The 56,319-nt window shown below is 65.0% G+C and carries 55 protein-coding genes (1 of these 55 only partly in view); 19 read left to right on the top strand and 36 right to left on the bottom strand.

Annotated features, from left to right (window positions below; all coding sequences use genetic code 11):
- Window positions 1-365 (top strand): bacterioferritin (gene bfr / locus RT460_RS07670; protein WP_313318202.1); only part of this gene is annotated, 365 nt, incomplete at its 5' end.
- Between the two features lie 13 nt (window positions 366-378).
- Here bfr and RT460_RS07675 read toward each other — a convergent pair.
- Genes RT460_RS07675 through RT460_RS07685 form a run of 3 tightly spaced genes read right to left on the bottom strand, consistent with a single transcriptional unit; the run spans window position 379 to window position 5,226 of the window.
- Window positions 379-2,757 (bottom strand): ATP-binding protein, encoded by a 2,379-nt coding sequence (locus RT460_RS07675; protein ID WP_313318203.1) that lies wholly within the window; start codon window positions 2,755-2,757, stop codon window positions 379-381.
- Window positions 2,754-4,571 carry an EAL domain-containing protein gene (locus tag RT460_RS07680; protein ID WP_313318205.1) on the bottom strand — a complete coding sequence of 606 codons (1,818 nt, stop codon included), beginning with the start codon at window positions 4,569-4,571 and terminating at the stop codon, window positions 2,754-2,756. The genes RT460_RS07675 and RT460_RS07680 overlap by 4 nt, the downstream gene beginning before the upstream one ends.
- A gap of 16 nt (window positions 4,572-4,587) precedes the next feature.
- The gene (locus RT460_RS07685) at window positions 4,588-5,226 is read right to left on the bottom strand and encodes a DUF4126 domain-containing protein (RefSeq protein WP_313318206.1); all 639 of its coding nucleotides are present in this window, start codon (window positions 5,224-5,226) and stop codon (window positions 4,588-4,590) included.
- Window positions 5,227-5,397: 171 nt separating this feature from the next.
- On the opposite strand from RT460_RS07685, the gene RT460_RS07690 reads away from it, so the two are divergent.
- From RT460_RS07690 to ampE, 5 genes are all read left to right on the top strand, one after another.
- Complete coding sequence (locus tag RT460_RS07690; protein ID WP_313318207.1) at window positions 5,398-6,138, top strand: DUF6776 family protein; 741 nt, start codon at window positions 5,398-5,400, stop codon at window positions 6,136-6,138.
- A 2-nt stretch (window positions 6,139-6,140) separates the two neighbouring features.
- Window positions 6,141-6,575, top strand: a complete 435-nt coding sequence (locus RT460_RS07695; protein ID WP_313318320.1) for a polymer-forming cytoskeletal protein — start codon at window positions 6,141-6,143, stop codon at window positions 6,573-6,575.
- 31 nt (window positions 6,576-6,606) lie between these two features.
- Window positions 6,607-6,993 (top strand): iron-sulfur cluster insertion protein ErpA, encoded by a 387-nt coding sequence (gene erpA, locus RT460_RS07700; RefSeq protein WP_313318208.1) that lies wholly within the window; start codon window positions 6,607-6,609, stop codon window positions 6,991-6,993.
- A gap of 70 nt (window positions 6,994-7,063) precedes the next feature.
- Complete coding sequence (gene nudC, locus RT460_RS07705) at window positions 7,064-7,987, top strand: NAD(+) diphosphatase (RefSeq protein WP_313318209.1); 924 nt, start codon at window positions 7,064-7,066, stop codon at window positions 7,985-7,987.
- A 42-nt stretch (window positions 7,988-8,029) separates the two neighbouring features.
- Window positions 8,030-8,917 carry a regulatory signaling modulator protein AmpE gene (gene ampE / locus RT460_RS07710; RefSeq protein ID WP_313318210.1) on the top strand — a complete coding sequence of 296 codons (888 nt, stop codon included), beginning with the start codon at window positions 8,030-8,032 and terminating at the stop codon, window positions 8,915-8,917.
- Window positions 8,918-9,006: 89 nt separating this feature from the next.
- Here ampE and RT460_RS07715 read toward each other — a convergent pair whose 3' ends face one another.
- From RT460_RS07715 to RT460_RS07735, 5 genes are all read right to left on the bottom strand, one after another.
- Complete coding sequence (locus tag RT460_RS07715; protein WP_313318211.1) at window positions 9,007-9,423, bottom strand: DUF2752 domain-containing protein; 417 nt, start codon at window positions 9,421-9,423, stop codon at window positions 9,007-9,009.
- Between the two features lie 46 nt (window positions 9,424-9,469).
- A complete protein-coding gene (locus tag RT460_RS07720) occupies window positions 9,470-9,751 on the bottom strand; it encodes a CD225/dispanin family protein (RefSeq protein ID WP_313318212.1) in 282 nt (93 codons plus the stop codon).
- Between the two features lie 23 nt (window positions 9,752-9,774).
- The gene (locus RT460_RS07725) at window positions 9,775-10,110 is read right to left on the bottom strand and encodes a hypothetical protein (RefSeq protein ID WP_313318213.1); all 336 of its coding nucleotides are present in this window, start codon (window positions 10,108-10,110) and stop codon (window positions 9,775-9,777) included.
- A gap of 95 nt (window positions 10,111-10,205) precedes the next feature.
- Complete coding sequence (locus RT460_RS07730) at window positions 10,206-12,095, bottom strand: MFS transporter (protein ID WP_313318214.1); 1,890 nt, start codon at window positions 12,093-12,095, stop codon at window positions 10,206-10,208.
- Window positions 12,096-12,177: 82 nt separating this feature from the next.
- The gene (locus RT460_RS07735; RefSeq protein ID WP_313318215.1) at window positions 12,178-13,050 is read right to left on the bottom strand and encodes a LysR family transcriptional regulator; all 873 of its coding nucleotides are present in this window, start codon (window positions 13,048-13,050) and stop codon (window positions 12,178-12,180) included.
- Window positions 13,051-13,148: 98 nt separating this feature from the next.
- Here RT460_RS07735 and RT460_RS07740 point away from each other — a divergent pair, with 98 nt between their 5' ends.
- Window positions 13,149-14,333: an MFS transporter gene (locus tag RT460_RS07740; protein ID WP_313318216.1), complete on the top strand. Its 1,185-nt coding sequence runs from the start codon at window positions 13,149-13,151 to the stop codon at window positions 14,331-14,333.
- A 442-nt stretch (window positions 14,334-14,775) separates the two neighbouring features.
- Here the strand turns inward: RT460_RS07740 and yccS are convergent, their stop codons facing one another.
- Window positions 14,776-16,965 (bottom strand): YccS family putative transporter, encoded by a 2,190-nt coding sequence (gene yccS, locus RT460_RS07745; RefSeq protein WP_313318322.1) that lies wholly within the window; start codon window positions 16,963-16,965, stop codon window positions 14,776-14,778.
- Between the two features lie 94 nt (window positions 16,966-17,059).
- Window positions 17,060-17,977: a LysR family transcriptional regulator gene (locus RT460_RS07750; RefSeq protein ID WP_313318217.1), complete on the bottom strand. Its 918-nt coding sequence runs from the start codon at window positions 17,975-17,977 to the stop codon at window positions 17,060-17,062.
- A gap of 82 nt (window positions 17,978-18,059) precedes the next feature.
- On the opposite strand from RT460_RS07750, the gene RT460_RS07755 reads away from it, so the two are divergent.
- The gene (locus RT460_RS07755; protein ID WP_313318218.1) at window positions 18,060-19,055 is read left to right on the top strand and encodes an aldo/keto reductase; all 996 of its coding nucleotides are present in this window, start codon (window positions 18,060-18,062) and stop codon (window positions 19,053-19,055) included.
- Between the two features lie 248 nt (window positions 19,056-19,303).
- On the opposite strand, the gene purD is transcribed toward RT460_RS07755, so the two are convergent.
- The 7 genes from purD to prmA all read right to left on the bottom strand — a co-directional run bounded on the left by purD (window position 19,304) and on the right by prmA (window position 25,832).
- Window positions 19,304-20,590, bottom strand: coding sequence for a phosphoribosylamine--glycine ligase (purD, locus tag RT460_RS07760; protein WP_313318219.1), 1,287 nt, complete (start codon window positions 20,588-20,590; stop codon window positions 19,304-19,306).
- Between the two features lie 21 nt (window positions 20,591-20,611).
- On the bottom strand, window positions 20,612-21,022 hold the full coding sequence (locus tag RT460_RS07765; protein WP_313318220.1) for a hypothetical protein: 411 nt from the start codon (window positions 21,020-21,022) through the stop codon (window positions 20,612-20,614).
- A complete protein-coding gene (locus tag RT460_RS07770) occupies window positions 21,022-21,837 on the bottom strand; it encodes a hypothetical protein (protein WP_313318222.1) in 816 nt (271 codons plus the stop codon). Before RT460_RS07770 ends, RT460_RS07765 begins: the two co-directional genes overlap by 1 nt.
- Before the next feature lie 23 nt (window positions 21,838-21,860).
- Window positions 21,861-23,444, bottom strand: coding sequence for a bifunctional phosphoribosylaminoimidazolecarboxamide formyltransferase/IMP cyclohydrolase (purH, locus tag RT460_RS07775; RefSeq protein WP_313318224.1), 1,584 nt, complete (start codon window positions 23,442-23,444; stop codon window positions 21,861-21,863).
- A gap of 289 nt (window positions 23,445-23,733) precedes the next feature.
- Window positions 23,734-24,006 (bottom strand): DNA-binding transcriptional regulator Fis, encoded by a 273-nt coding sequence (fis, locus tag RT460_RS07780; RefSeq protein ID WP_313318226.1) that lies wholly within the window; start codon window positions 24,004-24,006, stop codon window positions 23,734-23,736.
- Window positions 24,007-24,108: 102 nt separating this feature from the next.
- Window positions 24,109-24,888 (bottom strand): DUF3426 domain-containing protein, encoded by a 780-nt coding sequence (locus RT460_RS07785; RefSeq protein ID WP_313318228.1) that lies wholly within the window; start codon window positions 24,886-24,888, stop codon window positions 24,109-24,111.
- Window positions 24,889-24,917: 29 nt separating this feature from the next.
- Window positions 24,918-25,832 (bottom strand): 50S ribosomal protein L11 methyltransferase, encoded by a 915-nt coding sequence (gene prmA / locus RT460_RS07790; RefSeq protein WP_313318229.1) that lies wholly within the window; start codon window positions 25,830-25,832, stop codon window positions 24,918-24,920.
- A 133-nt stretch (window positions 25,833-25,965) separates the two neighbouring features.
- Here prmA and RT460_RS07795 point away from each other — a divergent pair, with 133 nt between their 5' ends.
- A complete protein-coding gene (locus RT460_RS07795) occupies window positions 25,966-26,901 on the top strand; it encodes a hypothetical protein (protein ID WP_313318230.1) in 936 nt (311 codons plus the stop codon).
- Entirely contained in the window at window positions 26,898-27,257 is a 360-nt protein-coding gene (locus tag RT460_RS07800) for a hypothetical protein (RefSeq protein ID WP_313318231.1), read from the top strand. The genes RT460_RS07795 and RT460_RS07800 overlap by 4 nt, the downstream gene beginning before the upstream one ends.
- Window positions 27,258-27,513: 256 nt before the next feature.
- On the opposite strand, the gene accC is transcribed toward RT460_RS07800, so the two are convergent.
- The 5 genes from accC to aroQ are packed head-to-tail and all read right to left on the bottom strand — an operon-like array spanning window position 27,514 to window position 30,740.
- Entirely contained in the window at window positions 27,514-28,881 is a 1,368-nt protein-coding gene (gene accC / locus RT460_RS07805; RefSeq protein WP_313318232.1) for an acetyl-CoA carboxylase biotin carboxylase subunit, read from the bottom strand.
- 13 nt (window positions 28,882-28,894) lie between these two features.
- Entirely contained in the window at window positions 28,895-29,317 is a 423-nt protein-coding gene (locus RT460_RS07810) for a four helix bundle protein (protein ID WP_313318233.1), read from the bottom strand.
- A 17-nt stretch (window positions 29,318-29,334) separates the two neighbouring features.
- Window positions 29,335-29,814 (bottom strand): acetyl-CoA carboxylase biotin carboxyl carrier protein, encoded by a 480-nt coding sequence (gene accB, locus RT460_RS07815; RefSeq protein WP_313318235.1) that lies wholly within the window; start codon window positions 29,812-29,814, stop codon window positions 29,335-29,337.
- A gap of 54 nt (window positions 29,815-29,868) precedes the next feature.
- Window positions 29,869-30,297 (bottom strand): lysozyme inhibitor LprI family protein, encoded by a 429-nt coding sequence (locus RT460_RS07820; protein ID WP_313318236.1) that lies wholly within the window; start codon window positions 30,295-30,297, stop codon window positions 29,869-29,871.
- On the bottom strand, window positions 30,294-30,740 hold the full coding sequence (gene aroQ / locus RT460_RS07825) for a type II 3-dehydroquinate dehydratase (RefSeq protein WP_057627656.1): 447 nt from the start codon (window positions 30,738-30,740) through the stop codon (window positions 30,294-30,296). The genes RT460_RS07820 and aroQ overlap by 4 nt, the downstream gene beginning before the upstream one ends.
- Before the next feature lie 521 nt (window positions 30,741-31,261).
- Between aroQ and RT460_RS07830 the strand changes: the two genes are divergently transcribed.
- The 4 genes from RT460_RS07830 to RT460_RS07845 all read left to right on the top strand — a co-directional run bounded on the left by RT460_RS07830 (window position 31,262) and on the right by RT460_RS07845 (window position 34,229).
- Window positions 31,262-31,891: a TetR/AcrR family transcriptional regulator gene (locus RT460_RS07830; RefSeq protein WP_313318237.1), complete on the top strand. Its 630-nt coding sequence runs from the start codon at window positions 31,262-31,264 to the stop codon at window positions 31,889-31,891.
- A 10-nt stretch (window positions 31,892-31,901) separates the two neighbouring features.
- The gene (locus tag RT460_RS07835) at window positions 31,902-32,579 is read left to right on the top strand and encodes a type 1 glutamine amidotransferase domain-containing protein (RefSeq protein ID WP_313318238.1); all 678 of its coding nucleotides are present in this window, start codon (window positions 31,902-31,904) and stop codon (window positions 32,577-32,579) included.
- 118 nt (window positions 32,580-32,697) lie between these two features.
- The gene (locus RT460_RS07840) at window positions 32,698-33,108 is read left to right on the top strand and encodes an organic hydroperoxide resistance protein (RefSeq protein WP_313318239.1); all 411 of its coding nucleotides are present in this window, start codon (window positions 32,698-32,700) and stop codon (window positions 33,106-33,108) included.
- Window positions 33,109-33,251: 143 nt separating this feature from the next.
- Window positions 33,252-34,229 (top strand): zinc-binding dehydrogenase, encoded by a 978-nt coding sequence (locus RT460_RS07845; RefSeq protein ID WP_313318240.1) that lies wholly within the window; start codon window positions 33,252-33,254, stop codon window positions 34,227-34,229.
- A gap of 107 nt (window positions 34,230-34,336) precedes the next feature.
- Here RT460_RS07845 and RT460_RS07850 read toward each other — a convergent pair whose 3' ends face one another.
- The 7 genes from RT460_RS07850 to RT460_RS07880 form a co-directional block, all read right to left on the bottom strand.
- Window positions 34,337-34,774, bottom strand: coding sequence for a hypothetical protein (locus RT460_RS07850; protein WP_313318241.1), 438 nt, complete (start codon window positions 34,772-34,774; stop codon window positions 34,337-34,339).
- Window positions 34,775-34,801: 27 nt separating this feature from the next.
- The gene (locus tag RT460_RS07855) at window positions 34,802-35,665 is read right to left on the bottom strand and encodes an STM4011 family radical SAM protein (RefSeq protein ID WP_313318242.1); all 864 of its coding nucleotides are present in this window, start codon (window positions 35,663-35,665) and stop codon (window positions 34,802-34,804) included.
- A 7-nt stretch (window positions 35,666-35,672) separates the two neighbouring features.
- On the bottom strand, window positions 35,673-37,034 hold the full coding sequence (locus RT460_RS07860) for an STM4012 family radical SAM protein (protein WP_313318243.1): 1,362 nt from the start codon (window positions 37,032-37,034) through the stop codon (window positions 35,673-35,675).
- The gene (locus tag RT460_RS07865; protein ID WP_313318244.1) at window positions 37,031-37,846 is read right to left on the bottom strand and encodes an STM4013/SEN3800 family hydrolase; all 816 of its coding nucleotides are present in this window, start codon (window positions 37,844-37,846) and stop codon (window positions 37,031-37,033) included. The genes RT460_RS07860 and RT460_RS07865 overlap by 4 nt, the downstream gene beginning before the upstream one ends.
- Window positions 37,839-38,948 (bottom strand): STM4014 family protein, encoded by a 1,110-nt coding sequence (locus tag RT460_RS07870; RefSeq protein ID WP_313318323.1) that lies wholly within the window; start codon window positions 38,946-38,948, stop codon window positions 37,839-37,841. The genes RT460_RS07865 and RT460_RS07870 overlap by 8 nt, the downstream gene beginning before the upstream one ends.
- A gap of 22 nt (window positions 38,949-38,970) precedes the next feature.
- Window positions 38,971-39,882 carry an STM4015 family protein gene (locus RT460_RS07875; protein ID WP_313318245.1) on the bottom strand — a complete coding sequence of 304 codons (912 nt, stop codon included), beginning with the start codon at window positions 39,880-39,882 and terminating at the stop codon, window positions 38,971-38,973.
- Between the two features lie 244 nt (window positions 39,883-40,126).
- On the bottom strand, window positions 40,127-40,675 hold the full coding sequence (locus RT460_RS07880; RefSeq protein ID WP_313318246.1) for a cysteine hydrolase family protein: 549 nt from the start codon (window positions 40,673-40,675) through the stop codon (window positions 40,127-40,129).
- Between the two features lie 128 nt (window positions 40,676-40,803).
- Here RT460_RS07880 and RT460_RS07885 point away from each other — a divergent pair, with 128 nt between their 5' ends.
- Window positions 40,804-41,754, top strand: coding sequence for a helix-turn-helix domain-containing protein (locus RT460_RS07885; protein WP_313318247.1), 951 nt, complete (start codon window positions 40,804-40,806; stop codon window positions 41,752-41,754).
- Between the two features lie 155 nt (window positions 41,755-41,909).
- Here RT460_RS07885 and RT460_RS07890 read toward each other — a convergent pair whose 3' ends face one another.
- From RT460_RS07890 to RT460_RS07920, 7 genes are all read right to left on the bottom strand, one after another.
- Window positions 41,910-42,326, bottom strand: a complete 417-nt coding sequence (locus RT460_RS07890) for an H-NS histone family protein (RefSeq protein ID WP_313318248.1) — start codon at window positions 42,324-42,326, stop codon at window positions 41,910-41,912.
- A gap of 130 nt (window positions 42,327-42,456) precedes the next feature.
- Entirely contained in the window at window positions 42,457-44,142 is a 1,686-nt protein-coding gene (locus RT460_RS07895; protein WP_313318249.1) for a glycoside hydrolase family 43 protein, read from the bottom strand.
- An 82-nt stretch (window positions 44,143-44,224) separates the two neighbouring features.
- Window positions 44,225-45,118: a 2-dehydro-3-deoxygalactonokinase gene (locus RT460_RS07900; RefSeq protein ID WP_313318250.1), complete on the bottom strand. Its 894-nt coding sequence runs from the start codon at window positions 45,116-45,118 to the stop codon at window positions 44,225-44,227.
- Window positions 45,115-46,023 (bottom strand): SMP-30/gluconolactonase/LRE family protein, encoded by a 909-nt coding sequence (locus tag RT460_RS07905; RefSeq protein ID WP_313318251.1) that lies wholly within the window; start codon window positions 46,021-46,023, stop codon window positions 45,115-45,117. The genes RT460_RS07900 and RT460_RS07905 overlap by 4 nt, the downstream gene beginning before the upstream one ends.
- 5 nt (window positions 46,024-46,028) lie before the next feature.
- Window positions 46,029-47,180, bottom strand: coding sequence for a galactonate dehydratase (gene dgoD / locus RT460_RS07910; RefSeq protein WP_313318252.1), 1,152 nt, complete (start codon window positions 47,178-47,180; stop codon window positions 46,029-46,031).
- Window positions 47,177-47,794 (bottom strand): 2-dehydro-3-deoxy-6-phosphogalactonate aldolase, encoded by a 618-nt coding sequence (locus RT460_RS07915; protein ID WP_313318253.1) that lies wholly within the window; start codon window positions 47,792-47,794, stop codon window positions 47,177-47,179. Before RT460_RS07915 ends, dgoD begins: the two co-directional genes overlap by 4 nt.
- The gene (locus tag RT460_RS07920) at window positions 47,794-48,528 is read right to left on the bottom strand and encodes an SDR family oxidoreductase (RefSeq protein WP_313318254.1); all 735 of its coding nucleotides are present in this window, start codon (window positions 48,526-48,528) and stop codon (window positions 47,794-47,796) included. The genes RT460_RS07915 and RT460_RS07920 overlap by 1 nt, the downstream gene beginning before the upstream one ends.
- Window positions 48,529-48,778: 250 nt before the next feature.
- Here RT460_RS07920 and RT460_RS07925 point away from each other — a divergent pair, with 250 nt between their 5' ends.
- The 4 genes from RT460_RS07925 to RT460_RS07940 all read left to right on the top strand — a co-directional run.
- Window positions 48,779-49,732: a LysR substrate-binding domain-containing protein gene (locus RT460_RS07925; RefSeq protein WP_313318255.1), complete on the top strand. Its 954-nt coding sequence runs from the start codon at window positions 48,779-48,781 to the stop codon at window positions 49,730-49,732.
- Window positions 49,733-50,036: 304 nt separating this feature from the next.
- Entirely contained in the window at window positions 50,037-52,970 is a 2,934-nt protein-coding gene (locus tag RT460_RS07930) for a TonB-dependent receptor (protein WP_313318256.1), read from the top strand.
- A gap of 156 nt (window positions 52,971-53,126) precedes the next feature.
- Window positions 53,127-55,319 carry a cellulase gene (locus RT460_RS07935; RefSeq protein WP_313318257.1) on the top strand — a complete coding sequence of 731 codons (2,193 nt, stop codon included), beginning with the start codon at window positions 53,127-53,129 and terminating at the stop codon, window positions 55,317-55,319.
- A 14-nt stretch (window positions 55,320-55,333) separates the two neighbouring features.
- Window positions 55,334-56,319, top strand: partial view of a sialate O-acetylesterase gene (locus RT460_RS07940; RefSeq protein WP_313318324.1) — the 5' portion only. It continues 919 nt past the right edge of the window; 986 of the gene's 1,905 nt are visible here — the first part of the coding sequence; it begins with the start codon at window positions 55,334-55,336; the stop codon falls past the right edge of the window.

Genomic DNA, 56,319 nt, shown 5'->3' on the forward strand with positions numbered 1-56,319 from the left:
GCCTGAAGGAACTGGCCGAACACGAGTACAAGGAATCGATCGAAGAGATGAAGCATGCCGACGTGCTCTCTGATCGCATCCTGTTCCTGGAAGGCCTGCCCAATTTCCAAGCGCTGGGCAAGCTGCGCATCGGTGAGAACCCGACCGAAATCCTCAAGTGCGACCTCGCGCTGGAGAACGAGGCCGCGGCCGTGTTGCGTGACGCGGTGGCCTATGCCGAATCGATCAGCGATTACGTCAGCCGCTCGCTGTTCGTGAAGATCCTCGACGCCGAGGAAGAGCATATCGACTGGCTGGAAACCCAGCTGGATCTGATCGAGCGCATCGGCGAACCGAACTACCTGCTCACCAAGATCGAGGACTGATCCGCGCTGCGGTTCAGCCCTGCGGGGAGGTGATGCCCAGGCTGGCCTGATAGCCAGCCAGGGCAGCACGGGCGCGCGCGAACTCGGCCACGATCCTGGCCACCATTGCGACCGGCTGCTGCAGATTGCCGGTACGTACGCCGTACTCCAGCTGGCGTGCGGCTTCGGACAAGGCCAGGCACCCCACGTTGGCACTGGACGACTTCAAACTGTGCGCGACCTCGCCCATGCGTGGCGTGTCGAATGCGTTGCTGGCCTCCTGCAACTGCTGCACCAACGCGGGAGTTTCTTCCAGGAACACCGCGACAATGGCACTGATCTCGTCTCCCACGATCTCGTAGAGCTCATCGAGCACACTGCGCTCCAGCGCGGGTGCGGTGATGGCCTCCAGTGACGGCGTCGCAGCCGCGGCCGGGTTGTTGGAGAGGGATGGGGTATCGCTGGTCATGGGCGTTGCCTCGGGCGACCGCGGTACAGGCATGAACGCCTGCAGGCAGGTCTGCAGCTGGTTGCGGGAAATGGGTTTGGAAAGGTACTCGTCCATGCCTGCATCCAGGCAGCGCTGGCGGTCGCCCGCCATGGCGTTGGCCGTCATGGCGATGATTGGCAGCCTTGTCAGTCCCTTGTCAGCTTCATGTTGGCGCCACCGTTGTGTGGCGGCATAGCCGTCGAGCACCGGCATCTGGCAATCCATCAGCACCGCATCGTAGGCAGGACGGCTGTGCAGCTTTTCCAAGGCGATGGCGCCGTTCTCGGCGCTGTCGACGCTGCAGCCGATCACCTTGAGCAGCTTCTGCGCCACCAGCAGGTTGACCGGGTTGTCTTCCACCAGCAGCACGCGCATGCCAGCTAGACTGACACTGGGGTTGGAATGTTCCCGTGGTGCTGGCGCGGGGATCGCGACCGCAGGCTCCGGCGGATTCAGCGTGGTCTCGATGGGGACGATGGCCACGGCGGCAACCGCTTGGGGCGTGGCCGGCGTAGTGGGTGGGGGTGCGGCAGGGGCTGCATTATCGGCCAAGGCATTGCGCAGCTGCGCATCCGGCAGCTGCCGTGGCAACACGGTGGCGCCATCGCTCAGCACCGCAGGTACCGGGCTGTCGCCGTACAGCCAGAGCAGGCGCGGCGGATTGTCCAGGCGGTTGATGGCGCGCTGTAGTGCCGGGGCGCTGTGTTGCAGGGGATCCAGGTCACCAATGACGGCGTGCAGGGCCGTGGCAGGGTTGCGCAGCGTCTCAAGCGCCTCTTGCAGGTTGTGGACCAGCTTGGGCTGGTAGCCCCAGGTTGCCAGCACGCGCTCCAGGCGCTGGCGCAAGCGGACTTCCGGCGCCATCAGCAGGATGGTGCGGGCATTGCGCAGGTGTTCCGGGCGGTACAGGTCGCCGACCACTTTCAGCAGCGGTATCTCGAACCAGAAGGTCGAACCGCGACCGGGTGCGGACTGCACGCCGATCGTGCCGTGCATCAGGTCGACGATGCGCTTGCAGATCGCAAGCCCCAGGCCGGTGCCACCGTACAGGCGTGTGGTTGATGCGTCGGCCTGGGTGAAGGCGTTGAACAGGCGCTGCTGCTGCGCGGTGTCCAGGCCGATGCCGGTGTCGCGGACTTCGAAGCGCAGTTGGTGCTGGGCCGGGGTTTCGCCCAGGCGGGTGACTTCGATATGGATGGTGCCGCGCTCGGTGAACTTGATGGCATTGACCAGCAGGTTGCCCAGCACCTGTCGCAGCCGCACCGGGTCGCCGCGTACCGGCAGGCGTACCGCGGGATCGATATGCAGGTTCAGTCGCAAACCCTTGTGTTCGCCGGCACGCTGCATCAGCGCGAGCATCCCTTCCAGGGTTTCGCGCAGGTTGAAGGTGGTGATTTCCAGCTCCAGCCGGTTTGCTTCCAGCTTGGAGTAATCGAGGATGTCATCGACGATGCGGAACAGCTGGCGCGAACTCTCCGTCGCGGTGGCCAGCATCCGGCGTTGCTCGCCGTCCAGCGCGCCTTGGGCGATCATCTCCAGCATCGGCAGGATGCCGTTGAGCGGGGTGCGGATCTCATGGCTCATGGTGGCAAGGAACTCACCCTTGGCCAGGGTGGCGGCTTCGGCGGCTTGCTTGGCCTGCAGCAGGTCCTGTTCCATCTTGCTGTGGACGGTGGCTGCGCTGCGCAGCTGGCCTGCTTCCAGCACCAGTTCTTCCTTGCCCAGCTGCAGCGCGTGCGCGTGGCGGGCCAGGCGATTGCTGCTCCATGCAGCCAGCAGCGCGGCAAGCGTGGCCACAGCGGCTGCGACCGCGCCGGTCAGTGCGGGTACCTGCGGCAGCCACGGCGTGGTGGCGGCGATCGCGGCACAGGTTGCAGCCAGTAACGCCCAGCCGCGGGATGCTCCTGTGCCAGCCACGCTCATAGCACCGCGTTCTGGAAGTCGAAGTTGAGCTCGCTGCCGGCGCGCTGCACGACATTGCCCTGGATGAAGTCCACGCCGCCCACCCACATCGCGGCGGCGGCCTGCGGATCCTCGATCTGCTGGCCGATGATCTGCACGTTGGCGCGATGCGCACGGTCGATGGTGAGGCGCAGTTCGTCGCGCAGCTTCTGGCTGGTATGGCTGCCGGCGAAGCGGCCGGCCATGCGGACGTAGCCCAATGGCAGCTGGGTGAGCAGTGCATTGGCCTCATCGCTGGGCTCGAACTGGCTGAGGCAGAACTGCACCCCGGCCGGCATCAGCTGCGCACAGAACTGCTGCAGGCTTACCGCGTGCACAAGCGCATCGGACAGGCGCACGTCGATCACCAGGCCATTGCCGGCAACCTGCCGTTCCTGCAGGGCCTTGAGCAACCACTGTGCGTAGGCGCTGCGGGACAGCGTGCGCAGCGATTGCGAGACGAACAGGCGCATCGGTGGCTGCGCGAACTGGTACAGGTGCAGCAGGCCAAGGGCATGCTCCACGACCTGTTGGTCCAGGTCGGCGATGCGTCCGGCTGCTTCGGCGGCAGGAATGATCTGTCCGGCCGAAAGCAGCGCGCCATTGCTCTGGCGCAAGCGCAGCAGTACCTGGTACTGCGCGGTATCGCCGCCGGCAACGGCAACGATGGGCTGGTAGGCCAGTTCAAGCTGGCCTTCGAGCAGCGCCAACTGTTCCTGATTGTCGGCGCTGTTCTCGGGGTGATAGAGGGTGACACCGTCGGTGTCCAGGCGCGCCTGCAGGGCCGTGCGCTCCACGGCTTCCAGCGCGGCATCCGGATCATTGAACGCCTGCGGCAAGGCGGCGACGCCTACCACGCAACGCAGGAACACGGCTTCCTGTTCGCGGATGGCGAATGTCTGTGCCGACAGGCCCATGCGTACGCGCTGGGCAACCGCAGTCAGGGCGTCTTCGGCGGTGCCGCGCACCAGCAGCAGGAAGCTGTTGTCGTTCAAGCGTGCCAGCAGGTGCGGCTGCATGTGTTCGGCGATGCGTTGTCCGGCCTGCACCATCAGGCGCTCGAAACTGGCATAGCCATAACGCTCGCGCAGCCCCAGCGCGCTGGCAATCTCGATGAACATCAGGCCGCCGGGTTGCTTGCTCTCAAGGGTGGCCAGGAGCTGCTGCATCACATTGTGGCGGGTCGGCAGGCCGGTCTCCGGGTTATTCAGCAGCGGTGCGCTGTCCGGCGTGCCCGGCACCTGCATGCGGTTGCGACGGATGCGGTTGGCAACGGCGGCGACCAGGTGGCGCGGCCGGATCGGCTTGACCAGCACGTCGTCGGCGCCGCAGTCCAGCACTTCGAACTGACGATCAGGGTCGGCCTCGCCGGTGAGGAACACGATTGGCAGCAGTTGCTGGTGCGGCTGTTGGCGGATCATTGCGGTCAGGCGCATGCCATCAAGGCCCGGCATGTGCAGGTCCATCAGGATCAGGTCCGGGCGATGTTCGCTGATGGCCTGCTGCACACCGTCCACGTCCATTTGCACGAAGGCCTGCATACCAGCCCCGTGCAGCACGCTCTGCGCGAACAATGCCTGGGAGCGGTTGTCCTCGACGATCAGGACGCGATAGGGCGTGTCTTCGCCGGCATTGATGCCGGGCGCGATCGTCACCGCCCCCGCATCGGCCTTGATCTGCGCCTGCACCGCGTCGGTGGGCGCGGTGTTGAGCACGCTCCAGCGTTGCCAGAAGTCGGCAGGTGGGGTTTCCGCGTATTGCGGGCGGGCGGTAGCAGAGGTATCGAGACTGGCCATCGACTGAATTATGCGTTCAAGGAGCGGGTGGCAGCGACTGCTCGCCGTGCGTTGAAGGGCTGCTGGCTTGCGGCGGCGTTGCGAACACGCGCTTCAGGCCCCGCCACAACATGCGCCAAACCAGCCACACGATCAACGCTCCGGCAATGCTGGCACCGAGTACGAAGATCAACGCCAGCCACGGATGCGCCAACGCCAATGCCAATCCACCGATCACCACGCTGTCCTCGGCAACCGAGGCCACCCAGTTGCTGGCTGGCTCAGGTGAGGTATTGAGCAGGGCACGCGTTCCGGCCTTCAGGCCGTGGCTTGCGAGGGCGACGCCGGCTCCGGCAGCAAGTACGCCGGTGCTGAGGTCACCGTCGGGCGACAAGGTAGCTGCGGCCAGGAAGGCGCCCGCGGGGACGCGTGCGAGGGTTTGCAGCAGATCCCAGATCGAATCCACGCCTGGGATCTTGTCGGCGAAGAATTCGGCCACGGCCAGCGCGCCGGAGGTGCCCAGCACCCACCACGACTCGGTAGCCTGCAAGGCCGGTGGCAGGTCGACCCAGCCCATGATGCCGGCCAGGCCAACGCCGAAGACAGTCAGATAGACACGGATGCCAGCCAGCCAGGCCAGCAGGATGCCGATGACGAATACGTGGGCTTCGGTCATGGGAAGGGTCCGGCGGGTAACTGTGAGCAGGATCGCAACTATCGAGCATGACAGCAGTGAATGCCAGATGCCGGCGGGCCAGCGCGCAGGCGGCAGGGTCGTTTACACTCGCACGTCGTTTCAGACGGAGCACAAGCCAGTCCCTGAACCAGGGGCGGGCCGGATCCTGCCATGACTCCCCGACCTTCCTCGCGTTTCCAGATCACCCCGCGTGGCGCTGCCCGTTCGCGCCCGGGCTGGCTTCCCATTGCCATCGTTGCCGCCGGCTGGCTGTTGTCGCTGCTGCTGGTGGGTTGGTTGGCGGCGCGCTATGCCTCGCCGGACAGCGGTGGCCTGCGCACCAAGCTGCGGCAGAGTGAACAACTGGTGGAACAGCAGCGTAGCCAGGTCGAGGAACTGCGCCAGCGGCAGGCGACGCTGGAGGCCTCCGACAAGATCAGCCGCGCAGCCAATACCGAAGTGCAGGCCTCGCTGGCCGAGCGTGACGAGGAAATCGCCGGCTTGCGTGCCGACGTCGCCTTCTACGAGCGGCTGGTGGGCTCCACCAGCCAGCGCAAGGGGCTCAATGCGCACTCGGCCGAGTTCAGCCCAGAAGCCGCTGGGACATGGCATTACAGCGTGGTTCTCACCCAGAACCTCAATCGTGGAGCAATCAGCCAGGGGCAGATGCGGTTTTCCATTGAGGGCGTCAAGGATGGAAAGCTGACAACCGTCAGCTGGGATGACCTACATCAGCGCAAGAACGTGCCGGGGCAGGATTATTCCTTCCGCTATTTCCAGCAGTTGGACGGTAGCGTGATGCTGCCCCGGGATTTCACGCCGCAACGTGTGCGAGTCTCCCTGTCCGGGCCTGGGGGAGGCGCGACGCAGACTTTTGATTGGAAACTCGCCGGTAGCGGCAGAGGGGAATGAACATGTTCGGTAACAAGTCCAACCGCGACAGCCATCTGGTCGTGGATGCCCTGATCGGGCCGCAGGTGGTGATCCGTGGTGACGTGGTCTTCAGCGGTGGCCTGTACGTGGAAGGCCGCATCCTGGGCAAGGTTGTTGCCGAAGAGGGCGCCAATGCCGTGCTGACGCTGGCCGAGCAGGGGCACATCGAAGGCGAAGTGCGTGCCTCGGTGGTGGTGCTCAGCGGCCGCATGGACGGTGATGTGCATGCCAGCGAGCGGGTCGAGCTGACCCCTAGCGCACGGGTAACGGGCAACGTCCATTACTCGGTGGTGGAAATGAACGCTGGCGCCCAGCTCAACGGCCGCCTGGTCCATTCAGCTGCGGTGGCTGCATTGCCGGCTCCGGAAGAAAAGAGCAACGGCAAATCGCGCAAGGCTGAAGCAGCCGAGGCTTGAATCAGCCTGCCGGCGCCCCCATGCTGGGCGCATGAGTACGCTGATTTCCCTGCCCGGTGCGCAGCCGGCGCCTGATTACCAGTCCCTGGACCGGCCGCTGAACTTCACTCCGTCGGCAGCGGCCAAGGTGCGTGAATTGATCCAGGACGAAGGCAATGATGCCCTCGCCCTGCGTGTCTATATCCAGGGTGGCGGCTGTTCTGGTTTCCAGTACGGCTTCGAGTTCGATGAAAACCGCGCCGAGGATGACCTGGCCGTGGTGACCGAAGGTGTGACCTTGCTGGTGGATCCGTTGAGCCTGCAGTACCTGATGGGTGCCGAGGTCGATTACAGCGAAAGCCTGACCGGTGCCCAGTTCGTGATCCGCAACCCCAATGCCCGCACCACCTGCGGCTGCGGCAGCAGTTTCTCGGTCTAGACCGGATCCCGCTGGGGGCTGCGTTGGATGCGGCTTGCGAAGGCCGCGCTTTGGCGGCAGGCTCTGGTCGATGCTAAACGCTGAATACAAGTTTTCCGGGTACGCCTTCGCCGCGACGGCGCTGGACCGTGGTGACACGCTGCGCGCCGATGCCGATGCATTGGCCGCACTTTGGCCCGACGCGCGGGTGCTGGTGCTGGACACCGACGGCCGCGCCTTGGCCATGGCTGATGATCAGCCCTTCCTGCCCTTGGGGCGTGAGCTGGGCGGTGGCCCTGGCACTGCCATCTACCTGGGCAAGGACCCGGCCGCGGCATGGTTCGTGGTCGAGGCGGGCAATGTCACCGTGCAGGCGCCGGGGCGGGTCGATCTTCGCCAGGCGGCGGTGATCTGGCCGGCAGCGCTGGCCAACATCTTTTCCTACGCACGCGGCATGTCGTACTGGCATTCGCGCAACCGCTATTGCGGGGTCTGTGGCGCGGCGGTCAGTTTTGGCCGTGCCGGTTTCATCGGCCATTGTCCCCAATGCGGTACCGAGCACTACCCGCGGGTGGATCCGGCCATCATCGTGGCCGTCGAGAACAATGGGCGTCTGCTGCTGGGTCGCCAGGCCAATTGGGCACCCCGCCGTTACTCGGTGCTGGCCGGCTTCGTGGAGCCGGGCGAGACCTTCGAGCAGACGGTCGTTCGCGAGGTTTATGAAGAAACCCGGGTGCGGGTGATCGAGGCGCGTTACCTGGGCAGCCAGCCCTGGCCCTTTCCGGGGGCGCTGATGGTGGGTTTTGCCGCCAGTGCCCATGACGACCTTCCAACGGTTGATGGCGAGTTGGAGGATGCTCGCTGGTGCAGCCGTGAGGAAGTCGCCGCCGCCCTGCAACGCGAGCAATCCGATGATGGTGTCGGGCTGTTGCTGCCGGCGCCGATATCCATTGCCCGCAGCCTGGTCGAACACTGGTATCGACGCCAGCCGGGCACTGATCCAGATCATGGGTAAGCGTCGGCGCCAGCGCCTACAATCGCAGCCCGGAGGAAGCGCATGTTCACGACCCTGGTAGCAGTGATTGCCGCACTCGTGCTGGGCCACCTGGCGCCGGCACTGCTGTCCGTGCTGCGCGACTGGCGCTGGTTCGGTCGCTGGTTGGCCTGGTTGCAGGCCAATAGTGGCGAGGGCGAAGGCAACCGTTACCTGTTGCTGTGGGCGATCGCGCCACTGGTTGGGTTGGTGGCGCTGTTGCAGTGGGCGTTGGACGACCGCCTGTTTGGTCTGCCGTCGCTGCTTTTTGGCGTGGCCATGCTGGCATTGTGCTGGGGGCCACGTGATCTGGACCGCGATGTGGAGGCGGTGATCGATGCCGACGACACGGGCCGTCGTGACGCAACCCTGTCCCATCTGCAATCTGCCGGCGGCAGCATGCGTGAGGACATGGCCAGCCTGGTGGGAGCGACGGCGATCAACGCCCTGCGCCGCTGGTTCGCGCCGCTGTTCTGGTTCCTGCTGCTGGGGCCTGCCGGTGTGCTGTTGTATCGCCTCTTGGCGCAGGCTACGCAAGGCGCGCAGTCGGCACAGCTGGCGGTATCCGCACGCACGGCCGGGGATTGGGCATTGGCGGTGCTGGAGTGGCCGGTGGCCCAGTTGATGACGCTGTCCATGGCGTTGGTGGGCAATTTCGACACGGTGTTTTCGGCCTGGCGTCGCTCCGGTGGCAATCGCTGGGCACTGCAGATCGGTTTCCTGCCCGAGGCCGCGCGCGCCAGCGTGGGCGCCGAGCTGGTGGAAGAGGCGGAAGAGGCGCAGTTATCCGGTCATGTGCCTGTTGATGAGCGCTACCCGGACCTGCGCGACGCGATGAGCGTGGTGTGGCGCATGCTGCTGCTGTGGATGGCGCTGGTTGCGATGCTGGTGATTGCTGGCTGGGTAGGCTGAGCCCGGGCTGCCTGGCCCAGCCGCAACGACGACTGCCGTTTGGCGCCCAGCTTCTTCAGCCGGGAAGCGCCGTCAGGCGCAGCCAGGATTCAACCGGGTGCAAGCAGGTTGAACGGATACCAAGGCAGATTGCGGGCGATCCAGAACCCGCAGATGACAAACATCCACAGCATGGGACGGGCGAACAGCCGTACCGCCCAATTCAACCGCTTCGGCCAGAAGCCTGCGCCATGCAGGGCCATGATCAGGGTTGGAATGATGGATACGACCAGCAGGGGGTTCATGCCCATGGCCTGCCCCAGGTCACCGTGGACCAGCGCGTGCAGGCATCGGGTACTGCCACAACCCGGGCACCAGATGCCGGTCAACGCATAGAAGGGACAGGAGGGCAGCGGATTGCCGGCGACGTTCGGGTCGATCCTGCCGAGGATGGCTATCGCACCGACGGCGATGCCGCCCATCGCGGCCAGCGGTGCATAACGAAGCAGATGTTGCGGAATCACCATCGGGTTGAAGAGCCGGATGCCAAGGCATCCGGCTCCTTCTGCTGCATCAGTAGCCGTTGCTGCCGCCCACGGCGCCACCAATGCCCAGCACCATGACCAGCACGATGTACAGGATGGTCACGATGACACCTGCAGCTGCGGCGTAGATCGCCCACTTCTTGGCCTTTTCCGAGGCGTCACGCGCACCGGCCACGTCACCGGCTGCCAGCAGGCCATTGACCTTGGCTGCATTGATGATCGAGACGATGCCCAGCGGCAGGCAGCAGAACACAGTGGCCAGGATGGCCCAGACGAGGTTGTTGGAGACGACAGGACTGCTGGTATTCACTTAAAGCTCCTTGTTGGGATAGATCAGCGTGACTTGCAGGTATTGGCCGCGATCAACGGCGAAATGATCATGGTTGCGACCCAGCATAGGGGCCAGGTGATGAAGCCGATGAAGACAAAGCACAGCAGGAAGTTGACGAACGCCAGCGCCCAGTAGCCGAACATGAAGAGCAGCCCCAGCACCACGTTGCCGGCGTAGATGTGGCCGATGCCGAATACCTGGAACAGACCCGGTATGACCTCGAGCAGGGCCGCAGTACCACCGGATTTCTGTGGGTGGTAGTAGTGGTGCACCTGCTGCACGGTCGCGGTGGGCGCGGGTACGGCTGGCAGCGTGGTTGTTTGCGTGGTCTGTTCCATGACTCCCCTTGGCGATGCACCGCGCGCTGTACCCATACGCGTGTGCCTTGGGGCGTAGGGTAGCCAGAAGTCTCACTTCTGGAAAGCCGGTATTCCTATGCTTCATCACCACGAAGCCTACGCACTGCGGCTTCGAGGGCGGCTGCGCTGCTGCCTTCCCCATTCACAGTCGGCCCGGCGACTACCTCGATGTGGGCCCGGAACCGCCGCGGTACCCGCATCCGGCCCAGACGGGTGTCGCGTCGGCTCCACATGCTGGCCCACATCCCCTTCAGGGCCATGGGCACGACCGGCACCGGTCGCCGTGCCAGGATTTTTTCCACACCTGATTTGAAGGCGGCGATCTCGCCATCCTTGGTCAGGGCGCCCTCCGGGAAGATGCAGACCAGTTCGCCCTCGGCCAGCGCCGCATCCACCTCGTCAAAGGCGCGCTGCATGAGCGCGGCGTCTTCCTTGGGGCTGGCGATGGGGATGGCCTTGGCGGTCTTGAAGATCCAGCGCATCACCGGGATGTTGAAGATCTTGTAGTACATGACGAAGCGCACGGGCCGCGGCACCACCGCCGACAGGATCAGTGCATCCATGTAGCTCACATGGTTGCAGACGATCAGCGCTGCGCCTTCGTCCGGTACGTTGCCTTCCACGTCCTTGACCCGCAGCCGGTACAGGGTGCGCACCATCACCCAGCTGAGGAAGCGCATCAGGAATTCGGGGACGATGCTGAAGATATAGACCGCTACCAGCACGTTGGCGATGGCCAGGGCCAGGAACAACTGGGGGATGGTCCACTTGAGCAGGCTCTGGGTAAGCAGGCCGAGCACCGCTGCCAGTACGATGAAACCCGAGTTCTGGATGTTGAGCGCGGCGAACACGCGCGACATTTCCGATTTCGGCGTGCGGCTCTGGATCAGCGCGAACAGCGGCACCACGAAGAAGCCGGTGAACAGGCCGATGCCGAGCAGGTCGATGATGATGCGCCAGCTGCCCGGCTGCTGGACGAAGCCGGCCACATCCAGGCCGGTTGCGGTGACGGAGCCGGTCCGCGCGAAGTACAGGTCAAGCAGGAAGGCGCTCATGCCGAACGCACCCAATGGCACCAGACCGATCTCGACGATGCGCCCGGAGAGCTTTTCACACAGCAGCGAACCGGTACCGGTACCCAGCGAGAACAAGGCCAGCGCGAAGATGTACAAGGTGGATCCGCCGCCCAGGTTCACTTCGGCATAGGTGGGCAGCTGTGAAGTGAGGATGGTGCCGAAGAACCAGAACCAGGACACGCCCAGGATCGCGTTGCGCACTGCCTTCTGCTTCTTGGCAAGGCGCAGTACTGCCAGCGATTCACTGATGGGGTTCCAGCTGAGCTTCAGTTCGGGCGCGCCGGCATCCACCTTGGGAATCATCCGCGCGGCGATGTTGCCGGCCAGGGCCAGGGCGATGATGGCTACCGCGGCCACGATCGGGCCATAGGCGCCGGCCAGGGCGAAAATCATGCCGCCGGCGATCATGCCGGTAAGGATGGAGATGGACGTGCCCATTTCCACCAGGCCGTTGCCGCCGGTGAGTTCCTCGGGCTTGAGGATGGAGGGCAGCACCGAATACTTGACCGGGCCGAACAAGGTCGATTGCAGGCCCGTGCAGAACAGCGCGATCAGCAGCACCGGCATGTTCTGGGTGAGGAAACCGATCGCCGCCAGCGACATGATCACGATTTCCATCGTCGTGGTGATGACGATGAGCTTCTGCTTCTCCAGTTTCTCGGCGATCTGCCCGGCCAGGGCGGAGAACAGGAAGTAGGGCAGGATGAACAGCGCCGGCGCCAGGTTGGTGTAGAGCGTGCGTTCTTCGGTGCTGACGCCCAGGTAGAACAGCAGGCCGATGATCGCCTGGCGGTAGATGTTGTCGTTGAACGCGCCCAGCGCCTGGACGATGAAGAAGGGCAGGAAGCGGCGCTGCCTGAGCAGGGCGAACTGGTTGTGGCCGGACATCGTGTCTCCTCGGTGCTGCGCGGCACATTAGCAGAACAGCATGGAGGTATCGGGCAAGAGCGCTGGGCGTTGCAGGGGCCCTTCAGCGGGTGCTGTCGGGCAACAGCTCCAGCAATGCCCGCGCCGCAGGGGTGGGGTCGGCGCGCCATACCGCACAGGTGCGGAAGTGAAAGGTCTCAAGCAAGGGCCGCACAACAGTGCGCTGCATGCGCGCGGCCATGCTGTCGGGCACCACCGCAACCGCCAGCCCCGCGGCGACCAGCTGTTGCTGCAGCTCGCTGTGGGTGACTTCGTATTGCAGTTGCGCCTGGATGCCGCGCTCGCGCAGGGCGTCATCAAGCATGCGCCTTACCCCGGCGCCCGGTATCAGCGCAGCCAGCGGCAGGCCTTGCAAGGACTGCAGCGCGACTGCACTTTGCGTGGCCAGCGGATGCCCCGGGGGCATGACCAAGGACAAGCCCTCTTCATGCAGCAAGCGATGCTGGGGCGGCAGCGGAACCTGCGGACCAATGCCGACCAGGGCCAGGTCCAGCTGGCCGTCCTCCAGTTCGGCCAGCAATGCATCGCTCATGCCCACCTTCAGGTGAACCTCCACGGCTGGATGGGCGGCGCGGAACGCCGAGAGCAGCGCCGGCACGTCGACCACGTTGAGCGAGGTGATCTGGCCGATGTTGATACGGCCGCGCACGGTGCCCAGCGTCAGCGCCATCTCTTCCTGCAGCCGCGCGGCGGCCTGCAGGGTGCGTCGCGCGTTGTCGAGGAATACCTCGCCGGCGGCGGTTGGGCGTACGCGGCGGGGGCTGCGCTCGAACAACCGCGCGCCAAAGGCGTCTTCCAGCCGCGCAATCTGGTGGCTTAGTGCCGATTGCACGGTGTGGCAGCGTGCGGCGGCCGCAGTGAAGCCGCCTTCTTCGGCAACGGCGACGGCAAATTCCAGCTGGCGCAGGGTGAGCATGCAATCACTAAAACAGATGGATTAGATGATGACAATGCATTTGTGTCATTGATCTGTGCCCGCCAGACTGGCCCCCGTTCCCGCCGTGATGCCGCCAGATGACCACATCCGCCTCCGTCCATCGCCCGCTCAGCCAAGGCCAGGTCCTGCTGTTGGCCGCCGCCACCGGTGTGATCGTGGCCAGCAATTACTACGCCCAGCCGCTGCTGCAGATACTGGCCGACGTTTTCCAGATGGACGCCAGTCGGGCCGGTTGGGTGGTGACGGTCGCCCAGTTGGCCTATGCCACCGGACTGTTGCTGATCGTGCCGCTGGGGGACCGGCTGGAACGGCGCCGGCTGATCGTTGGTTTGTTCGTGCTTGCCGCGGTCGGCCTGGCGATCAGCGCAAGCGCCGGGCATTTCGCCCAGTTGTTGGCGGGTACCGCGTTGGCAGGCCTGAGTGCAGTGGCGGCGCAGGTGATCGTGCCGCATGCCGCGACGTTGGCCAGCCCGGAGCATCGTGGGCGGGTGGTGGGCACCATCATGGCAGGCCTGTTGCTGGGCATCCTGCTGGCGCGGACTGCATCGGGCGTGCTGGCGGGCATCGGCTCATGGCACACCATCTATTGGGTGGCTTGCGCGGTGGTGTTGCTGCTGGCCTTGGTGCTTGCGCGGGTGTTGCCGGCACACCAGCCCACCGCCAGCCTGTCCTATCCGCGCCTGATCGGGTCGGTGCTGGCGTTGTTGCGCGACGAGCCGGTGCTGCGCCAGCGCTCGCTGTTGGGCGCGCTGTTGTTTGCCGGTTTCAGCGTGTTCTGGACGCCGCTGGCTTTCCTGCTGGCGGGGCCTGCCTATGGGTATTCGATCACCACGATCGGCGTGTTCGGCCTGATCGGCGCGGCGGGCGCCTTGGCTGCCAGCGGTGCCGGCAAGCTCAGTGATCGCGGTCTGGGGCACTGGGTTGCTGGCGGTGGCCTGGTGCTGATGTTGCTGTCCTGGTTGCTGTTGGCATTCGCGCCGGTGTCGCTGGCTGCGTTGATCAGCGGTGTACTGCTGTTGGATATCGCGGTGCAGGCGGTGCACATCAACAACCAGAGCGTGATCTATCAGTTGGATGAAGGCGCACGCAGTCGCATCACCTCTGCTTACATGACCTGCTATTTCATCGGCGGCGCCAGCGGCTCGGCGCTGAGTACGCTGGCATGGACGCGTTTTGGGTGGTGGGGAGTGTGTGTACTGGGCTGTGTGATCGCCGTGATCGGCCTGCTGGTGTATTGCGTGCCGGCCAGAAAGCGGCGGTAGACTCGGCATATGCCCGCCAAGCGGGTGATGGATCAGTTGAAGGGATGCACGTGCCCGCTGGTTGGCAAGGCGGTTCTGGCAAGAGCAAGTGCTAATGCCAAAGCCAAAGCTAGAGCCAGAGCGTCCCCCCATCCGCCCGTTGGGCACCTTCCCCCGCAGGCGGGAGAAGGGAGAGCGAGAGCAAGAGCAAGAGCAAGAGCAACGGCAACGGCGAAAGCCAAAGCCAGAGCCAGAGCGTCCCCCATCCGCCCGTTGGGCACCTTCCCCCGCAGGCGGGGGAAGGGAGAGCGAGAGCAAGAGCAACGGCAACGGCAACGGCAACGGCGAAAGCCACAGCCACAGCCACAGCCACAGCCACAGCCACAGCCACAGCCACAGCCTCGGTAGCCCGGGCTACTACCCCGCAATCGCCAACGCCTGCCCCGACTACATAGGCAATGGATCAGTTCGCAACCTGCATCCCGGCAGCCGGCACTATCGCCTCATCCGCCGCCGCCCTGAGCTTGGGCAGCAAGCGCAGCATCAAGGCCAGCTGGGTGCGCACCAAGCGTGATTTGTCGTCAATCTCCTCGGCCATCTGCTCCAGCGCGTCGGCCAGTGCGATCTCATCTTCCTGCGGGGTGGCAGCCTGGCGTTTGCCCAAGGCATCTGCCAGCCCCGCCAGTGATTGCTGCAGCTGGCGATGGCCACTTGCTATCAAACCGTCGTCGTTGACCGCATCGGCCTGCGCCCGATGCGCGCCGAGTGCCGACAGATAGCCAAGCAAGGTATTGGACAAGCCGAGGAATCGAAAGCCCGCATCCAGATTGCCGCGTGCGTAACCGGGCTCGCGCAGCATGTTGGACAAGGCGACCGACAAGGCGACGTCGGCGTTGTGCATGTCGCGGCGGGCAATGCGGTAGGGCAGGTCATCGCGCATTCCGCTGCGGTACTGGCCCAGCACTTCATCCAGATAGGCGGTGCTGGTGGCAATTACTTGTGCCATCACCTTGTGCAGGCGCCTGCCTTCCCAGTCCGGCAGGATCAGCAGCGAGGCGATCGCGGCAATACCACAACCGATCAAGGTATCCAGAAGGCGTGGCCAGATCAGCACAAAACCATTGCCAATCAGGTTGAAACACAGCAAGGCCATCACCGTGATCGCAGCCGTTGCCAGCAGGTAACGGTCGGTACGGGTAATGAAGAACAGCAGTGCCGCTGCCAGCGCCAACAGCAACTGCAGGCCAGTGCCGGGGAACAGCTGCATCAGCGCCCAGGTGACGCCCAGGCCAAGCAGGGTGCCGGCAATACGCTGGACCAGGCGCAGGCGCGTGGCGCCGAAGTGGGGCCGGCAGACAAAGACGATGGTCAGCAGGATCCAGTAGCCGTTGTCCGGGTGCACCAGTTTGAGCAGCGCGTAACCGGCGATCAGCGCGATGCCGATGCGCACGCCGTGGCGGAACAGCAGTGAGCCAGGCGTCAGGGCCTGACGCAGGCGGGCGCCCATCTCGCGCAGGGTGTGCGGTGAGGAATCACGCAGGCGGGTATCGATACCTTCAAGCGGGGTATCGGCCAGTGCAGCTTCGGACAGCTGGCGCTCGATGCTGGACAGGTTGGCGGCAAGTAGCTGCAAGGAGCCAAGCAGGCGCGTCCACTGCGGATTGCGCTGCTCGCGCAGGTACTGCAGCGAGGACTGCAGGTCCTGGCCGGCGACACGGGTCTGTTCACCATAGTCGAATGGCTGGCGTAGGCGGATGGCCTGGCCCAAAGCCTGGCAGGCCTTGCCCTGCAGCGACAGCAGGCGCCGGCAGCGGTACAGCACGTCGCTGTGGAAGAACGCGTCGGCCAGCGCTTCATAGGGATAGTGCGAGGAACTGGCGCGCTCGTGAAAGTCCTGCGCCATGTAATACAGGCGGAAGTACAGGCCCGACTGCACGCCGGGCCGGCCGGAGCGGCCAAAGCGGCTGAGGATGGCAGTCTTGGCGATGTTCAACGCCTGCACCACGCGCACGTTCTGCTCGGCCAGCGCCAGCCGGCGTGCTTCCAGATTGCCGTGCCGCACCGGTTCAAACAGATCGGCCTTGAGCTGCAGATAACGGCCCAATTCGAAGAACAACCGTGCCAGCCGTTCGCGGACCGGGCGGTTGGCGAACATCGCGGTCCACAGGATCGATAGCAGTCCATACCAGGCTGCGCCTACCAGCAGCGGGATCACCTCGCGCGAGGCCTGTTGCGGGCTGCTGCCGTGGTGCTGGTCCAGCGCGATCATGGCGTAGATCGCCAGTGTCACCGTGGCCTGGCCGATCGAGGCATAGCGCTCGCCCAAGGCGCCCAGGAGCGTCAGTCCGAATGCGGCCAGCGCGAGCGTGGCGATGAACGGCAATGGCTGCGGAAACAGCACGATCACCGCAGCTGCGGCGGCCGTAAAGCACAGCAGCGACAACAGCACCGACTTGGTGCGCCCCCACCAGTTGTCGTCGGTCTCGGCGATGGCGCTGGCGATGATGCCCAGGAACAGACCGGGGATGGCTTCGATATGGCCGTCGTACCAGCCATAGGCAATGGCGGCGGTCAGCGCGATGAACACGCGCAGCCCGTAACTGGCTTTTTCATGGGCCCAAAGCTGGCCCAGGTGACGGTCGAGACGGCGCATGCCGGAAGCGGGGACTCGCGGGATCATCGGGCCTCCAGCTTGCGGTGCTGCCGCAGTGCAGGCAAGGGTCAACGATGCGGGCGGCGACGCGCGGTTACGTTGTGGCGTTGGCTGCGCGCATGAAATCCAGGAATACCCTCAGCTTGGGTGCAAGTTGTTCGCGCGAGGGGTAGTAAAGATGGAAGCCGGCATAGGCCGGCTGCCAGTCTTCCAGCAGGGCGACCAGGTCACCGGTATCGATCGCTGCGCGCGCGATCGGTTCGAATACCTGCAACAGGCCGATGCCCGCACGCGCCGCCTGCAATGCCAGCGGACTGTCATTGAGCAAGAGAGGGCCGCTGACATCCAGGGTGAAGTCGCGGCCTTCGCGGCTGAACTCCCAGGCCATCACCCGGCCGTTGCTGCTGCGGTGGCGGATGCAGGCATGGCTCATCAACGCCTCGGGCGTACTCGGGGTGCCGTGCCGCTGCAGATAGTCCGGTGCGGCCACGACGGTCCAGCGCAGCGGTGGCCCCAGTGGAACAGCGATCATGCCGTCGGCCAAGGATTCGCCCAGGCGGATGCCGGCATCGAAACCTTCGCCAACCACATCGACCATGGCGGCCTGCATCGCCAGTTCCACCTCCACTTGCGGGTAGGCCTGGTGGAATGCCGCCAGGTGCGGCAGCAGGAGGTACTCGATGGCAAAGCGCGGTGCGGTGATGCGCAGCTGGCCGGTGGCGACATCGCGGTTCTGCTCGACCGCGCACAGCGCATCGCGGATCTGCGCCAGCGCTGGCGCGGTTTCCTGCAACAGGCGATGGCCGGCTTCGGTCAGCCCGACCCGACGTGTGGTCCGCTGCAACAGGCGGGTGCCGAGGCGGTGTTCCAGGTTGCGGATGGTCTGTGACAAGGCCGAGGGCGAGACCGCCAGCTCGTCGGCGGCGCGGCGGAAGCTGGCATGGCGGGCGACGCAGGCAAAGGCCGATAGGGCGGGGAGCAGCGAGGCGTCCATTGTGAAGGCTTGCTTCATGGTAAGTGCGGAGTATCTGCCTTTATCGCCATAGTGGCGAGCGCCTACAGTGGCCATCCCCGTTCCTGAGCTGGAGTTGCCAATGAAAACCCGAGTGCTTGGCCGTGATGGCCCGGTTGTTTCCGCGTTGGGCCTGGGCTGCATGGGTATGAGCGCGTTCTATGGCGGTCGCGGTGACGACGCCGCCTCGATCGCGGTGATCCATCGTGCGCTGGAGCGCGGCGTGACGCTGTTGGATACCGCCGACATGTACGGCCCGCATACCAATGAGGTGCTTGTCGGCAAGGCGATTGCCGACCGTCGCGGGCAGGTGTTCCTGGCCACCAAGTTCGGCGTGCGTCTGGATGCCAGTGATGCGCAGGCGCGTGGTGTCGATGGCCGGCCGGCGTATGTGCAGGCGGCCTGTGAGGCCAGCCTGCAGCGGCTGGGCGTGGATCATATCGATCTGTACTACCAGCACCGTGTCGACCCGCAGGTGCCGATCGAGGACACGGTTGGTGCGATGGCGCGGCTGGTCGAGCAGGGCAAGGTGCGTTATCTGGGGCTGTCCGAGGCAGCGCCGCAGACGATCCGCCGCGCGCATGCGGTCCATCCGATCACCGCGCTGCAGACCGAGTATTCGCTGTGGTCACGCGAGCCGGAGCAGAACGACGTGCTGGCGACGGTACGTGAGCTGGGCATTGGCTTCGTGCCGTACTCGCCGCTGGGTCGTGGTTTTTTGACCGGTGCTATCCGCAGCCCGGCTGATTTCGAGGCCGACGATTACCGACGCCATTCCCCGCGCTTCCAGGGCGAGAACTTCGCCCGCAACCTGGCCCTGGTGGAACAGGTCAATGCGATTGCCGCCGACAAGGGCGTCAGCCCGGGGCAACTGGCGCTGGCATGGGTGCTGGCGCAGGGCGATGACCTGGTACCGATCCCGGGCACCAAGCGTTTGGCCTACCTGGAGGAAAACCTGGGTGCGCTGGATGTGGTGCTCGGTGCCGAGGACCTGGCGCGGATCGATGCCGTGTTCCCGGTGGATGCGGCTGCCGGCCTGCGTTATCCGGCGGCGAGCATTGGTAGCGTGCATCGCTAGCGCCGAGCGATGCTCGGCGGGGAATTACAGATGTAGAGCCGAGCCATGCTCGGCTGAGGCTTTACCGGTGGAGCCTCTGCCGAGCATGGCTCGGCACTACATTGGGCTTTACCAGTAGAGCCTCTGCCGAGCATGGCTCGGCACTACATGCCCCCTCCCTTGCACGAAGTGCAGGGGAGGGTTTGGGAGGGGTAGCTTCTGCGGCGTTACCGGTAGAGCCCCTGCCGAGCATGGCTCGGCACTACAGGTTACTGCTGCTCACGCGCGATCGCGCGCCAGCCGATGTCGTTGCGGTGGAACTCGTTGGCCCAGTGGATCTTGGCCACACCTGCATAGGCGCGCTTCTGTGCATCGCTCACGCTGTCACCCAATGCAGCAACACACAGCACACGACCGCCGGCGCTGACCACGTTGCCGTCGGCGTCCAGTGCGGTGCCGGCATGGAATACCTTGGCACTGGCCGGCACGTCGCCCAGTCCGCTGATCACATCACCGGTGATCGGCGTTCCCGGGTAGGGCTTGGCGGCCAGTACAACGCCCAGCGACGGACGCGGATCCCATTGCGCATCCACGCCTGCCAACGCGCCATCAATGGCCGCCTCCACCAGGTCCACCAGATCCGACTGCAGGCGCAGCATCACTGGCTGGGTTTCCGGGTCGCCGAAGCGCACATTGAATTCGATCACCTTCGGTGCGCCATCGGCATCGATCATCAAACCGGCATACAGGAAACCGGTGAACGGCACACCGTCGGCGATCATGCCGGCCACGGTCGGCTCCACCACCTCGCGCATCACCCGTGCATGCACGGCCGGCGTCACCACCGGCGCCGGCGAGTACGCGCCCATGCCGCCGGTATTGGGGCCGGTGTCGCCATCGCCCACGCGCTTGTGGTCCTGGCTGGTGGCCATCGGCAACGCGATGCGACCATCGACCATCGAAATGAAACTGGCTTCTTCGCCTTCCAGGAATTCCTCGATCACCACGCGCGCACCGGCATCGCCAAAGGCATTGCCGCTGAGCATGTCGTGCACGGCGGCTTCGGCTTCTTCCATTGTCATCGCCACGATCACGCCCTTGCCGGCGGCAAGCCCGTCGGCCTTGATCACGATGGGCGCGCCCTTTTCGTGCAGGTAGGCCAGTGCGGCATCAACCTCGGTGTGCACGGCGTAGTACGCAGTGGGAATGCCATGGCGTGCCAGGAAGTCCTTGGCGAAGGCCTTGCTGCCTTCCAGCTGCGCAGCGGCAGCCGTCGGCCCGAAGATACGCAGGCCGGCGTCGCGGAAGCGATCGACCACGCCCAGCACCAGCGGTACTTCCGGGCCGACCACGGTCAGGCCCACGGCCTCGTCCTGGGCCAGCTTCAGCAGGCCATCAATGTCGTTGACCTTGATCGCAACATTGCGGCATTTGCCCTCGGTGGCGGTGCCTGCGTTGCCGGGGGCGACGATCACTTCGCTTACGCGCGCTGATTGCGCCAACTTCCAAGCCAGGGCATGTTCGCGGCCACCAGAGCCGATGACGAGGATTTTCATGGGGTCAGTTCCTGAGGGGCATCAATGGGGGGTGCAATGCTTGGCTTTCAGTTCGACTTCAAAAAACACCGCGCCCTTGGCATCCACGAAGCGGCGGCGCACACCACCACCTGCGGCATAGACCGGGGCCAATGCCGGTTCCATGCAGAGCTCGGTGATGGATTCGTCTTCGTCACGGCGCAATGCCTCGAATACTTCAGGTTTTGCTTTGGCCATGGCGACAGTCGCACCGGGAAAGCGCACGACGAAGACGATGTCGTCGCCGTGGCGGTGCGCCGAGTCGGTGATCAAACCATCGCGGTAAGGCTTGGGAAGCTGCGTGCCAAGTGTGGCCAGGGCGCTGTGCTGGGCTTCAGTGAGCTTGCCGTTGCCACAGCCGGTAAGCAGTACGCCGCAGCAGGCGACGGTAACGGTGAGAAGAACACTGCGCATCAGCTGCAAGCCTCGATCTGCATGGTGGAAGGGATTTGATAGCGGGCTTGCGCCGGGTCATAGGCGATGCTGTGCGTCGCATCCACCTTGCCCTTGCAGCCGCGGCCAGTCTCGTGCACGCGCAGCGGCCAGTAAGGTAGCTGCGCTTGGCTGTCGTCGGGTACGGCGTCGAAATTCAGGTCCAGGCTGCCGTTCCTGCAGTTGCCGGTGCTGCCGCAGTCCACTGCGTTGTGGTCGTCCAGGTGCGTGCGCAGCCAACCGGCGTCATGCAGCGCGTCGTTGCCGGTAAATACCACCCACGAACGGTTACGCATGCGGGCGCCAATCTGCAGCACTTCGTCATCGACTTGATAGGCCCAGGCAGCGGCACCTACCTGCACGGTAGTGACGCTCCCCGGTTGGCCGTTGGCACCGCTGGCGCGCCCGGAAAGTTCTGCTGCCAGCTGCATGCTGCCGTCGACCGCTTCACGCAACACGATGAAATCGCTGGTGCCCAACTCGATCGAGCTTGCGTTGTCGTAGTGCGTGCATACCGCAAGCATGCGGTAGCGGCTCTCGCTGATGACAACACTCTGGTCGGCACAGACGTCGCGACGGACCGGGCGTGCGTGCCCGGTGCCAGCATCTTCCAGCTGCTGTGCCCACTCCCCCTGCAATTGCGAGGGGGCACCGTAACGCTGTTGCAGCAGCGCCAGTACGGCGTCGTCGTGGCGCAGTACTGGCGGCTTGTCGGCATCGGCCGATGGCGCAGGCGTGCCCTGTTGGCAGGCGGCCAACAGCGCCGCGATCGCCAGGGCAACCCCCTTTTGAAACACCCCTGTCGCCATCGATGCGGTACTCAGTGACGGAAGTGGCGCACGCCAGTGAACACCATGGCGATGCCATGTTCGTCGGCGGCAGCGATCACTTCGTTGTCGCGCATCGAACCACCCGGCTGGATCACCGCGGTGATGCCAGCTTCGGCAGCGGCATCCAGGCCATCGCGGAACGGGAAGAACGCATCCGATGCCATCACCGAACCCGGCACCACCAGGCCAGCATCGGCGGCCTTGATGCCGGCGATGCGTGCCGAGTAGACGCGGCTCATCTGGCCGGCGCCAACGCCGATGGTGCGCTCGTCCTTGGCATAGACAATCGCATTGGACTTGACGTACTTGGCCACACGCCAGGCGAACAGCAGGTCACGCAGCTCGGCAGCCGTCGGCGCGCGCTGGGTGACGGTCTTCAGCTCGTCGGCGCTCATGCCGCGGTTGTCGGCGCTCTGGATCAGCAGGCCCGAACCAATGCGCTTGGTGTCGTAGTTGTTGCGGGCATCGCCAGCCGGGATGCGCAGCACGCGCACATTGGCCTTCTTGGTGGCGTATTCCAGCGCAGCTGGTTCGTAGTCCGGGGCGATCAGCACTTCGACGAACTGGCGATCGAGGATGGCTTTGGCGGTGGCCGCGTCCAGCGTGCGGTTGAAGGCGAGGATGCCGCCGAAGGCGCTGGTCGGGTCGGTGTTGTAAGCCATTTCGTAGGCGGCGCCGATATCGGCAGCCACGGCGACACCGCAGGGATTGGCGTGCTTGACGATGACACAGGCCGGCACGTCGAACTGGCGCACGCATTCCCATGCGGCATCGGCGTCGGCCAGGTTGTTGTAGCTCAGTTCCTTGCCCTGCAGCTGCACGAAGGTCGCCAGGGTGCCCGGCACCGGGTACAGGTCACGGTAGAACACGCCGCTCTGGTGCGGGTTTTCGCCGTAGCGCAGGTCCATGACCTTGATGAAAGAAGAATTCATCTGCGCCGGGTATTCATTGCGCACCGGCACCGCAGCAGTGGTGTCGGTGACGGCCGACAGATAATTGCTGATCGCCGCGTCGTACTGGGCGACGCGGTTGAACGCGGCCACCGACAGTTCAAAACGCTTGGCCGCCGACAGCTGGCCGTCGTTGTTGGCCAGTTCGGCCAGCAGCGCGTCGTATTGATCCGGGCTGGTAGCCACGGCAACGCGAGCGAAATTCTTGGCTGCGCTGCGCAGCATCGCCGGGCCACCGATGTCGATGTTTTCCACGGCATCGGCCAGGCTGCAATCGGCCTTGGCGGTGACCGACTCGAACGGATACAGGTTCAGTACCAGCAGGTCGATCGGGGCGATGCCGTGTTCAGCCATCACCCCATCATCGGTGCCGGCACGGCCGAGCAGGCCGCCGTGGACCATCGGGTGCAGGGTCTTGACCCGGCCGTCCATCATTTCCGGGAAGCCGGTGACATCGGACACGTCCTTGACCGGCAGGCCGGCCTCGCGGATTGCCTTGGCGGTGCCGCCGGTGGACAGCAGCTCGACGTTGCGGGCAGCCAGGGCACGGGCCAGATCGATCAGGCCGGTCTTGTCGGAAACGGACAGCAGAGCCCGGCGTACGGGCAGCAGATCAGAAGACATGGGGAGGCAGGGGGAAGCGGAAGCGGGCCCGTATTGTAGCCGCGCGGTCACATCCGTGGCCGGGAGATGGTGTGGCCGATGCCGGGCTGGGCAGGCAGAGCTGCTTCTGCAGTGCCGAGCCATGCTCGGCAGGAGTTCCCAGGCGATGCATCTGTAGTGCCGAGCCATGCTCGGCAGGGGCTTTCGACGTAATGCGTCTGCGGCACCGAGCCACGCTCGGCAGCTGCGGCTATTGGCAAGGCTTCAGCCGAGCATGGCTCGGCTCTACCTGGACCAGGAACGCGGGGGCTTATGCCAGCCCGTATTCCTTCAGCTTCTTGCGCAGGGTGGCGCGGTGAATGCCCAGCATCGCCGCGGCGCGGCTCTGGTTGCCTTCACAGTGGTTCAGAACTTCCACGAACAGCGGGATTTCCATCTCGCGCAGGACGATTTCATACACATCATCAGCATCACAGCCGTCCAGGTCGCGCAGATAGCGCCGTACGGACTGGGCGACATGTTCACGAAGCGGCGGCTTCGGAGCGCCACGACTGATGTCAGGACGGGTGGGGGCAGCGTTCAAGGGAGTTCCCGCTAGTTCGACAATGCCGGGCGTTGGCTGGCCCGGCGTGGGGGAGGGAGTCTAGCGCGTGGACCGCCGCCCTGCCACGCCGGGTGTCCCCGGTTACTGGAATTCGAAGCTGTAAGCGACCGTGGCAGAGGCCGGTTCGCGTAGGCGGAAGGACACCTGCGCGCTCTGTCCCGGCTCCAGCCGTGCCTGAAGATCGGCATCTGCGCCAAGGTATTCGGTCGGCTGCAGGGTGCGCCGGCCGATAACCCGGCCATCGGCGTCGGACAGGGAAAGCCGCAGCGCCGGCCACGCCTGGGCCCAGCGCGCGTCATTGCGGAAACTGGCCTGGACCTGCAAGGCGCCGGGCTGGCCTGGCACCGGTCGGATATCGCGGCTGAGCATGCTGAACGCGCTGGGCTCATGCCAGGCCGGCAGGCTGCAACGCAGCACCGTGCACAGGCCGGACACCAGCGGCCGGGTACCGGCGTCGGCGGCCAACTGGGCGCGGTCGGCGATGATCACTTGCAGGCCCAACAGCAGCACAAGTCCGCCGATCAGCCCCCATTGCCAGCGCGGGGTGGCGCTGGGCTTGGGCCGGGGGGCGCTGGCGGCACGCAGGAAGCTAGGCGCCGCGCCCGTTGTCGGCGTCGGGCTGGCCGTGGCAGGTGCCTCATTGTCGCCATCCTGGTCGGCATAGCCTTGCGCAGCCGGCTCCACGTCGGGGGCCGGTTCAGTCAAAGGCAACGCCGGTGTGAGGTCCAGTTGCGGCTGCGCGGCAGGTGCGGCTGCCGCCGGCACCGGCGCAGGCGCAGGCGCGTCGGCAGGCTTGGCGGTGGGCGGACCCTGCAGGAAGGTCGCCAGTGAGGGCCGCGAGGGCGTGGTTTCGTCAGTCATGGCTGCACAGGCCGGGGTACCGCCCCCATTCAAGCACGGCGCACGCCGGTGATGCGCATCCAGTCGCCATCCTGGGTGGCTTCGAGCTGGTCGAACCAGGCGGCATAGCGTTGCAGCAATTCATCTTCCTGGCCATGCAGGATGCCGGACAGGGCGATCTTGCCGCCTGCTGTAACGCGCGCGGCAAGCAGTTCAGCCAAGGCGTCCAGGGCGGAGGCCAGGATGTTGGCAACGACCACCGGATACGTGCCGACCGGCTCGTCTTCCGGCAGGTAGGCGGCGATGTGCACGCCGTTGCGCTCGCCGTTGTCGTGGGTGGCGATCAGGGCTTGGGGATCGTTGTCCACGCCCACCGCTGCGGCGGCACCGAGCTTCAGCGCGGCCAAGGCGAGGATGCCCGAGCCGCAGCCGAAATCCAGCACGGTGTTGCCGGCCAGTTCGCCGTTGGCAGCCAGTTGGTCCAGCCAGCGCAGGCACAGGGCGGTGGTCGGGTGGGTGCCGGAGCCGAAGGCCAGGCCCGGGTCCAGCCGCACGATGGCAGCGTCGGCGGCCTGTGCGGCCTCCGGCAATTCATGGTTCCACGGCACGATCCAGGTGCGCTGGCCGAACTGCATGGGCTGGAACTGGTCCAGCCAGGCCCGTTCCCAGTCCTCGTCCTGCACCGCGCGGAAGCTGGCGTTGCTCCATTCCAGGCCCGGGTCGAAGGACTCCAGCGCCGCCAGCAGGGCCAGTGCATTGGTGTCGGCCGGGAACAGCGCGCTCAGGGTCAGCTCGTTCCATAGTGGCGTTTCGCCGACGCCCGGCTCCAGGATTGCGCGTTCGTTGCTGGTATCTGCATCGGCGTCGAGCATGGTCACCGCCAGCGCGCCGACGTCATCGAGGGCGTTCTCGTAACGGGGCTGGGTGGTTTCGGTGCAGCGCAGGGTCAGTTCAAGGAAGGGCATGGGCGTACGACAACGGCGGGACAGGGCACGCATCCTAGACGAGGCGGGCGATGATTGCGCGCGTGAGAGGCGGCGGAGCGCAGTATTGCTACACTTTGCGCCATTCTCTTAGCTCCCGCCGACGGCTTTACCGATGTTGTCGCTGCTCGCTAGAAAACCTTGGTATCTGCTCGTACTGCCGGCAGCGCTGTTGGCGGTGGCGATGGGTTTGCGCAACGGCGGCAGCGGGCAGGGCGAGCTTGCCGAGATGGCCCAGACCGGGCAAACCCAATCCATGGGGGCCATCGAGCAGGCGCCAGCGCCTGAGGTGTCCGTCAGCGTGGGGCCGGGTCTTCCGCTGAATGTGCGGTCCCGGTTCGAGACGGGGCAGGGACTGTTTTCCTACTCACGCCAGCTGCGCACGGCAGCGGCGGCGGGTGATGCCGAAGCAGGCTGGATGCTCAGTCGCATTTATGACTATTGCGGCGTTTACGCGATGGACCCGTCGGCGTATGCCATCGATGGGCAGATGTTGACGACCCTGAAGCTGGACGCCGCGCCGGGGCTGCAGGCCGCCCGCGAGCGGGTGCGGCGCGGGTGCGAGGGTTTCTCCGCCGCCGACGGTTTGGGCAGCGCCTTGCTGGCCGAGCAGCGACAGTCGGCAGCGCGTGCCGGCAACCTGCCTGCCGAGGCGGCGTTGCTGGCAATGGGCAAACCCCTGCACAGCAGCGAGACCTATCAGCGCGAGCTGGTGGAACGTGTACTCGATTCGCAGGATCCAGAGGCATTTTTGGCGATTTCCCCGGCGATGGGGGTGGCGGCCGCAGGTAATCAGGCCTATACCGGCAAGGTGGCGGGCAGCCAACTCAGCCAGTTGGCCTGGCAGGTGGCAGCTTGCCGGCTGGGTTTGGCGTGTGGGCCGCAGAGTGCGTTGATGACCGCTTATTGCGCCAATGGCGGGGTGTGTTCGCGTGACCCCCGGCAGGACTTCGAGACTTTCGTTTACGACGCGGCAGTACCGAGACAAGGTGTGGAATCGATGAATCAAATGATCAACAGTCTGATCAGGAAGCGGGGGGATGGGCGATGAACTACCGTCGCTTTCTGCATGGCGCGAAGTTCTGGATATGGGTTGTGCTGCTGGTGGCGTATTCCGCCGGTGCCGTAGGCGTGGTGCTGATTGATACCTATGAGGCGCGCTACAGCCGACTGTCCAAGATCAAGCTGACCAATGTTCGTTCGGATGAGGATCTTCGACGCGCCGGCGCCAGTCAGGCTGCCGCGCTCTACCGTGCGCAGAGTGGCTTGCCGTTTTCGACCCTGCAGCCTGGTAGCAGTTTCCAGATCGTATGGCCTGATGGGTCGGTAGAGACAGTGAAGGTGGTCGACCCGACGTCGCCGCTGGGCACCGAGCCGGTCAAGGGCACCGTGGTGGACGCCGAGTAATCCGGCGTTTCCATCAGGCACAAAAAAGGCGGGAATTCCCGCCTTTTTTGTGCCTGCGCGCAATACCAAACAATGACCGGCTGCGGCGTCACCTGTAGTGCCGAGCCATGCTCGGCATGGGGCGTTACCAGTAGAGCCTCTGCCGAGCATGGCTCGGCACTACAGGGTAGCGCTTGGAAAGCTTCTGCCGAGCATGGCTCGGCACTACGGAAAGACAGAAAGCAGGTGCCGGGCATTGCCCGGCAACCGCCTTCAATCAGGTCAACGCGATCGAGCGGGTCTTGCGTTCGGCCAGGCGCTTTTCCAGGTAGTGGATGTTCTGCCCACCGGCCTGGAAGCCCTGGTCGCGCATGATGCGCTGCTGCAAGGCGACGTTGGTCTTGATGCCGTCCACCACCATCTCGCTCAGCGCCACCCGCATGCGGGCAATGGCGGTTTCGCGGTCCGGACCGTGCACGATCAGCTTGCCGATCATCGAGTCGTAGTTCGGCGGCACCTTGTAGCCGGCATAGATGTGCGTATCCACACGCACGCCCGGGCCGCCCGGCGGGTAGAAGCCGGTGATCAGGCCGGGGCTGGGAATGAAGGTTTCCGCGTCCTCGGCGTTGATGCGGCACTCGATGGCGTGGCCATGCAGCACCACGTCGCTCTGCTTGATGGTCAGCTTCTGGCCGGAGGCAATGCGCAGCTGTTCGGCAACCAGGTCGATGCCGGTCACCATCTCGGTCACCGGATGTTCCACCTGCACGCGGGTGTTCATTTCGATGAAGTAGAACTTGCCGTCTTCGAACAGGAACTCGAACGTACCGGCGCCGCGGTAGCCGATGCGGATGCAGGCTTCCACGCAGACCTTGCCGATCTGCTCGCGCAGTTCAGCGGTGATGCCCGGTGCCGGTGCTTCTTCCACCACCTTCTGGTGGCGGCGCTGCATCGAGCAGTCGCGCTCACCCAGGTGGATGGCGTTGCCCTGGCCATCGGCCAGCACCTGGATTTCCACGTGACGCGGGTTTTCCAGGTACTTCTCCATGTAGACCTCACCATTGCCGAACGCCGCCTTGGCTTCGGATTTGGTGGTCTCGATGGAGGCCTTCAGCGCACCTTCGGCATGCACCACGCGCATGCCGCGGCCGCCGCCGCCGCCCGATGCCTTGATGATGACCGGGTAGCCGATCTCACGGGCAATCTTGGTGTTGGCGACGATATCGTCGCCCAGCGGGCCGCCCGAGCCGGGCACGCACGGCACGCCGGCGGCCTTCATCGCGCGGATGGCTTCGACCTTGTCGCCCATCAGGCGGATGGTTTCCGCACGCGGGCCGATGAAGATGAAACCGGATTGCTCCACGCGCTCGGCGAAGTCGGCGTTCTCGGACAGGAAGCCGTAGCCCGGGTGGATGGCCTGCGCGTCGGTGACCTCGGCCGCGGCGATCAACGCCGGGATGTTGAGGTAGCTTTCCGACGACGGTGCCGGGCCGATGCAGACCGACTCGTCGGCCATGGCCACGTGTTTGAGGTTGCGGTCAACGGTGGAATGCACCGCGACCGTGCGGATGCCAAGGGTGTGGCACGCGCGCAGGATGCGCAGCGCGATTTCACCCCGGTTGGCGATTACGACTTTATCGAGCATGAGATAAGGGCCGTTATTCGGGAATGGTGATTGGGGATTCGTAAGCAGTCTCCGGCTCACGGATGTTCCGCGGGCCTTCGAGTGCACGAATCAATGCATTGAGGCGTGAGAAGGTTCGGTCCAGCAGTTCCCACGTCGGGGCTTCCGCTTCGCAGAAGCGCAGGCGAATGGCCAGCTGCAGCTGGGTGTCCAGTTCGGACAGCGAGCCGCGGGCAATAGACAGGAAGCGTAGATAATCAGCAGTCGATCGCCGCGCAGCGCCTTCGGCGATGTTGGAGGGGATGCTGATTGCTGCCCTGCGCATCTGTGCTGTCAGGCCGAAGCGCTTGCTATCGGGAAACGCACTCGTGAAGCGGTAGACGGCCTCGACCAATGTCATGGCGTCACGCCAGACATCCAGTCGTTCATGGGGCCGCTCTTGCGAATCACGAATCACGAATCACCAATCCCCGTTTACTGGATCACGAACAGCGGCTGGTCGAACTCAACCGGGCTGCCGTTCTCGCCGAGGATGGCCACCACGGTGCCGGATACTTCGGCCTCGATCGGGTTGAACATCTTCATCGCCTCGATGATGGCCAGGGTTTCACCGGCCTTGATGGTCTGGCCGACGCTGACGAAGGCCGGCTTGTCCGGCGAGGACGAGGAATAGAAAGTGCCGACCATCGGCGCGCGCTGCACGTGGCCTTCCGGCAGGGCATTGCCCGGCTTGGCGGTGCCGCCGGTGGAGGCTTCGGTCGGGCCGCTCATCGGCATGGCCGGGGCGGCCGCTGCGGCCGGGGCGGCGGCATAGACCGGCGCCGGCGCGGCGACATAGCCGCCTACCGGATTGCGCGACAGGCGTACGGATTCTTCGCCTTCCTTGATCTCGATCTCGGCCAGGTTCGACTCTTCCAGCAGGTCGATGAGCTTCTTGATTTTGCGCAGATCCATGAGGGCCTCTTTGGTTGCAGTAAGTCAGTAAGGAGAAGGCGCGGTGCGCCCGGGTCAAAGTTCGTAGAAAGCGCGCAGCTGCCGGGTACGGTCCTGCGCGTGGGTGATAAGACAGTGCATCTGCGCGCCATTGCGCGATGTACCGTCGGCATTGAAGGCGTAGACCGCGTCGCAATCCTTGTCGCGCAGCTGGATCCAGGCGCGTTGGGCGACGATCAGCTGCTGTTCGGCCTCGACGCATTGTGAGCAGCTGCCATCGGCGGCCTGCTGCTGCAGCTGGCGGCGGGCCTGCTTGTAGGTGGCGTTCAACAGCGCATCGGCATCGGTAGCACGGTCGGAGGCGCACAGGTCGCTCTCCGACGTGCTGGTCGGGTTCGCGCAGTCGATGCCCTCGGCGGCGCGCTCCAGGTTCTGCGCATGGGCAGCGGCCAGCGGCAGGCACGCCATGGCCATTGCCGGCAGCAAGCGCGGCAGGGTGTTCACGCAGCCACTCCCACCCGGGCCAATGCGGCATCCATCGCATAGCGGTAACTGTCGGCGCCAAAGCCGCAGATCACGCCGACGGCCTTGTCACTCAGGTAGCTGTGCTGGCGGAAGGGCTCGCGCGCATGCGGGTTGGACAAGTGGATCTCGATGAACGGAATCGCCACCCCGGCCAGCGCATCGCGCAGGGCCACCGAGGTATGGGTGAAGGCGGCGGGGTTGATCAGGATGAAAGCGGTTCCATCGGCGCGCGCAGCCTGCACCCGGTCCACCAGCACATGCTCGGCGTTGGACTGCAGGTGTTCGCTCTGGTGCCCCTGTGCCTGTGCCTGCGCGGCCAGCGCAGCGTCGATCTGCGCCAGCGTGGTGTGGCCGTAGACGTCGGGCTCGCGGGTGCCCAGCAGGTTGAGGTTGGGGCCGTGAAGGACCAGCAGTTTTGCCATGTGCCAAGGGTCGGCGGGGAAGGGCGGCAGTGTGAGGGAAGCGGGGAATACTGTCCAGTTCGACGAAATTAGCCGTGTTTTAATCGATTGTTTGAATTTTACAATGATGCTGGAGTGGCTTGTGGGGCGGTGTGTACGCGCTTCTTGAGGTGACAGCAGGGGGCAACTTCCCGGCATGGGCCAGAAGCCCCTCATCACCACGATGCGCAGAACTTGCGAGGAAATGAGCGAAGTTGGGCCTCCCACAAGACCCGCGACGACCAAAGCCCCTCTCCCTTTCGGGAGAGGGGTTGGGGTGAGGGCGGAACGAAGCAGCCATCCTGGATCTGCGGGAAACCATCCGTACCTGGCTTCAAACGATGAAGCCAAAGCCAAAGCCCCCCTCATCCGCCCCGTGGGGGCACCTTGCCCCAAGAAGGGGGCTGCAGTCCCGTCAACGGGAGAAGGCACAGCTGGCCCCCAGCGTTCCCAGTAATCACTCATTAATAGACGACCGGTCTATTTTGAGTAAGATTCGCTCCATGAATCTATCCCCCAAAGCCCAGGCCACCCGCCAGCACATCCTGGACACCGGCTGCCGGCTGGTCCTGCAGAAGGGCTTCGCCGCGCTCGGTCTGCAGGAAATCCTCAAGGCCTGCGCCGTTCCCAAGGGCTCCTTCTATCACTACTTCGCGTCCAAGGAAGTCTTCGGTTGCGAGCTGCTGCAACAGTACGTAGACGACTACGGGCGCAAGCTGGAGCAGCTGCTGGCCGAGCCCGGCAATGGTCGCGAACGGCTGATGCGCTACTGGGATGCCTGGGCGCGCGACCCGGCCGATCCGGCGCAGGGTTGGGCCGAAGAATGCCTGGTGGTGAAGCTGGCCGCCGAGGTGTCCGACCTTTCCGAAGACATGCGCCGCGTACTCGACCAGGGTGTGCAGCGCCTGCTGCAACGCATTGCCGCCCTGGTCGAAGAAGGCCGCGCCGACGGCTCGCTGCCCAAGGGCAAGCCCGCCCTGCAGGTTGCCCGCGTGCTGTACCAGATGTGGCTGGGCGCGGCCCTGCTGTCCAAGCTCAGCCAGGACCGCCTGCCACTGCAACAGGCCTACGAGGCCACCGAACACCTGCTGACCTGCGACAACACCGTCGCAGCTGCTTCCCCCACCCACTGAAGGCACTGCCATGAATGTTCTGTTCGTACTGACCTCGCACGACCAGCTCGGCGACACCGGCCACAAGACCGGCTTCTGGCTGGAAGAATTCGCCGCACCGTATTACGTGTTCAAGGACGCCGGCGCCACCATCACCCTGGCATCGCCAGCCGGCGGCCAACCGCCGTTGGACCCGCGCAGTGATGAGCCCGATGCACAAACCCCGGCCACCGACCGCTTCCGCAGCGACCGCGACGCCCAGCAGCAACTCGCCAGCACGCTCCCACTGAAGCAGATTGATGCCGCCAAATTCGACGCGGTGTTCTACCCCGGCGGCCATGGCCCGCTCTGGGATCTGGCCCGCGATGCCGAGTCCATCGCCCTGATCGAAACCTTCGACCGCGCCAACAAGCCGCTGGGCCTGGTCTGCCATGCACCCGGCGCCTTGATCGCCGCACGCACAGCCGATGGCAAACCGCTGGTTGCTGGCCGCAAGGTCACCGGCTTTTCCAATAGTGAAGAGGAAGCCGTCGGCCTGACCGCGGTGGTGCCGTTCCTGATCGAAGACGAGTTCGCCCGTCTCGGCGGCAACTACAGCAAGGGCCCGGACTGGCAGCCCTACGTGCTCAGCGACGGGCACCTGGTCACCGGCCAGAACCCGGCCAGCTCCGAAGGCGTCGCCAAGGCCCTGCTCGCACAACTGCCCTGAGCCCCATGACCCGTAGCCCGGGTAAGCGAAGCGCACCGGGGAAACGAGCCATCAAGAAAAATCTGCAAATCCGCGTTCCACCAAAGTACCCCCCAACGCACCCCACAAGGAATCGGCAATGAAGATCTTCTACAAAACCCGCGCCACCGCCACGGGTGGCCGCGCCGGCCGCACCGCCTTGGACGACGGCAGCCTCGGCTTCGACCTGGCACTGCCGGGTTCCAACAAGGCCGGCACCAATCCCGAGCAGCTGTTTGCGCTCGGCTATGCCGCCTGCTTCGACAACGCCTTGCCGGTAGCGGCCAAGCAGCTGCAGTTGCAGCCGGCGGGCACCGCCACCTCGGTGGAGGTGGGCATCGGCCAGACGACTGAAGGTGGCTACGCGCTGGACATCGACCTGCACGTTGAAGTGAAGGGTCTGCCGCAGGCAGACGCCCAGCGTCTGGTCGAAGCCGCACACAAGATCTGCCCGTACTCCAACGCCACCCGCGGCAATGTGGATGTGCGCCTGCACGTGACTGCGGTCTGATCCAAAGATCAAAGCCGGGTCAAAACCGGGGTCAGAGCGAAACCGGGGTCAGAGTGGGGTTTCGTTCCGAAACCCCACTCTGACCCCGGTTTCGCTCTGGCCCCGGTTTGGGCCTCGGTTCTGACCCGCAACAGGAGACAAACATGCGCAGTGCCATCCACACCACCTTTGGTGAACCAGCCGAAGTACTCGCACTCGGCGACAGTCCCGTCCCGCAGCCCGGCCCCGGCGAAGTACGGATCAAGACCCTGCTCGCGCCCATCCACAATCACGACCTATGGACCGTGCGCGGCAAGTACGGCTACAAGCCCACCCTGCCCGCCATCGGTGGCAGCGAAGCGGTGGGCATCGTTGATGCGGTGGGCGACGGTGTGCAGGGCATCACCATCGGCCAGCGTGTCATGGCCGCATCGGTACACGGCACCTGGGCCGAATACTTCATCGCCCCCGCGCGCATGGTCATTCCAGTGCCGGACGGCATCGCCGACGAAACCGCCGCGCAGCTGATCGCCATGCCGCTGAGCGCACTGATGCTGCTGGAATTCCTGCAGGCCGAACCGGGCCAATGGATCGTGCAGAACACCGCCAACGGTGCGGTCGGCAAGACCCTGGCCATGCTCGCGGCCGCCCGCGGTGTAAACGTGCTCGGCCTGGTGCGTCGCGATGCCGGCGTCGATGAACTCAAGGCGCTCGGCATCAACAATGTTCTGTCGACGGCACAGCCGGATTGGAAGTCGCGCGCGCAGGCGTTGCTTGGCGACAAGCTCGCCCACGCAGCAGTCGATTCCATCGGCGGCCAGGCCAGCGCGGACCTGGTGTCACTGCTCGGCGACAACGGTACGCTGGTCTCGTTCGGCACCATGGCCGGCGAAGCGATGCAGATTCCCTCCGGCGACCTGATCTTCAAACAGGCCACGGTCAAGGGCTTCTGGGGCAGCAAGGTCAGCCAGCAGATGTCGGTGGAAAACAAGCGGCGCCTGGTCGGCGAGCTGCTGCAGCGTGTGCTGAGTGGTGAGCTGGAGCTGCCGGTGCAGGCGGTCTACGAGCTGGGCGATGTTGCCGAGGCAGTGACGGCGAGCTTGTTGCCGGGACGCACGGGCAAGGTGTTGTTGAAGCCCTGATTTGGTCCGTCAAAATGATGCAGAGAGGCGACCACGAACACGCGTTCGGAGTCGCCTTTCTACTCTTGGATGGCAGCCAACGCCTCAGTGGGTGTCGTGTAAACCAATCAAGCAATGAGGGCCGAATAGACGTTTGCCGCAAGCTGGTGAGCTGCGGCCTGATTTGCAAGCATCAAGACATCGTCTTTGTCAGTCTCGGATCTGTGCTTGGATACCGTAACCAACTTGAATCTCGGGCTGAATGAATCCAGCATCGTGCCTACATTTCCCTTTGTGCGAGCTGCGCATACGATGATCTTGCAGTTCTCTGCGGCTAAGTGATCGATTAACTTCTTCAGGGGCGCAGTCACGTCACCTCGATTGACGATGCCAATTTTGATGCCGTTAATGGCAACGATCGCGCTGAAATCTATCTTGTACCCGATCTTCTTGAAGCCGATGGGCTTTGTACTCGGGGGCGCCAAGAGCAACTTGTACAGGATATGCAGTGTCGTGCTTTTCCCAGCATTGCTTGGACCACGGAGTGCGATGAGTTGCTTTTTCATCTATGAACTCTCTATCAAGACGTGGAATCAAATATTGAATACTGAAGAAGGCCGGAACCGCTCCAGCACACCCGCTGGATAGTCCCGCTGGAACGGCAGATCCTTGCGGTGCGCATAGCCGATATAGCAGTCGCAACGCTGGTTCGGGCATGCCCGTGCGCGCAGCTGGCCGGCGAAGCTGCCGTCGTACAGATTGCCCAGCGGCGTGGCGACGAAGTGGCAGCGTTTTACGTTGCCATCACCGTCCACCGATATCACGTTCTCGCCGGTGAAGCAGGGCGCGCCAAGGCTGGCCGAGGGTTCGAGGTTGAACAGGAAGTGCGGGTCCACACGCTGCAGTTGCTGGATCTCTGCCTCGCTGTAGTAGCCCGGTGGGCGCTCGTCGTAGGCGTTGATCCACAGCGGCACGCCGTCGGCAAGCTCAGCGCGCAGCAATTGGATCTCCTCCAGGTGCTCGCGCATCGCCACCATGCCCACCGTGTAGCGCACACCGCGCCGGTCCAGCTCGTGGCAGCGTGCCAGGAAGGCGGCACGGGTCACCTGCCCCGGGTGATACGTGCACCACAGCGCGAAGCTGTCGATGTTGACCGCATCCAGCCAGCGCGTGCCGATGCACAGGTTGGTCTGGATCACCACGCGGCGGACATGCGGCATATGGCTGAGCTGCACCATCGCATCGCGGTAGTGGCGGCGCACCAGTCCCTCTCCCCACGGTGTGAACAGCACCGACAGCTCCATCGTTTGTTGTTCCGCCCAGGCGACGAAGCGCGCCAGATCCTCGGCATCGCGGCGCAGCGCGGCGCGGGTGTCGTAGGTCTTGGCGAAGGGGCAGTACGGGCAGTCGTAGTTGCAACTGCTCAAACGGCCGCGATAGAGGAGGGAGAGATGCATGCGTGGCTCAGTCCAATTGGTAGTCGCGCATGCGCTCGGCGACGCCGGTGGAGATCAGCCAAGGGCCGATGGTGTCGGCACGGGCCAGGCCGGTGTCGTTCAACACGACCAGCTCGTCTTCTCGCGTGGCCAGCCCTTGCTCGAACAACTCGTCCAGTTGCGGCAGATCGTCGAAGCACTCCGTACCGAAGCGTTCGCGGTACTGCGCAAGATCCAGGCCCGGCTGTGCCAGCAGCGATTGAATGACGAAGCGGCGACGGCGCTCGTCCTCATCCAGCCGCACGCCGTAATCGATGCTGGCGAAGGAGGCCTCATCGCGCTCCAGATAGTGCGCAAGAATGTCCGCCACCGAGCGGCGGCTGACGCCGTACTCGCTGGAGTAGTGCAAGCCGCTTGTGTACGAGCGGGCGCCGCAGCCGATACCGACCATGCCATCGCTCTGGCAGCAGTACGCCGGGCCGCCGGAATCCGGTGCACTGGCGGCGCGGAACATGCGCATCGATACCTGCTCATAGCCTGCGGCAAGCAGCCGTTCGCGGCCGGCTTCATACAGGGCCAGCCGGTTGTCCACCGATTCGGGATGAATGACGAAGGAGCGCTTGCCGCCTTCCTTCGTACCGATGCGGTCCAGCCCGGTGTGTGGGCGCACGTATAGCGGGTAGAGGTAGAGCTCTTCCGGCTGGAAGGCGAGGGCACTCTCGATCGAGCTCAGGAAGCTGGCCACGGTCTGCCCGGCAATGCCGTAGATCAGATCCAGGTTGAGCGTTGGGATGCCCGCCGCACGTATCTGCGCGATGGCTTCCTCGACTACGGCACGCTGCTGCGGCCGCACCAGCGAGCGCACTTCGGCATCGCTGAAACTCTGGATGCCCATGCTGACGCGGTCGATGCCGGCGTCGCGGCAGATCTTCATCTTCGCCGCGTCCACGGTTTCCGGCGACACCTCGATGCCGGCGGGGATCGAATGCAGGTCGATGTTGGCATGGCGCTGTACGAAGTCGAACAGCCGCTGCAGCTGCGACGCATCCAGATAGGTGGGCGTGCCGCCGCCCAGCGCGAAGCGCACGAAGCGATGCTCGCCCAAGGCATCAGCGGTCACCCGCAACTGCTTCTCCATCTGCGCCAGATAGGCCTCCACCTGTGCCGGTGCCGGTCGCGCCATCGCGAACAGATTGCAGAAGCCGCACCGGTAGCTGCAGAACGGCACATGCAGGTACAGGAACAGCGCATCACGCGGCTCGCTCGCCCAGGCATCGGCAAGCAGCGGCGGCTGTGTGATCGGCCGGTACGCGGACTTGTGCGGATAAGAGTAGGAATAGGCCTGGTACGGCTCGAGCCGCAGCAGCTCGGACAAACGATGGGCGGTCATGGGCTCAACACGAAATGCGAATAGGGGACGTTCATCACCGTCTCGTGGGCGAGGCGATGGCCGTGGAAGCCATCCTCGCCGTAAGCGGTGCCATGGTCGGAACAGATGATCACGAAAGCCGGCCCACGCGCGCGCAAGGCCGCGAACAATGCCGCCAACTCACCGTCAACGTAGCGCAGCGCAGCACAGTGGCTGTCCAGTCCATCAGCATCGCAGCCGGGCAGGTAGTGCCGGTTCGGCTGGTGGATGGCCGAGACATTGATGAAGAGGAAGCAGTGCCGCTCGCCCCCTGCCTGCAGGCGCTCACAGGCCAGTGCCACCTGGCGCGCGGTGGAGTCGATCGCGGTCACGCCGAGCTCGGGCTGCCAGTGACTTTCCTCGAACAGGCCTGGCAGTTGCGAGCCCAGTGCATTGCGACGGTTGAAGAAGCCGACGCCGCCAATGCAGATGGTGCGGTAGCCCTGGTCACGGAAGCCGCCGATGATATCGGCACGGCCGGAGAACACGAAGGTCTCCGGCACGATGGTCTCGCTGCCTTCAAATTCCAGCGCGAACAGGCGCGGATGCGGGCCCGGGCGCGCAGGCGTGGGCAGGAAGCCGGCAAAGAATGCCGAGTGCGCCGCATAGGTGAAGCTGCCCGGTGTATGTCGCAGCTCCCAACCATTGCCCGGCAGGTGCGGCGCAAGCACCGGCAGCTCGCCGCGTTCGAAGCAGCGCTGGGCTGCATCGAAACGTAGCGCGTCCAGGGTGATCATCACCACGTCATGACTGCCGACGACGCGGTGCATGTCGGGCATGGGGGTCTCAAGCATGGGCGTACTCGTTTATTGCTGGACGTACTGGCGCCAGCAAGGCCTGATCTTCGTAGGTCGTGCGTCCGTTGTGGCGCAGATCCAGCAGCAGGTCGCCGAAGCCATTGGCTTCCAGTACCCAGCTGCGCGCGCCGCGCACGATCAGGTCGAAGCCGATCATGCGGCTGGCAGGGAACGCAGCCGCGGCGTTCATCGTGGCAGCTTGCAGATGGCGGATGGCGTCGCTATCCAGCAGCGCTTCCAACTGCGTGCGTGCATTGCCCAGGTGCAGGTTGGTCAGCGCGCCCGCGCTCATTCGCGCTACCCGCTGCCGTGGCTGGCCATCCAGCGCGACCACGCGCACGTCATAGCGGCGGCCATCGCTGCCCGGCACGGTGGGCTTGGGAATCCAGAGCTCGATGTAGGCGCCTTGCTCGGCCAGCAGGTCCACGAGTCGCGCGATATCGCGGTGCCGGTCGTAACGACGCTGCCGCAGTGAATTGAACACCCGCCAGCGACCGGCCTGTTCCACAAGCTCGGCCGAGCCATAGGCGACCTCGCGCCCATCGCGGTTGCGTGCATAGGCCAGCACGCCAGCACCGGACGAACCGTAGCGGGCCTTGATGAAGACACGCTCGCAGGCTGCATCGCATAGCCGCTCGCGCAGGTCGTCATAGCCGGATATCGCACCCAAAAGCGGCGGGATCATTAGGCCCGCGTCGCGCAGATGCTGCTGGCAACCGAGCTTGTCCGACATGCAGGCCAGATCGGCAGGTGCATTGAGGTAACGCGGTCCCGCCGGGAGCGCCGCCAACAGATCGGCAAAGCCGGCATACCAGAACTGTTGATGCACCAGCTCGCCATGCACAGCAGGCAAGGGCGTATCGCCGACAGCGCCGGACAACTCCCAGCCACGCCGCACCAATGCCTGATGCAGCGCCGGCGCTTCGCCGGGGGACTCCAGCTTGACGATGGCATCGGGAGCCTGCGCGATTGCCTCAAGCAGCCGCGCAGGTTCAGCGAGCAGTGTTTCGTAATCGAACACATGCGCGGCAGGCGCGCCCTGATCGTGCAGGGCACGCTGCAGCCACCCGATACGGCGGCTGCCGCGCGGGCCGATCAACAGCCAATCCGCCATCCTCGGCTTACTCGGACACCGCCACGTAGCGGTCGCCGTCATCTTCTTCTTCCGGGTCGTCCAGCACCACGGTGCAGGGCAGCGCCTGCAGCTTCTGCTGCCAGGCTTCGGAAATATAGTGATGGCTCAGGTCGATGCGCTGCAGGCCGCCCAGGTTCGGGCTTTCGCACAGCGCTTGCGCGCCCACGTCGCCGATGGTGCCCAGCGACAGGTCCAAGGTTTGCAGCGTGCCCAGCCAGGGCTCGCCGGCCAGCCACACGGCCAGTTCGTCGCTGATCATGGCGTTGCGCAGGCCCAGGTACTGCAGGCGCTCCGGCCCGATCGCGGACAACAGGCGCTGGTAGACCGCCACATCGCCATCGAAGCCATAGCCGTCATCACCAAGCCACAGCTCGAGATGGCGCAGGGCAGGCAGCGTGGAGTTTGCGATGGCAATGACGATCTCGTTCGGCAGGCCACCGCTCTCGATCGCCAGCTCCTGCAGCGACGCATGCGTGAAGGGCTGCAGCTCAAGTTCGGACGTGCCGCGGATGCGCAGTGATTCCAGGCCCGGGAACGCCTCCAGCAGAGGGTTGTAGGACATCTGGTTGATCCAGGACATCTCGCAGTCTTCGAAGGTCATGTCGCCTACGAACAGGGCCTTCAGGTTGCCCAGCTCGGCGCGGCGGGCGATCAGCCCATCGATCAGGCCTTGCGGGCCCTCGCCGGAAGCTTCATCCCACGCGCCGATGATCAGCACTTCAATCGACGCCGGATCAACGCGTTCGAAGAAGTTCGCCAGCAGTTCCTCCTGGCTCTCGTCGCTGTCGTATTCCTGCATCAAGCGGTAAGCGACATCTCCTGCTACTGCCTCGCCACCCATCTGGAAATCAACGACTTTCTTGCCACGATAAACCTGCGTGTATTCGCCAATGGTCACGGTACGTCCTTGCCGGAATGGTGCCGTAGCATAACCGAGAGCTTGATGACGCCGTCATCAAGATACGCGGGCAGGCAGGATGGGCAGCTTTCGCGGCGAGGTAACCATCGTGTGGTAGCGAAAGCGCGGTGAATTCCGGGCAGCTGATGCCAAGGTCACGCCGCCCCGCGTTCGCAAAGCACAGATGAGTGCGCGTTGCGCGATGAAAACGCAGCAACGCGCGCCCAAGCCAATGCCGCTTGCCTTACCCCAACAGGAATGCGTCGGTTGAACTCACCTGCGCGTACCCGAACACAAACGACGCCATCATCGCCGCGTGCACCTGTGCAGCCGGCGCCACAATCCCGTTGAACTCCAGGTCACGCGTAGCGCAGGCGTCGTGCAGCACGGTGACCGCATAGCCCATGTCGGCGGATGCACGCACCACCGCATCCACGCACATATGGCTCATCGCACCAACCACCACCACGTCCTCGATCCCGCGCGCATCAAGCTGCTGCTTCAAATCCGTATCGCGGAACGAATTGACATGGTTCTTGACGATCACCGGCTCATCGCCGATGGGTGCGACAGCGGCCATGATCCGCACCCCGTCCGAGCCCGGCACGAAGATCGGCGCATCGCTGCTGGCGGCTTCATGGCGGACATGCAGCACCGGCACGCCCTTGGCCCGCGCATCGGCAATCACGCGCACCGCATTGGCGGTGGCCGCATCAATGCCCACCAGTGGCAGCTTGCCGGTGGCAAGGTATTCATTCTGAAGATCGACGACGATAATGGCGCGCTTGCTCATGTACGGCTTCCTGATAGGTGGTTGAATGGTGTGGGAGAAGTCTCCGCGACCGCTCTGCCAGGACGAAGAGGCGCTACCGACATTCTTGAGGGCTGTACCGACAGATGCGCACCGATGGTCACATCCAAGTGGGAATCCTGCTGTATCCCGGCGCCCAGCTGGCGGCGGTGCTTGGCCTGACTGACCTGTTCGCCTTGGCCGCCAGGCTTGCCGGCGAGCGCGCAGCCCCCGCCGCCCCCGAACTGCAGGTCACGCATTGGCGCATTGAAGCGCCCGGCCAAGCGCCGCAGGCCGTCTACAGCTCAAGCCAGCCGCCAAGCGGCATGCCGCAGGTAATGATCCTGCCGCCCAGCATGCAGCCGCCGATTTCCACCGAGGCCGCCGCGCCCTATCTGGGTTGGCTGCGCGCACTGCATGACGACGGCACCACGCTCGCATCGGTCTGCGCCGGTGCATTCCTGCTGGCCGAAACCGGTCGCCTGGCCGGCCGCACCATTACCACCAACTGGCAATACGCCGAACTGCTGGCTGCACGCTTTCCGGACGTGACGCTGGACGTGGACCAGATGCTCATCGACGGCGGCGACATCTTCAGCGCAGGCGGCGCCATGGCCTGGACCGACCTCGGCCTGCGGCTGGTGGACCGCTACCTCGGCGCCGCAGTGATGTTGGATGTCGCACGCACGCTACTGATCGATCCGCCCGGCCGCCAACAGCGCTACTACAGCAGCTTCTCGCCACGGCTGACGCACGGCGATGCCGCCGTGCTGGTCGTGCAGCAATGGCTGCACGACACCCACGCCAAGCAGGTCGCATCCGCCGAACTCGCACAACGCGCAGGGCTGGAAGAACGCACCTTCCTGCGCCGCTTCCAGAAAGCCACCGGCATGACCGCCACCGAGTACTGCCAACGGGTTCGTGTGGCACGAGCGCGCGAGATGCTGCAGACCAGTAATGTGCCGCTGGAACGGATTGCCTGGGACGTGGGTTACAGCGACCCGGGCTCGTTCCGGAAGGTGTTCAACCGGATTGTGGGGTTGTCGCCGGGGGAGTATCGGAGGCGGTTCCACGTTGGCTGAGATATGATTCGCCTCCACCGGGCGTGTTACGTTTGAGCGACAGGGGAACAAGCAAAGCCAGAGCGATCCCCGCCTTCGCGGGGATGACGGTTTGAGGCTGCGGGCTGGATTGGGGCGCTGCTGGGGCAGGGCGACCGTCGCAGCAGTGACAGCAATCAGCCTTGCTTGAACAGCTTGCGCTTGCCGGTCAGCGGCTTGTCGTTCGGGGTGAGCTTGGCGACGCCGGGGATCAGGAAGTCCACCGGGTTGTGGCCGAAGCGGATCTTGGAGGCCAGCCACAGCGGCATCTTGCCGCGGCCGGTCCAGGTGTTCCACGGGCTTTCCGGGTCGCGGTACTTCAGCGGCACCTTGGGGCCCTTGCGGCGGCGGCTCTTGGTTTTTTGCGGGATGCCGGCTGCGTCGGTGCCGAACAGTTCTTCGATCGTATAGCCGGTTTTGGCTGCCAGAGCGGTCAGTTGGCGCCGGACCTTGTCCACCGGTTGGCGTCGATTGAGTGCAGTTTGCCTTTCCTTGGCGTCGCGAATGAGGGCGGTCAGCTCGCGGAGCGAGAGCGGGTTAAGGTCGATACTCATGCCGCTAGGGTTGATTCTGAGCGCTGGGGTGTCAAGGAAAAAACGGGGTCTAAAACCGGGGTCAGAGTGCGATTTCTGATCGAAATCGCACTCTGACCCCGGTTTTAGACCCGGTTTTGCAGCAGCATCTTTACTCCGGCCGCTTCACCGCATACGCACCAAACGTGTTGCCGATAAAGCCGCCAGCGGTGTCCGCGCTCAGCAGGCTGGCGTCGAGGGCGCCGCCGATACGTTGCCAGTGGCCGGGGCGTGGCGCGAACCAGGCCTGTGCGGTGGCGCCGTCCACCACCAGGCGCAGGCCGACATCGGCGGTATCGGCGGTCAGCGCGGCGCTGGCAAGCAGGCGCCCGGCTACCGGGTCCTTGTCACCGGCGCGCAGGTACAGGGCGACCCGGCGCTTGCCGTCGGCTGCGTCCACGCCAAGTACATAGTGATAGCGCTCGTTCTGCAGCAGGGCCAGGCCGGCCAGTTCACCGTCAGCGACGGTGGGCGCGGCCAGTTGCAGCTCCAGCGTGGCCTTGTGGTGTTGCAGTCGGTGGCCAAGGTAGTGCGTTTGGCCACCCGTCTCCAATGCGCCCAGCGCGGTGTCGCCGGCTTGCAGTTGCAGCCCCTTGGGGCCGGTGCTGAACCACGGGGTCTGTGCCGGATGCAGGGTCAGCCATTGCGGAGGCAGGGCGGCGGCGCTGAAGGTTTCACGCCAGCTGAAGGCCGCGCTGTCGTGGGCAGCGGATGTGCTGGCCGGTAGAGGGGGGCGCGGCAGCTGGGTGGGCACCGCGGCGCCACGCGGCAATACCTGCGGCCAGCCATCCTGCCAGTGCACCGGCAGCAGGAAGGTCTCACGGCCGAGGTTGTATTGGTTGCCACGGTAGGGGCGGGTGGCCAGGAATACTGTCCACCAGCTGCCGTCAGCCAGTTCCACGAACTGCGCATGGCCCGCCGAGGTTACCGGCGCGGGGCGCTGCGGATCGAGGTCGCGTTGGGTGAGTACCGGGTTGGCCGGGCCTGGCTGGTAGGGGCCGGTGAGCGTCCGGCTGCGCCAGATCATCTGCGCATGCTGCTCGCCGGTGCCGCCTTCGGCGGCGGTCAGGTAATACCAGCCGTCGTGGCTGAAGATGTGCGGACCTTCGATATGCTCCGGGTTGCTCGCCGGGTCGGCGCCGCCGTCCACAAGCAGCTTGCGTGCGCCTATCGCCTTGCCGCTGGCCAGATCGATCTGCTGCAGCCAGATGGCGCGGTGGCCGTCGTAGCGCAGCGCCCCATCGGGCACGTCGTTGTGCACGACCCAGGTGCTGCCATCGGCATCAAACACCAGCGACGGGTCGATGCCGCGTACCTGCAACCACACCGGGTCCGACCACGGACCGGCAGGATTGTCGGCGTGGACAAGGAAGTTGCCGCCGTCGCAGTAGAAGCAGGTGTTGACGATGTAGAAACGACCATCGTGGTGGCTGATGGAAGCGGCGAACAGGCCGCGGGTCAGCTCGTCCTTGCCGTAATTGATCTGGCTGGGGCGGTCGATGGCGTTGCCGATCTGCGTCCAGTTGACCAGGTCGCGGCTGTGCTGGATCGGCAGGCCGGGAAAATAGCCGAAGGTGGAGTTGACCAGGTAGAAGTCGTCGCCCACCCGCACCATCGATGGGTCCGGGTAGAAGCCGGGAACGATGGGGTTGCGGAAGTTGCCGGCCTGCAGCGGTGCTTGCTGGTCATCGCCCTGGTAGCTGATCGCATGGATCAGCACTTCGGCGCTGGATGGCTGCGGCAATGCGCCGGCGAACGAAAGAAGGAGCAACAGATGCCAGGGCCGGGGTGAACGCATGGAAGGCTCCTTGTTCTTGAAGGCACTTGGAATACGGGCTTCGTTGGCCCTCATCCCAATCCCTCTCCCATTGGGAGAGGCGCTATGAGCGTTGTTGCCACAGGGCATGCATGCCCCGTGCGGCGAGGTCTTCAGGGTGACGCTGCACACCCACGCCCCAGGCGATCAGCGCTTGGGCGTACAGGGCGAGCAGACGGTCGTTGCCGATCAGGTGCACCTGCGACAGGCGCGGGGTGTGATCGAGCACGCCACTGGCGAGGATTTCGTGGCCAATCAGCAGGCCGGACAGATACGACGGCAGCGCGCTGCCTTCCATCTGGTTGAACAGTCCCAGCGTGCGCACGCCGAACAGGTGGTGCAGCAAGCCGCCGGGCTGGCGGCTGCGCTTGAGGCCAGTCTCGAATGCCCAGGCATCGAAGCGGCTGTCATCGGCGGGCATCAGCTTGCCGAGCAGGCTGTGGTTGCGCAGCACGGCGTACATCTCGCCGGTCATCGCCGTAGCCAGCCGTTGTACGCGGCCGTTGGTGATCGTCACCCACTTGCTGTGCGTGCCCGGCAGGCAGACCACATGGTTGCCGCGTGGCAGCACCGCCAGCAGGGCGGCCAGCTGGGTTTCCTCGCCGCGCATGACGTCGGGGACGGACTCGGTGCCGGTGTCGCTGACGCCGGGCACGATCCACAGTTCGCGGTCCGCCAGCGTCGGCGCCTGCAGCGGCACCAATGCGTGCGCCAGATCTTCAATTCCGGTGGGGCAGGGCAGGTAGGGCACTTCGTGCCAGCCGTTGCGGCTGCCGACCATGCCCGAGAGCAGGATCAAGCGGTCGTCCCAACCGGCGATCTCTTCAGACAGCACCGCTTCGAACTGCGCCGCACTGGCCTGCAGCCCGCGCTCGCTGCGCCGCCGCTCGAAGACGTGGCCGTCCGCATCCAGCCGATACAGGCGCAGGCTGCTGGTGCCCCAATCGACTGCGATCATGGCAAGCGCACCCGGTCGACGCGGGCCGTGACACCGGCCAGCGGCAGCATGAAGACGCCGCCCGCCGATGGCTCCTGTGCCAGCACGCTGTCTGCCAGGCCGATGCGGGCGCTGGTGATGTACAACGCGTCCTTGCCGATCACGCAGCACGACACATGCCGCGTGGGCAGCTCCACGCGCTGCACGATGTCGCCGTTGGCGGTGTAGCGAAGTACGCGGCCTGCGGCCCATTGCGCGTTCCAGATGCAGCCCTGGTCGTCGACCACGGCGCCATCGGGCTCAATGCCGGGTTCGGCGAGGTCCACGAATACCTCCACCTGTTCGGCATGGGCGTCGGCGGCGTTGTAGCGTGCGGTCAGGATGCTGCCATCCAGCGAATCGCAGAAATAGATGCGCGCGCCATCGGGGCTGAAACAGATTGCATTGGGAATGACCGCCATCGGCAAGGGCAGCATGCGCAAGCCATGCGCCGCGCTCCATTGGTAATGGCGCCCAGCGCGGCGGCCATCGGCGTACTCGCTCTTGATGCCGAATACGAAGTTGCCATCACGATCCGCGCGGCCGTCGTTGATGCGTGTGTGGCTATCATCGGCTTCCACTGCCACCAGCAACTGCGTAGGCAGTTGCGTGTGGTGCAGGTTGGCTTCCGGATCGGCGACGTACAGGCCGTTGGCCAGGCCCAGCAGCAGTCGCCCGTCCTCAGCAAGGGCCAGGCAGCCCAAGGCTTCGTGCAGTTGCCAATGCTGGCTGTGGCCGGTGGCTGGGTCGTGTCGCCACAGGCGCCCGGCGAGGATGTCGGTCCAGTACAGCACCTTGTTGCGGTCGCACCAGAGGATGCCTTCGCCCAGCTCGCAGCGGCTGTCGACCAACAACTGCGCCTGCGCCACCGCCCTGTCGTTCGCCACCGCAGTCACCATTCGGCGACGCTGCCGTCGCTGTGCCGCCACAAGGGGTTGCGCCAGCGCGGTGGCTGCTTGTTGGCTTCGACCAGGCGCGCTTCGTCAATCTCCACGCCCAGGCCCGGCTTGGGCAGGGCGACGATGCAGCCCTGCGCATCGCAGGCGAAGTCGTCCTTGTTGATCACGTAGTCCAGCAGGTCGGCGCCTTCGTTGTAATGGATGCCGATGCTCTGTTCCTGCAGCACCGCGTTGTGGGCGACGAAGTCGACCTGCAGGCAGGCGGCCAACGCTACCGGGCCGAGCGGGCAATGCGGTGCCAGCGCCACGTCATGGGCTTCGGCCATGGCGGCGATCTTGTGGCACTCGGTGATGCCACCGGCATGCGACAGGTCCGGCTGCAGGATGGACAGGCCACCGGCAGCCAGTACCGGCTTGAATTCGGTACGCGAATACATGCGTTCGCCGGCGGCCAACGGAATGGCGCTGCTTTCCGACAACGGGCGGTAGTACTCCCACTGCTCCGGCAGCACCGGCTCTTCGACGAACAGCGGCCGGTACGGCGCCAGTTCCTTGAGCAGTACGCGGGCCATCGGTGCACTGACCCGGCCATGGAAATCGATGCCGAAGTCCACCGTATTGCCCAACGCTTCGCGGATGGTGGCGACCTTCTCGATGGCACTGTCGACCGCGCGCGGGCTGTCGATCAGCTTCATCTCTTCGGTGCCGTTGAACTTGAAGGTGTCGTAGCCCAGCGTCTGGTAGTGGCGCATCTGCGCGACGATATCGGCCGGGCGGTCGCCGCCGACCCAGCGATAGGTCTTCATGCGCTCACGCACCAGGCCACCGAGCAATTGGTATACCGGCACGCCCAAGGCCTTGCCCTTGATGTCCCACAGCGCCTGGTCAATGCCGGCGATGGCGCTCATCAGGATCGCGCCGCCACGGTAGAAACCGCCGCGGTACAGCACCTGCCACAGGTCGTTGATGCGCGCCGGATCCTTGCCGATCAGGTAATCGCCCAGCTCGTGCACGGCCGCTTCGACGGTGGCGGCGCGGCCTTCGATCACCGGCTCGCCCCAACCACTGATGCCCTCATCGGTTTCGATCTTGAGGAACAACCAGCGCGGCGCGGCCTGGTAGGTGGTCAGACGCACGATCTTCATGCCGAGTAGTCCAGATAGGCCTGGCGGAAAGCGCGCGCGTTGTCGCGCGTGGTCTGCACCGACTGGCCGGGTTGATAAAGGTCACCGCCGGTGCCCGCACCCTGACAACCAGCGGAAAGATAGCTGGCAAGGGTGCTGGGGGAGACGCCACCGACGGCGAAAAGGGGTACGGGCGGCAATACGCTGCGCAGGGCGCGCACCAACGCCGGGCCGTAGATGGATGCAGGGAACAACTTCAGTACCTGGGCGCCCGCGCGCAGCGCCTGGAACGCCTCGCTGGCGGTGGCGAAGCCGGCCGCGACCAACAGGCCTTCGGCGACTGCGCGCTGGATCAGCTGCGGGTCGGTATTGGGGGTGACCATCAGCTGCCCGCCGGTGCGTAGCAGGGCATCGATGTGCTGCGGCTGCACCACCGTGCCGGCACCAATGCAGGCGTGCTGGCCATGGCGTTGCACGCTGCGGCGCACGCTGTCCTCCCAGTCGGGCGAGTTGGTCGGGATCTCGATCGCGTCGAAACCCTCCTCGACCAGGGCATCGACATGCGCATCCACCTCGGCCGGCGTGATGCCGCGCAGGATGGCGATCAAGGGCAACTGGAAGGGCAAGTGGGTCATCAGTCGTGGTAAACCTGCGAGCGGCCGCCATCGATCAGGATGTCGGTGGCGTTGATGAAGCGCGCCTCGTCACTGGCCAGGAACAGGGCGGTATAAGCCACTTCCTCGGGCGTGCCGATGCGGCGCGGTGGCAGCAGCGCGGTCTGGCGCTCGCGGGCACCGGGCTCGCGTTCAAACCAGGCTTCGATGCGCGGCACCAGGATCAGCCCGGGCGAAATCGAATTCACGCGGATGCCGTGCGCGGCGTATTCGATGCCCAGCGACCGGGTCATGCCGATCAAGGCATGCTTGGCCACCGGGTAGGGGAAGGCACCGGGGATGATCTTGTGGCCGTGTACCGAGGCGATGTTGACGATGGCACCGGCCTGCTGCGCGACCATGCCCGGCAGCACCGCCCGGCACAGCTGCCAGGCGCCTTCCAGGTTCAACGCAAAGCAGCGCTGCCACTGCGTATCGTCCAGTGCCAGGGGATCGGAGAACACATCGGCGCCAGCGTTGTTGACCAGCACGTCGATGCGACCATGGCGGGCGAGGGTGGCGTCGACCAGGCCGCGCATTGCCGCGGTGTCGGTGATGTCACCGTGCAGCAGTTCGAAGCCCTGAGGATCGCCGGCGTTGAGGTCGATGCCGACCACCTGCGCGCCTTCGTCGGTGAACCGGCGGGCGATGGCCGCGCCGATGCCGCTGGCGGCGCCGGTGACCACGGCGACCTTGCCGGACAGGCGGCCGCTCACCGGCAAGCCTCCGTCAGGCCTGCGTTGCCGTGCGTATCCCGGCCCGCGCCCGTGGCGCCGGCTGACGATGAAGCCCTCATCCTGTTCTCCCTTTAGCGTTCTGTCGGTGCCAGCCAGGCGGCCCAAGGGCGGCCATGGCTGCGACGGAAGCGTGGCATAGCCTTGCGTGAGAACCTATGTGCGACAAATGAAATTTTTGTCGTAATGTATTCGCTGGGCGAATAGCTACATCGGCGAGGGCACAAGGCGCATGGTTCAACCCACCACCGGCTGGTTCAATGCCACCCGTCTGAAGACCCGTCACCTGCTGTTGCTGCTGCACCTGTACGAGCAGCGCTCGGTGCTGCGCGCCGCCGAGGCGGCCAACATGACCCAGCCGGCGGCGTCCAAGCTGCTGGCCGAGATGGAAGACCTGCTCGGGGTGCCGCTGTTCGAGCGGCATGCGCGCGGGGTGGAGCCGACCTGGTACGGCCAGGTGATGATCCGGCGTGCCCGCGCCGCGCTGTCGGAGATCGGTCGCGCCCAGGACGAAATCGCTGCGTTGCGCAGCGGCCTGACCGGCCAGGCGGCGATCGGCACCGTGGTCAACCCCGGCACCAACCTGGTGCCGCAGGCGGTGGCCGCGCTCAAGCGCGACTTCCCCGACATCCTGATCCGGATCGAAATGGACTACAGCCGGCCCTTGGTGGCCAAGCTGCTCGACGGCCAGTTGGACATCGTGGTCGGCCGCATCATGGGCGCCGAAGGCAGCAGCGAGCTCGAATTCGAGCCACTGGCCGACGAGCCGCACTCGGTGATCGTGCGTGCCGGCCACCCGCTGGCCGGGCGCAGCCGGGTGGGCTATGCCGACTTGGTCGAGCACGGCTGGATCATGCCGCCGGAGGGCAGCGTGCTGCGCTCACGCCTGGACGCGGTATTCCTGGAGCATGGCCTGGTGCCGCCGCGCAACATCGTCGAAACCACATCGCTGCCGGTCACCATCCATCTGCTGCGCCACAGCGACCTGCTGACCGCATTGCCGGCCGAGTCCGTCGCGCCCTACCTGCAGACCGGCCAGATGGTCGTATTGCCGATCGCGCTGGATGTCCGCATGGAGTTCTTCGGCATCATCCGTCGCCGCGATCAACTGCTCTCACCCGGCGCCGAACGCGTGCTGGAAGCACTACGCCTGACCGCCCGGAGGTTGTACCCGCCAGCAGGCTGAAGTGGGGTATTCGCTTCTGATATAGATCCTGCGCATTTTTTCATTGGTCGGGAATGTGTACCCCCGCCTATGCTCGCCGCCGTGGCCGTCATGGCCATTGGTACCAGGGCCGTATGTCGTGTGCTGCAGGGGGCGCACGGTTGCAACGGCAACCAAGGATGTGGAGAGCGGTAAGTCGGGTGCCCCGTTGCGGCGGGGTGCGTTGGTACGCGGTTTTCAATCTGCTTTACCTGGTGCCAAAGGCGCAACGACGTCGGTGCTGGGAAAACTCAATCGTCGTCATGTGTCCTGGGAGGGAACACTCATGTCAACGCTCCAGCGCCGCCTCAAGGTGGCCAATGGCACGCGCCGTCGTGCTGGTACCGGTCTGCAACCTACTGTCCTTGCGTTGAGCGTGGCGCTACTGCTGTCGGCCGCCGCACAGGCGCAGGACGCCACGGCCGACAAGAAGGCCACCGATCTGGACGCGGTGCAGGTCACCGGCATCCGCGGTTCGGTCTACAAGGCGCAGGACATCAAGCGCGACGCCGACACTTTCGTGGACTCGGTCACCGCGTTGGATATCGGTGCCTTGCCTGACCGCAGCGTCACCGAGACGTTGTCGCGCATCCCCGGCGTCACCATCGACCACTTCCTGTCGGTCGGTGACCCGGAGCATTTCTCCGCCGAAGGCAGCGGTGTGCAGGTGCGCGGCCTGACCCAGGTGCGCTCCGAGCTCAATGGCCGTGACAGCTTCTCCGCCTCCGGTGGCCGCAGCCTGAGCTTCCAGGACGTACCGTCCGAGCTGATGGCCGGCGTCGACGTATACAAGAACCAGAAGGCCGACATGATCGAAGGCGGCCTCGGTGGCACCGTCGACCTGCGCACCTTCATGCCGTTCGATATCGACGGCCAGAAGATCAGCTTCAGCCTCAGCGAGAACTACGGCGACTTCATCAAGAAGTACAAGCCGTCAGGCTCGGCGCTGTACAGCAATACCTGGGACACCGATGCCGGCAAGTTCGGCCTGCTGGTCGATGTGGCCCATAACGAACTGGCTACGCGTACCGACGGCCTGTTCGTGCGCCCGTTCTTCAAGACCGCCAACAGCGACCTGAACGGTGACGGCAGCAACGACGAAGTGTGGCTGCCGCGTGGCGCCGACTGGCGCACCCTGGAGTACGAACGCAAGCGCGAAGGTGCTTACGTGGCGCTGCAGTGGAAGCCAAGCGATGACCTGGAGTTGTTCGCCACCGCATTCCAGAGCAAGTACGACGAGCTCTGGTATGAAGATGCGATCTTCGTCTCCAACGATCCGACCCAGGTAACCCTTGATGCCAGCCAGCCTTACGAGCTGGAAGGCAATGTGTTCAAGTCCGGTCGCCTGACCTCGGCCTCGGGCGTGCCGATGGGCACCGACATCCGCGCATCGCATCGCAAGTCCAAGACCACTGATTACTCGATGGGTCTGAAGTGGAACCTGAGCGACGCCACCGAGTTCTCGACCCAGTTCCAGTACATCGATGCCAGCACCCGCAGCCTCGACTCGACCGTGTCGCTGGGCGTGAACGTACCCTACATCGACGTCAGCCTGGGCGGCCTGCCATCGATCGGCGTGGATGAAAGCTTCACCGGCAACCCGGAGAACTACTACTGGGGCTTCACCATGGAAGACGTGGTGAACAACAAGGCCAAGGAACTGGCCTGGCGTGCCGACCTGAAGCACAGCTTCGACAGCGGCTTCTTCAAGTCGGTGAAGTTCGGCGTGCGCACGACCAGTCGCCAGGCCACCAGCATCGACACCGGCTACAACTGGCAGGCGGTGTTCCAGACCTGGATGGCATGGTGGGCGTTGCCCAATGACCAGATGCCGGGCCTGGACCTCAATGACCAGGTCAACTCCAGCCTGGTCAACCTGAGCACCTTCAAGAACTTCTATCGCGGTGATGCCAACACCCCGGGCGCGTTCTACGCTCCGATCCTGGCCACCGCACTGGGCTTCCCGGGCAGCTACAGCGCCATCCATGATGCGGCTGCGCCGTACTACTCCTGCTGCTATGGCGGCTTCACCCCGCGCCAGGCCACCGAGGAATACACCAACGACCAGAACGAGGACACCCGTGCGGTCTACGCGATGTTGAATTTCGCGCTGGATGACACCGCGTTCGACGGCAACATCGGTGTCCGCGTGGTGCGCACCGAGAACTCTGCATCCGGCTATCTGGTCTATCCCAACGTTGCCTATGCGCCGTACCTTGGTGCCGGCCAGATCGAGCCGATCACCGCCAAGAACAGCTACACCGACGTGTTGCCCAGCTTGAACATGCGTTGGGAGCCGATCAGCGATGTCGTCGTGCGCTTTGCTGCATCCCAGGCCATCGCCCGCCCGGACTTCGGCGACATGCAGGCCTACCAGCTGTTGAGCGCCAACACCCGTGACGGCGTCACCCCGCCGACCGATGGCAGCACCTTGGCGCCGGATTCGCTGAACCTGACCGGCAGCTCCTACGACAACCCGTACCTGACGCCGATGAAGGCCAACCAGTACGACCTGTCGTTCGAATGGTATTTCTCGCCGGATCGTGGCGGCATGGCGTGGGTCAACCTGTTCCGCAAGGACATCAAGGATTACTTCCGCCGCCAGTCGCAGCTGGTGTCCTACCCGGGCGTGGATGGCAACTCGTATGACTACCTGATCACCCGTCCGGTCAACGTCGGTACGGCGAGCATCCAGGGTGCCGAGCTGGGCTGGAACCAGTTCTTCGACTTCCTGCCCGAAGCGTTGAAGGGCTTCGGCATGTCGGCCAACTACACCTACATCGACAGCAAGACCAAGGTGCCGAACGACCTGGACGTGGTGCCGGTGGATACCGATGGCTCGTTGTTCGGCGACCTGCCGGCCGATGGCCTGTCCAAGAACTCCTACAACGTGGCGCTGTTCTACGAAAAGGGTCCGTGGCAGATCCGCATGGCCTATAACTGGCGCAGCGAGTTCCTGCTGTCGGTTGGCCCGAACGGCTACAACGGCGGCGATGGCGGCATTGCCTGGAAGCTGCCGGTGTACAGCGATGCCTATGGCCAGCTGGACGGTTCGATCTTCTACAAGTTCAACGACAACGTGCAGTTGGGCCTGGAGATGAACAATCTCAACAACGCGGAGCAGCGCACGATCATGGATCAGGTCGGTGCCGGTCGCCGCGTGACTTCGTGGTACGTCAATGACACCCGTTATGCCGCCACCCTGCGGGTGACGTTCTAAGTGCAGCACCGGGGAGGGGCGTTGCGTCCCTCCCCACTGCCATGGGCGGCAGCGCCCGCCGTGGTTTCATGCGTGCGCCGGCAACGTCCAGCGCCGCGGTTGCGAAAGTGTGGCAATGGCTGCACACGTTTTCTGTCTCTGTTTCGGGAGGAATCCATGCGCAGGCTTTCCGTGGCATTCGCCCTTCTGGCGCTGCTGGTGGTTCCAGCTGTGGCACCTGCGCAGAGCAGCACCTATCACTGGCACAACGTCGCCATCGGCGGCGGTGGCTTCGTCACCGGCCTGGTCTTCCACCCGCAACAGCAGGGCTTGCAGTACGCACGCACCGATATCGGTGGCGCCTACCGCTGGGACGCCGCGCAGCAGCGCTGGCAGCCCTTGCTGGACTGGATGGATGACAAAGACAAAGGCCGCTTCGGCGTGGAAAGCATGGCGGTGGATCCGTCCGATCCGCAGCGCCTGTACATGGCCGTTGGCACCTATCTGCATGCCCGTGGCAGCAACGGCAGCATCCTGCGTTCGCAGGACCAGGGCCGCAGCTTCCAGCGCACCGAACTGCCCTTCAAGATGGGTGGCAACGAGCTGGGCCGCGCCAATGGCGAACGCCTGGCGGTAGACCCGAACGACGGCAAGGTGCTGTTGTTTGGCACCCGCGCCAATGGCGTATGGCGCAGCGGCGACGGTGGCGTCAACTGGAGCGAGCTGGCTTCGTTCCCGGCCATCGCCCGTTCGGCAACGGCCAACAGCTGGAATGGCGAGCAGGCCATCGGCGTTGTCTTCGTCAATTTCGAGCCCACCAGCAATGGCGGAAGTGGCCCGTCGCGCACGGTCTATGCAGGCGTTTCTACGCAGGCGCTGTCGCTGTATCGCTCCGACGATGCAGGTGCCAGTTGGCAGGCAGTGGCGGGCCAGCCCACCGGTCTGCGCCCCAACCACATGGTGCGTGACAGCCTTGGCCGCTGGCTGTTGAGCTATGGCGACCAGCCCGGCCCGAACACGATGAACAACGGCGCGCTGTGGCGCTATGACCCGCGCGACGGTGGCTGGACCGACATCACCCCGGTCGCGCAATCCACCGATCTGGAAGGCGACGGGTTCGGCTGGGGTGCGGTAGCGGTAGACCCGCAGGACCCGCAACGCATTGTCGCCAGCACCTTCAATCGCTTCGCCCCGCATGACGACATCTTCCGCAGCGTGGACGGTGGACGCAGCTGGACTGCGCTGTCCAGCCGCGCCGACTTCGACCACGGCTTTGCACCGTGGACGGCGGAAGCGCGCCCGCACTGGATGGGGGTGCTGGCGATCGACCCGCACGAGCCGGGTCACCTGCAGTTCGTTACCGGCTACGGCATCTGGGATACGCGCGACCTGCGCAGTTTCGACGAAGGCAAGCGGCTGACGTGGCGCTTCCCGCTGGCCGGCTTCGAGGAAACCGTGCCGCTGGCGCTGCTCAGTCCGCCGCAGGGCGCGCACCTGGTCAGCGGCCTGGGTGACATCGATGGCTTCGTGCATGACGCACTCGACGTGCCGCAGCAGCGCTTCGCCGGCGTTCGCTATTCCAATACCGAAAGTCTTGCGTATGCGGGGCAGGCCCCGCAGCTGATGGTGCGTAGTGGCTACTTCCACGACCGTCCGCAAGGCGCGGTGCGTGGTGCCTGGTCCAGCGATGGCGGTCGCAGCTGGACGGCGATGGCCAGCGAACCACCCGATGGTGAAGGTGCCGGGCAGATGACATTGTCGGCCGATGGCCAGCGGGTGATCTGGCATACCCGCAAGGGCAGCCATTGGCTCAGCGCTGACAACGGCGCGCACTGGCAGGCGGTCAAGGGCTTGCCGGCCACCGCCGTGGTCGAAGCGGACAAGGTCGAGCCGGCCTTGTACTACGGCTTTGATGCCACCACCGGCGCGCTGTATATCAGCGGCGATGGCGGTGTTGAGTTCCAGCAGGCCAAGGGCGGCGCCGGCGCCATCGGCGATTGGTACGGCGCCGAGATCCGCCCCAATCCCTGGCGGTCGGGCCAGGTGTGGATCGCCGCCGGTTGGCGCGGCCTGCTGCAGTGGTCGCCAGGCAAATTGCAGCGCGTGCCCGGTGTCGACAACGTGCAATCGGTCGGACTTGGGAAGCCGGGTACGGACGGCGCGGCGCCGGTGCTGTATGTGTACGGCGATATTGCGGGCAAGCGCGGCCTGTACCGTTCCGACAACGGTGGCCAGCGTTGGCACCGCATCGACAACGACGCCCAGCGTTTTGCCGGCGTCATCCGCCACGTCACCGGTGATACGCGTATCCCCGGGCGTGTGTATTTCGGCACCGAAGGCCGGGGCATCTGGTACGGAGAACCGCAGTGAAGCAGCTGGTGTGGATGATGGGTCTGGCCTTGCTGGCCAACAGTGCGCAGGCGGTGGAGCTGCCGCGCGTGTTTGCCGATGGCATGGTGTTGCAGCGCGATCAGCCGTTACCGGTGTGGGGCAGGGCAGCACCCGGTGCACAGGTGCGTGTCGACTTCGCAGGCAAGCAGGCCACGGCGAAGGCCGACGCCAACGGCGATTGGCGCGCCGAGCTGCCGGCCTTGTCGGCCGGCGGTCCCTACACATTGCGGGTTGACGACAAGGCGGCGCCGGCACAGCTGAGCGACGTGTATGTCGGTGAGGTGTGGCTGGCCTCGGGCCAGTCCAACATGGAGTGGCCACTGGCGCAGACCGATGGCGCGGAGGCGGCCATTGCGGCGGCCAACGATCCGTTGATCCGCCATTTCAAGATCCCCAAGTCGTGGTCGGGCGCGCCGCAATGGCAGCTGGAGGGCGGCACGTGGTTGCCGGCCAATCCGAAGAATGCCGCGGAGTTTTCGGCGGTGGCGTACTACTTCGCCCAGCAGCTGCGCGCACGTACCGGCGTGGCGGTCGGCATCATCGACAGCACCTGGGGCGGCAGCACCATCGAAGCCTGGACCGATGCCGCCAACCAGGGTTTGGACAATGCCGCACTGGCGGCGCAGGCTGCGGCGCTGCGTGCTTCCGATACGCAGGCCCTGCAGCAGACCCATGCCAACCTGGCACGCTGGCCGCAGCTGCCGGCCGACGCCAGCCAGTGGCAACGCACCGAGCTGGACGAGGCCGAGTGGGCTGACATCAGCGCACCGGGCCTGTGGGAAACCCAGGGCTGGAATGGCATGGATGGCGTGGCCTGGTATCGCACCAGCTTCCAGCTCACCGCCGATGAAGCGGCAAAGGGCGTGACCCTTGGCGTGGGCCGCATCGACGACACCGACACCACCTGGGTCAATGGCCAGCAGGTCGGTGAGACCAAGCTGCAGTACAACCTCGCGCGTCGCTACGCGGTGCCTGCGTC

The organism is Stenotrophomonas sp., from assembly GCF_032061965.1.
Classification (GTDB): domain Bacteria; phylum Pseudomonadota; class Gammaproteobacteria; order Xanthomonadales; family Xanthomonadaceae; genus Stenotrophomonas.

Excerpts from the sequence above, each read along its gene's own strand:
- accC (WP_313318232.1), bottom strand. The coding sequence starts at position 28,881 with ATGCTCGATAAAGTCGTAATCGCCAACCGGGGTGAAATCGCGCTGCGC.
- RT460_RS07915 (WP_313318253.1), bottom strand. The coding sequence starts at position 47,794 with ATGACCCACTTGCCCTTCCAGTTGCCCTTGATCGCCATCCTGCGCGGC.
- erpA (WP_313318208.1), top strand. The coding sequence starts at position 6,607 with ATGAGTACGCTGATTTCCCTGCCCGGTGCGCAGCCGGCGCCTGATTAC.
- RT460_RS07840 (WP_313318239.1), top strand. The coding sequence starts at position 32,698 with ATGAAGATCTTCTACAAAACCCGCGCCACCGCCACGGGTGGCCGCGCC.
- RT460_RS07830 (WP_313318237.1), top strand. The coding sequence starts at position 31,262 with ATGAATCTATCCCCCAAAGCCCAGGCCACCCGCCAGCACATCCTGGAC.
- RT460_RS07855 (WP_313318242.1), bottom strand. The coding sequence starts at position 35,665 with ATGCATCTCTCCCTCCTCTATCGCGGCCGTTTGAGCAGTTGCAACTAC.
- RT460_RS07785 (WP_313318228.1), bottom strand. The coding sequence starts at position 24,888 with ATGACTGACGAAACCACGCCCTCGCGGCCCTCACTGGCGACCTTCCTG.
- yccS (WP_313318322.1), bottom strand. The coding sequence starts at position 16,965 with ATGCGCCGTCTCGACCGTCACCTGGGCCAGCTTTGGGCCCATGAAAAA.
- RT460_RS07880 (WP_313318246.1), bottom strand. The coding sequence starts at position 40,675 with ATGAGCAAGCGCGCCATTATCGTCGTCGATCTTCAGAATGAATACCTT.
- RT460_RS07755 (WP_313318218.1), top strand. The coding sequence starts at position 18,060 with ATGAAAACCCGAGTGCTTGGCCGTGATGGCCCGGTTGTTTCCGCGTTG.
- RT460_RS07925 (WP_313318255.1), top strand. The coding sequence starts at position 48,779 with ATGGTTCAACCCACCACCGGCTGGTTCAATGCCACCCGTCTGAAGACC.
- accB (WP_313318235.1), bottom strand. The coding sequence starts at position 29,814 with ATGGATCTGCGCAAAATCAAGAAGCTCATCGACCTGCTGGAAGAGTCG.
- RT460_RS07850 (WP_313318241.1), bottom strand. The coding sequence starts at position 34,774 with ATGAAAAAGCAACTCATCGCACTCCGTGGTCCAAGCAATGCTGGGAAA.
- RT460_RS07935 (WP_313318257.1), top strand. The coding sequence starts at position 53,127 with ATGCGCAGGCTTTCCGTGGCATTCGCCCTTCTGGCGCTGCTGGTGGTT.
- RT460_RS07800 (WP_313318231.1), top strand. The coding sequence starts at position 26,898 with ATGAACTACCGTCGCTTTCTGCATGGCGCGAAGTTCTGGATATGGGTT.
- RT460_RS07730 (WP_313318214.1), bottom strand. The coding sequence starts at position 12,095 with ATGTCCGGCCACAACCAGTTCGCCCTGCTCAGGCAGCGCCGCTTCCTG.
- RT460_RS07735 (WP_313318215.1), bottom strand. The coding sequence starts at position 13,050 with ATGCTCACCCTGCGCCAGCTGGAATTTGCCGTCGCCGTTGCCGAAGAA.
- RT460_RS07750 (WP_313318217.1), bottom strand. The coding sequence starts at position 17,977 with ATGAAGCAAGCCTTCACAATGGACGCCTCGCTGCTCCCCGCCCTATCG.
- purH (WP_313318224.1), bottom strand. The coding sequence starts at position 23,444 with ATGTCTTCTGATCTGCTGCCCGTACGCCGGGCTCTGCTGTCCGTTTCC.
- dgoD (WP_313318252.1), bottom strand. The coding sequence starts at position 47,180 with ATGAAGATCGTGCGTCTGACCACCTACCAGGCCGCGCCGCGCTGGTTG.
- RT460_RS07860 (WP_313318243.1), bottom strand. The coding sequence starts at position 37,034 with ATGACCGCCCATCGTTTGTCCGAGCTGCTGCGGCTCGAGCCGTACCAG.
- RT460_RS07900 (WP_313318250.1), bottom strand. The coding sequence starts at position 45,118 with ATGATCGCAGTCGATTGGGGCACCAGCAGCCTGCGCCTGTATCGGCTG.
- RT460_RS07690 (WP_313318207.1), top strand. The coding sequence starts at position 5,398 with ATGACTCCCCGACCTTCCTCGCGTTTCCAGATCACCCCGCGTGGCGCT.
- RT460_RS07685 (WP_313318206.1), bottom strand. The coding sequence starts at position 5,226 with ATGACCGAAGCCCACGTATTCGTCATCGGCATCCTGCTGGCCTGGCTG.
- nudC (WP_313318209.1), top strand. The coding sequence starts at position 7,064 with ATGCTAAACGCTGAATACAAGTTTTCCGGGTACGCCTTCGCCGCGACG.
- RT460_RS07930 (WP_313318256.1), top strand. The coding sequence starts at position 50,037 with ATGTCAACGCTCCAGCGCCGCCTCAAGGTGGCCAATGGCACGCGCCGT.
- RT460_RS07740 (WP_313318216.1), top strand. The coding sequence starts at position 13,149 with ATGACCACATCCGCCTCCGTCCATCGCCCGCTCAGCCAAGGCCAGGTC.
- RT460_RS07725 (WP_313318213.1), bottom strand. The coding sequence starts at position 10,110 with ATGGAACAGACCACGCAAACAACCACGCTGCCAGCCGTACCCGCGCCC.
- RT460_RS07675 (WP_313318203.1), bottom strand. The coding sequence starts at position 2,757 with ATGAGCGTGGCTGGCACAGGAGCATCCCGCGGCTGGGCGTTACTGGCT.
- aroQ (WP_057627656.1), bottom strand. The coding sequence starts at position 30,740 with ATGGCAAAACTGCTGGTCCTTCACGGCCCCAACCTCAACCTGCTGGGC.
- ampE (WP_313318210.1), top strand. The coding sequence starts at position 8,030 with ATGTTCACGACCCTGGTAGCAGTGATTGCCGCACTCGTGCTGGGCCAC.
- RT460_RS07680 (WP_313318205.1), bottom strand. The coding sequence starts at position 4,571 with ATGGCCAGTCTCGATACCTCTGCTACCGCCCGCCCGCAATACGCGGAA.
- RT460_RS07765 (WP_313318220.1), bottom strand. The coding sequence starts at position 21,022 with ATGCGCAGTGTTCTTCTCACCGTTACCGTCGCCTGCTGCGGCGTACTG.
- prmA (WP_313318229.1), bottom strand. The coding sequence starts at position 25,832 with ATGCCCTTCCTTGAACTGACCCTGCGCTGCACCGAAACCACCCAGCCC.
- RT460_RS07795 (WP_313318230.1), top strand. The coding sequence starts at position 25,966 with ATGTTGTCGCTGCTCGCTAGAAAACCTTGGTATCTGCTCGTACTGCCG.
- RT460_RS07865 (WP_313318244.1), bottom strand. The coding sequence starts at position 37,846 with ATGCTTGAGACCCCCATGCCCGACATGCACCGCGTCGTCGGCAGTCAT.
- RT460_RS07695 (WP_313318320.1), top strand. The coding sequence starts at position 6,141 with ATGTTCGGTAACAAGTCCAACCGCGACAGCCATCTGGTCGTGGATGCC.
- RT460_RS07890 (WP_313318248.1), bottom strand. The coding sequence starts at position 42,326 with ATGAGTATCGACCTTAACCCGCTCTCGCTCCGCGAGCTGACCGCCCTC.
- RT460_RS07835 (WP_313318238.1), top strand. The coding sequence starts at position 31,902 with ATGAATGTTCTGTTCGTACTGACCTCGCACGACCAGCTCGGCGACACC.
- RT460_RS07845 (WP_313318240.1), top strand. The coding sequence starts at position 33,252 with ATGCGCAGTGCCATCCACACCACCTTTGGTGAACCAGCCGAAGTACTC.
- RT460_RS07895 (WP_313318249.1), bottom strand. The coding sequence starts at position 44,142 with ATGCGTTCACCCCGGCCCTGGCATCTGTTGCTCCTTCTTTCGTTCGCC.
- RT460_RS07715 (WP_313318211.1), bottom strand. The coding sequence starts at position 9,423 with ATGGTGATTCCGCAACATCTGCTTCGTTATGCACCGCTGGCCGCGATG.
- purD (WP_313318219.1), bottom strand. The coding sequence starts at position 20,590 with ATGAAAATCCTCGTCATCGGCTCTGGTGGCCGCGAACATGCCCTGGCT.